We start from the raw sequence: 44,168 nt of genomic DNA, 5'->3' as shown, positions 1-44,168 counted from the left end.
AATGCCAGTGCAAGTTCGGATTCCACGTCCTGATAGGGCCGCCCGGACAAGTCGATAGTGACCGCAGCGATGGTGCCGCCGGTGAAGGTGAATGGGGCTTTGTAGTGGCTGGACACTGCCGATCCGCCGTTTCGGCCGACGGTGATGCCGGCACCGGCCAGCCCGAACGTGCCCGGGTGGGTGACGACGCCGGCGAGCGTGCCGACCACCTCGTCGTCGATGAACAGGGTGACGTCGCCCAGCGGCGTGTGGCTGTTCTCGACGGTTCCGGTGCGCGCATAGCTGGCACCGAACAAGTGTCTGCCCAACGGCACTGCGCTCGAAGAGGACACCAGCTGGTGACGTTCGCCCAGGAAGTTGTAGACATAGTGCAGGCGACCGTCCTGGATGAACAGCACATGCCCGCCGTGCGCACCGCCCTGTTTGAACAGCACCCCTTCGGCGCCAGTGGTATCCACGGTCACGTCGGCGAGCACGCCGAACGAGCGGCCTCGAATTTCGGCGGCGGCGCCGATTCCGACGTCGGCGCAATCCGGATAGTAGATGTAGCTGGCCCGCTCGCCCACCAGGTAGGGCCGGAAGCGGGTCAGCGTTTCCATCAGGTTCAGGTCGGCCAGCGGTAGCCCGTTGTACTTGGCGGCTTCGGAAAACCAGAGCGCCTTAAGCTCTTCCAGCTTCTCGGGTTGCTCGGCAGCCAGGTCATGGCACTGACTGCGGTCGGCCTCGATGTGGAACAACTCCCACCGATCGGCATCGAAGTGCGACCAGCCCGCCGGGGTGGCGGCGTGCACGGTGTTGGCGAACCAGCCGTCGTGCCAGATCCCACGGGTGCCCAGCATCGTGTAGAACTGGGTCCGCTTTCCGGTGCTCGCGGCCGAATCTGCCAGCGCTGCCGCGAAGCTCACACCATCGAGCGGCTTCTGCGTGATGCCCTTGACCGTCTCCGGCGGCGCCATACCCAGCAGGTCATAGATCGTCGGGGTGATATCGGAAACGTTGACGTAGTTGTCGCGAACCTCGCCGTGTGCCGCAATACCGTTGGGCCAGGAGACGATCGCCGTGTCGGCGATGCCGCCTTCGTGGGAGGCGTAGCGCTTGAACAGCTTATAGGGTGTGTTGAACGCCATCGCCCACCCGATCGGGTAATGGTTGTAGGTCTGGGGTCCACCGAGGTGATCGAAGAGCTTCATGCTCTGCTCCACGGTGTCGATGTAGCCGTTGAAGAACTTGCCTTCGTTGACCGACCCGTTCGGCCCGCCCTCGCCGCTGGCACCGTTGTCGGAGATCACCACAATGATGGTGTTGTCCAGCTGACCGGATTCCTCGAGATAGTCCAGAATCCGCCCGATCTGGGCGTCGGTGTAGCTCAAGAACCCCGCGAACACCTCCGCCATCCGGGAAAACAACTTCTTTTCTTCATCGGTGAGCCCATCCCAGGGCCGCACCGTGTCCTGCAGCGGCCACGGCTCACCGTTGGGCCCCTTGACATCCAGATACGGGTTAATGGGCGACAGCTCGGTGTCCGCCGGGACCAGCCCCATCGCCTTCTGTCGTTGCAGCGCGATCTCGCGGTAACGCTCATAACCCATGTCGAACGTGCCGGCGTACTTGTCCGCCCACTCGGTGAACACGTGATGCGGGGCGTGTCCGGCGCCGGGGCACACATAGCTGAACCACGGCTTGTCCGGCGCAATCACCTTGGCGTCACGGATGAATTCAATTGCCTTGTCGGCCAGGTCTTTTGACAGGTGGTAGCCATCCTCGGGGGTGCCAGGAGGGTTCACCGGGTGGTTGTCGTACACCAGATCGGGATACCACTGATCGGTCTCCCCGCCCATGAACCCATAGAACCGTTCGAAACCGCGCGACGTCGGCCAGTGCCGCTTCGTCGAGGCCATGCTGGACTCCTCCAACGGCGTCAGGTGCCACTTACCCACGCAGTACGTGTTGTAGCCGCGCTCATTGAGCACCTCGGACAGCAAGGCCGTGTCGGTCGGGATGCGGCCATTGCAGTTCGGGAAACCGTCGGTGAACTCCTCAATCGTGGCCATCCCCACCGTCGTGGCATTGCGACCAGTCAGCAGCGACGCCCGCGTCGGTGAACACAGCGCAGTCGTATGGAACTGCGACAACCGGACACCACGCTCGGCGATCCGCGTCATCGCGGGCATCTCCACCAGGNTCGTGGCATTGCGACCAGTCAGCAGCGACGCCCGCGTCGGTGAACACAGCGCAGTCGTATGGAACTGCGACAACCGGACACCACGCTCGGCGATCCGCGTCATCGCGGGCATCTCCACCAGGGTTCCGGCCGCTGCTCCAGCGGGAGCGTGGTCAGCGTATTCGCCTGCACGCCTTCGCTGGTCGCCCCATTACACGCCGCGTCGCCATCGATCACGTGATCTTTGGTCGCGACATCCTCAGCGGCCACCTCACCGACGACCAGATCCTCAGTGGTCTCATTTTCCGACTCGATTAGTGAAGACATTTCTTTTGTGCAGGTCCTCCCCCCGGGTCATCCCGGATTTGGCCGCGCGGCACCCGTGGCGATGCTTGATTCCAGTTCACACGGATGTCGCGACATGCAAAGGTCTATCAGTCATCACAGCAAGTGGCCGACGAGTACTACGTGGAATACCGCGCGGACCGCTTGTGTGTCTAGCCGCCAGATTGCGTGATCACTATGGCATGCACGGTGCTTCAGCGACAAGCCGTCGCTTCTTCTCCGGCCCCGCAGGCGATGAACCAGAATTGCTTATTTGCAATGGTTTTCATAACGTCAACGTCGATCGCGATCACGCCTCACGCGTGACGCTAGCGCCGGCGGTATCGCATCTGAAAGTTTCCTATTGGTCGCAACGCCCGCCGATCAACGGGGCAGCACTTCGAGTACCTGCTCCGCCAGCGGCCCGGCCGAGGCGGGGTTCTGGCCGGTGTAGAGATTGCGGTCCGACACCGTGAACGGCTTCCACATTTCCCCCCGGACGAAGTCGATGCCCAACTTGACGAGTTCGTCCTCGACCGTCCAAGGCGCCTTCTCCCGGAGTCCGACGCCGTCCTCTTCGTCGTTAGTGAAGGCGGTAACCCGATAACCCGCAAAGGGCGAAACACCGTCGCGGCGGGTGGCCAGGATCGCGGCCGGCGCGTGGCAGACGATCGCCAACGGCTTACCCGACGCGAGGGCAGCAACGAGCAGTCGGCCGGAATCCGCGTCGCGCCAGAGGTCTTCCATCGGGCCGTGGCCACCGGGGTAATAGATGGCGTCGTAGTCGTCTAGGCGGACGCTGGCGAGTTGGATTGGCGCGCGCAGCTGTTCGGCCGAGCGCAATATCCCTTCGAGCTTTTCGGCGATCTCGACGCTGCCGGCCATCGACGGACGCAGGCTCATCACGTCCACGTAGGGCACCGTGCCGCCAGGCGTGGCCACCACGATTTGGTGTCCGGCCCGGCTGAGCGCGTCGTAGGGAGCGGCGAATTCTTCGGCCCAATACCCGGTGGGATGCCGAGTGCCGTCCTTGAGTGTCCAGTAACTCGTTGCGGTGACGACGAACAGGATCTTGGCCATAAGCAGTCACGCCCCTTATCGAGAGACTGCAAATCCTACGTCGCCACCGCAACGTCGGCAATGCGCCGAAACAGCTTGTGCCCTAGGCCCTAAAACCAGACCTTTCGGCCGCCCACCGGACGTCCGACCGCCCCGAGGATCCACAAGACCACGCCGATCAGCACCAGGATGCCGCCGATCGTTTCCAGAATCGGGATGGCGGCGAAATAGCCGATTACAACGAGAATGATGCCTAAAACAATCACGTCATGCCCCCTTCTATTGGGCGTCCGTTGAATTGATCTAGTACGGACTACCCCGGCACGAACGCGGTCAATCACGCCTACTGATTGCCGTTGATCAGTGCTGCGCGCGCCAGCGTCTGCTCCGCCTGCTTCACATGGGCGGCGTCGACCAGCACGCCGTTGACGCCGACCGCGCCGCGGCCCTTGGCCTCGGCCTCCCGATAGGCAGTGACATTTGCTTCGGCTCGGGCGATCTCATCGGCGGTCGGCGCGTAGACCCCGTTGGCGACAGGCACCTGGTCGGGATGAATGGCCCACTTTCCGGTGTAGCCGAGCAACGATGCGCGCCGCGCGTCACGCTCGTAGCCCGACAGGTCCCGATAGTCGGGATAGGGTGCGTCGATCGCGTCAATTCCCGCGATGCGCGCCGCCACTATCACCTTGTTGCGCGCGTAAGCCCAGAATTCACCGGGGTATTCGCCGAGCGGGACGAAGTTGGTGTCGACCCGCGCGCCCTGCGACAGCGAGAAATCGCCGACCCCGAAGATCAACGCGTCCAGCCGCGGACTTGCCGCCGCGATCTCCTCCGCGTTTGCCAGGCCTTCCACTTCTTCGATCAGGACCTCGAGCCGAATCCGTTTACCCAGACCGAGTTTCGATTCCAATTGGGTGAGTAGCACATCCACCCACCAGACGTCGCGGGCCGTGCGTGCTTTCGGGATGATGATGGTGTCCAGGTTCTCGCCGGCGTTGCTGACGACATCAATGACGTCGTCATGGCACCACTGGGTGTGCAGACCGTTGATCCGGATGGCGCGGGCGGTGCGCCCCCAGTCGATGTCGTTGAGCGCGGCGATCGCCTTAACGCGCGACTCTTCCTTGACCGCCGGGGGCACCGCATCCTCGAGGTCGAGGAACACCAGGTCGGCGCCACACCGGGCGCCCTTCTCGAACATGTTGTCGTTGCTCGCGGGCACCGCGAGTTCGGAACGACGGAGCAGATCGGTCACCTGTAAGAACTTCCTTCTGTCACAGCACGCCGCGGGCGCGCAGGTCGTCAATGTCTTTGGAAGTCAAGCCAAGTAGCTCGCCGTAGACTTCGGCATTGTGCTCGCCGAGGTAGGGCCCGAGATGGCCGACTGTTCCGGACGCCGACGAAAAACGTGGCACCGGGGCCTGCACCGTCATCTGCCCCAGCTGATCATCCTCGACAGAGATGAACACCTCGCGATGCGTCAGCTGCTCGTCGGCGACCAGATCGCGGATGTCGTAGACGGGCGCCGCAGCTACTTCGTGAGCTTCGAAGGTCTCCATCGCTTCCGAAAGCGTCTTGGTCGCAACCCAATCCGCAACCACGGCATCGACCTCACGAGCCCGGGCCAGCCGCCGCTGCGGGTCGGAGAAGTCGGGGTCGGACAGCAGGTCGTCGCGGCCGATTGCGCGAAAAACCCTCAGCGCCAACGCCGGTGAGCTGCCGGACATGGCCAGCCAACGTCCGTCCGCGGTTTGGTAGGTGTTGCGCGGAGCCGAGATGTCCCAGCGATTGCCGGCGCGCTCGGGCACCAAACCCAATTGGTCATACCCCAACAGGGTCTGCTCCAGCAGCCGGGCCAGCGGGTCGATCAGGTTGACATCGATCAGCTGTCCCGGTGCACCGTGCACGTCGCGGTGATAGAGCGCCATCATGACCGCGTAGGTGGCGTTCAGCGAGGCCACGCCGTCGGCCAACATGAACGGCGGCAGCGTGGGCGGGCCGCCGGCCGGTCCGGTGAGGTGGGCGAACCCGCTCATCGCCTCGCCGAGCGTGCCGAAGCCCGGGCGTTCGCTCTTCGGTCCGGTCAACCCGTATCCGGTGATGTGCAACATCACGATTCGGTCGTTGACCGCGCGTAGGTTCTCGTAGTCCAGGCCCCATTTGCGCAATGTCTGGGGCCGGGTGTTGAAGATGACGACGTCGGCATGCTCGACCAGCCGACGCACCATTGCCTGACCTTCGGCGCAGCGCAGATCCAGCGTGATCGCTCGCTTGTTGCGCGATAAGGACTTCCACATCAGCCCGACATCCTCGCGCTGATTGCCCCAACCGCGGATCGGATCGCCGTGTCGCGGGTCTTCGACCTTGATCACGTCGGCGCCGAAGTCGCCCAAGTACGTCGCGACCAGTGGGGCCGCCGCCAAAGTGGCGAGGTCGAGCACTCGCACCCCGTCAAGCATTCGCACCGGCACCCACGTGTGCGTTCGAGGGCCGTTGTAGCCCAAGGTGTCCCCGCAACGTCGAGGACTCGTACTCGGTGCGGAACAGGCCGCGTCGTTGCAGTTCCGGAACCACCATCCGCACCACATCTTCAAACGCGCCGGGCAGATGCGTTGCGGCCAGCACGAAACCGTCGCAGGCTCCGCTTTCGAACCAGTCCGCCATCTGATCGGCAACCTGTTCGCCGGTGCCGACGAAGCGGGGCCCCTGCAGCAGCGTCGCGCGATGGCCGGCCAGATCGCGCACGGTCACCGTGTCGCCACCGATGTGCTTGCGCAGGTTCTGCACCAGGCCGCGAATTCCGGAGGACGACGCGATCAGCTCGTCGGTCACGGGATCGTCCAGATCGTGTTGCGCGAAGTCGTAATTCATCAACTCCGACAACAGTGTCAGTGATGCCATGGGATGAACCAGTTCGTTGAGGAACAGAGCTTCGCGCTCCTTGGCGTGGGCCTCGGACTCGCCTACCACAGCGTAGGCCATCGGGCAGATCCGTACTGCGGAAGGATAACGCCCGGCATCGGCGATTCGTTCTTTCTGGTCGGCGTAGTGACTGCGCGCGACCTCGATGCCCGGATCCCCGGTGAAGATCAATTCCGCCCACTGGGAGGCGAATTCGCGTCCACGTCCCGAAGAGCCGGCCTGGATGATCACCGGCCGGCCTTGCGGGGTCCGCGGCACGGTCAGCGGCCCACGCGATGAGAAGTACCGCCCGACGTGAGCCAGTTCGTGCACCTTGTCCGGATCTGCGTAGTGCCCGGTCGCCCGGTCATGCAGGACCGCGTCGTCTTCCCAGGTGTCCCAGAGTCCGGCGACAACGTCCATGAACTCGTCGGCGCGGTCGTAGCGCTCGTCGTGGCCGAGGTGGGCGTTGACACCGAAGTTCTGCGCCTCGCTGTCGTTGACGGAGGTGACCACGTTCCAGCCGGCCCGGCCGCCGGACAAGTGATCCAGCGTGGCGAAAGTTCGGGCGACGTGGAACGGCTGGTAGTAGGTGGTCGAGTAGGTCGCGCCCAGTCCGATGCGCGAGGTGGCCTGGGCCAGCACGCCGAGGACGATGCTCAGGTCCAGTTTGACCGGCCGAGCCCCGTAGGACACCGCCTCGGCGACCGATCCCCCATAAACCCCGGGCATCGCGAGCCGGTCGTCGAAGAACATCAGATCGAAGCAGCCTTCTTCGAGCTGGCGGGCGATCTTGGCGTAGTACGAAGCGTCGAGGTAGCCATGTTCGGTCGCCGGGTGCCGCCACGATCCGGCGTACACCGAGGTGCTGCCGGCCTGCATGAACGCAACGAGGGCCATCTTGTCTTGTCGTCGATCAGCCATACCCGAAATCTAACATCTGATATTTCAGATATCAGATGTTAGGTGCGTTGTTTGATAGCATTCGCGGATGGCAGCGATCGACATCTCCGGCACGGTCCGCGAACGCGCCGCCCGCGAACTCCGCGACCGCATCCTTACCGGCGCCTTGCCCGCCGGCGCCCGGGTCGACCTCGATGCCATCACCGAGGAGTTCGCGACCAGCCGGACCCCGGTCCGCGAGGCGCTGCTCGAGCTCTCCTTCGAAGGATTGGTCCAGGTGGCACCCCGCAGCGGCGTCACCGTGATCGGCATCAGCCCCACCGACGTGATGGACAGCTTCACCATCCTCGGAGTCCTCACCGGACAGGCCGCCGCGTGGGCGGCCGAACGGATCGAATCCGAAGAGCTCGACATGCTGCGCGCGCTCGCGGCCGACGTGGTCGCTCGCTCCGGTGACGACAGCATCGGCGAGGCGAACTGGCACTTTCACCAAAAGATCCACCGCGCCGCTCACTCGCCGCGGCTGATGACGCAGATCAAGCAGGCCGCTCGGGTGGTGCCGAGCAACTTCCTCACCCTGTTTCCCGACCACGAGAAGCATTCGCTCGACGAGCACCAGGAGCTACTGGACGCACTCGGCGACAAGGACGTCGAACGTGCCCGCACGATCGCCGAGCGCCATGTTCTGGACGCCGGGCGCTCGCTGGCCGACTGGCTCGAGCAGCGCCGCATCGCCTAGCTTTCGCCGCGCAACCTCACACGCCGCAGCGCTTGCCGGCGTGGCGCCAGGACTTGAGTATTTTCGTGGGGTGCCTTCGCCTCCTGGGCCTCCCGTCCCCGCACAAGTCCCAGCGCAATACACGCTGTCGCCTGCCGCACCCAGCCCACGCACGCTGATCGAGATCCTTTATGAGACCGCTGCGCGCTATCCGGACGCGACGGCCATCGATGACGGCACCGTCCAGCTCACCTACAGCGAACTGATTAGCGACATCGAGGCCAGCGTGGAATGGCTGGCGGCCAGAGGTATCGGCCGGGGGGACCGGATCGGCATCCGAATGCCGTCGGGCAGCTATGCGTTGTATGTGGCGATCCTGGCGACGCTGGCCACCGGAGCCGCCTACGTGCCCGTCGACGCCGACGACCCCGAGGAACGCGCCGAGTTGGTGTTCGGTGAGGCCGCCGTCGTGGGCGTCATCACCGAGGCGGGCTTGCTCCGCGGCGTCGGCTTGTCGCGAGGCTGGCGAGCCACCTCGCCGCTGGGCCGCGACGACGCCTGGATCATCTTCACGTCCGGCTCGACCGGAATGCCGAAGGGCGTTGCGGTCACGCACCGCAGCGCGGCCGCATTCGTCGATGCCGAGGCACAGATGTTCTTGCAGGACAACCCGATTGGCCCGGGTGACCGGGTACTTGCCGGACTGTCAGTAGCTTTCGACGCGTCATGCGAGGAGATGTGGCTGGCCTGGCGGCATGGCGCCTGCCTGGTGCCCGCACCGCGATCGTTGGTGCGCAGCGGGATGGACCTCGGTCCCTGGTTGGTCACCCGCGATGTGACCGTGGTGTCGACGGTGCCGACACTGGCCGCGCTGTGGCCCAGCGAGGCGCTCGAAGCGGTGCGCCTGTTGATCTTTGGCGGTGAGGCCTGCCCGCCGGAACTGGTCGAGCGGCTCGCCGGCGATGGACGGGAGGTGTGGAACACCTACGGCCCGACCGAGGCCACCGTCGTCGCGTGCGCGGCGAAGCTCGACAGCTCGGGACCGATCAGCATCGGGCTGCCGTTGCCGGGCTGGGACCTGGCCGTGGTCGACGCCGACTGCCTGCCGGTCGCCTACGGCGATGTCGGCGAGCTGGTGATCGGCGGCGTCGGGCTGGCCCGCTACCTGGACAAGGACAAGGACGCCGAGAAGTACGCCGCGATGCCGTCGCTGGGCTGGCAGCGCGCCTATCGCAGCGGCGATCTGGTTCGGCTGGAACGCGACGGGCTGTATTTCTGCGGCCGCGGCGACGACCAGGTCAAGCTCGGCGGCCGGCGTATCGAGCTGGGCGAGGTCGACTCGGCGCTGGTGCACCTGCCGGGAGTCAGCGGTGGAGCGGCGGCGGTTCGCCACACCGTCACCGGCACGCCGGTACTGGTCGGCTACGTCGTCAGCACCGACCCGGCGTTCGACGTCGACGAGGCGCGCGCCCGCCTTGCCGAGCAACTGCCGGCCTCGCTGGTGCCACGGCTGGTGCGGGTGCCCGAACTGCCCACCCGAACGTCGGGCAAGGTCGACCGTGACGCGCTGCCGTGGCCACCGCCGGGCGGCGAGTCGGACGAGTCGGCCGATCTCGGCGGCACGGCCGGCCGGCTGGCCGGGCTGTGGCGAGATCTGCTCGGGGCGGCGGTCGACACTGTCGAAGCGGATTTCTTCGCACTCGGCGGCGGCTCGCTGGCCGCCGCGCAACTGGTATCCGGGCTGCGGCAGCAGTATCCGCAGGTCACCGTCGCCGACCTGTACGACCATCCCCGGTTGGGCTCACTCGCCGGGTTCCTCGACGAACTCGAGCCGCCACCGCAGGTCACCGAGCGCACGGTCCGGCCGACACCGTGGCTGACGGGGTTCACGCAGACCTTGCTGGCCCTGCCATTGGCGACGCTGGCGGCGCTGCCATGGTTGACGTGGCTGGCGCTGGGCAACAACGTCGCTCGCGCCCTGCACGTGGTGCCGTGGACCGTGGCGGTGAACTGGTGGCTGGTCGCGGCGGCATTCGTCGCATTCGTCACGCCGTTGGGCCGGATGGGCATCGCGGTGTTGTTCGCGCGAATGCTGCTGTCGCGCGTCCGCCCCGGCAGCTATCCTCGCGGCGGCTCGGTGCACCTGCGGATCTGGTTCACCGAACGGCTGGCGGAGGCCAGCGGCGCCCACAACCTGTCCGGTGCGCCGTGGCTGGTGTACTACGCCCGCGCGCTCGGCGCCGACATCGGCAAGGGTGTCGACCTGCATTCGCTGCCGCCGGTCACCGGGTTGCTCACGGTCGGCCAGCGCTGTGCCGTCGAGCCCGAAGTCGACCTGAGCGGTCACTGGATCGACGGGGACACGTTCCACGTCGGTGAGATCACGATCGGCGATGACGCCACGATTGGCGCGCGGTCGACGCTGCTGCCCGGCGCGGTCGTCGGCAAGAACGCCGACGTTGCACCCGGCGCCGGCGTGCTGGACAAGATCAAAAACGGCCGGTACTGGAAGGGATCGCCGGCAGTGAAGTCCGGGCGGGTCAACCACCCCTGGCCGGACGAGCGGCCGCCGCACCGCACGCGCTGGGTCGTCATGTACGGATTGACGTCGGTTCTGCTGGGGGCGCTGCCGCTGCTCGCCGTGGCGGCCGGCCTGGCGGTCATCGTGGTCGCGGTCCGCCACACCCACCGCCTGTCGCAGGCCGTGGTCCCCGCGCTGCTGTGGACACCGGCCGCGACGCTGGCCGGACTCACGATGTACACGCTGCTGACAGTGATTGGCGTGCGGGTGTTGTCGCTGCGACTGCGCGAGGGCTATCACCCGGTACGCAGCCGAGCCGGCTGGCAGCTGTGGGCCACCGAGCGGCTGATGGATGCCGCGCGCAATTATCTGTTCCCGCTGTATGCCAGCCTGCTGACGCCGATGTGGCTGCGGCTGCTTGGCGCCAAAGTGGGTCATGGCACTGAGATTTCGACCGTATTGATGACCCCGAAGTTCGCCGTCATCGAGGACGGTGCCTTCCTGGCCGACGACACGATGGTCGCGTCCTACGAGCTCGGCGGCGGCTGGATCTACGCGGCGAAGACAACCGTCGGCAGGCGCGCGTTCCTCGGCAACTCCGGGATTACCCAGCCGGGCCGCCGAGTTCCCGACGACGGATTGGTGGCGGTGCTGTCGGCCGCGCCGCCCAAGGCCAAGCGCGGCTCGTCCTGGCTGGGTAGCCCACCGATGCGGCTGCGCCGTCGCCCCGCGGAGGCCGACGAGGCGACCACGTATGACCCACCGCAGAGTTTGAAGACGATGCGGGCGCTGGTGGAAACACTCCGGTTACTGCCGGTGATCGCGTCGGTCGCGATCGGTCTGGCCGTACTGGGCGGATTGCAAGCACTGGCACGGATATTCAGCATCTGGTGGGCGGCACTGGGCGGTGGCCTGGTGCTGCTGGCGGCCGGCGCGATCGCCGGTGGCATCGCGATCGTCGCGAAGTGGCTTCTGGTCGGCCGGATCAGGGCCAGCGAATATCCGCTGTGGTCGTCGTTCGTCTGGCGCAACGAAGTAGCCGACACGTTCGTCGAAACCGTCGCCGCACCATGGTTCGCCCGGGCGGCCAGCGGCACGCCGGTGCTGAACATGTGGCTGCGCGCGCTCGGCGCCCGCATCGGCCGGGGCGTGTGGTGTGAAAGCTATTGGCTCCCTGAGGCAGATCTCGTCACGCTGGACGACGGGTCCACCGTCAACCGTGGCTGCGTGGTGCAGACCCACCTCTTCCACGACCGGATCATGCGAATGGACCGCGTCGTGTTGGAACCCGGTGCGACGCTGGGGCCGCATTGCGTCGCGCTACCCGCCGCCCGGCTGGGTGCCGGTGCGACCGTCGGTCCCGCGTCCCTGGTGGTCCGCGGTGACGAGGTACCAGGATCAACACGCTGGCAAGGTAATCCGATCAGACCGTGGAATCCTGGCCGCAAGAAGGCAGGCAAGGCCGGCTCCGGGCGCGGCGTCGAGGACACCGCCGCGTGAAGCCCTCCCCGAAAAAAGCGCTGCCGGAAGTGGTCGATGAGTACCTGCCGAAAAACGGCAATGCCGGATACCAGGTGTCGCGGTACGAGTTGGATCTGGACTACAGGGTCGCGTTGAATCGGCTGTCCGCAACGGCCACGATCACTGCTGTCACGCTGACCGAATTGCAGCAACTGACGCTCGACCTGTCGAATGCGCTGACCGTGTCCAAGGTCTCGGTGAACGGCAGGCGGGTGGATCAATTCTCTTGTCGCGGAGGAAAATTACGCATCCGATTGGGATCGAAGCTGCCAACCGGGGCCGCGTTGTCGATCGTGGTCCGATACGGCGGTTCGCCGAGGCCGATTCGCTCACTATGGGGCGACGTCGGTTTCGAGGAGCTGACCGATGGTGTATTGGTCGCCGGGCAACCCAACGGCGCCGCTTCGTGGTTCCCCTGCAACGACCACCCCAGCGCCAAAGCCGCGTTCCATATCCAGGTCAGCACCGAAAGCCGGTACCGAGTGGTTACCAACGGGCAGCTGCTGTCACGCCGGGCCCGCGCCTCGCGCACCGAGTGGACCTACGAGCAGCGCGAGCCGACATCGACCTACTTGATCACCCTGCAAATCGGCAACTACGAATTGCGGCGGCTGGCCCGCACGCCGGTGCCGATACAGGCGGTACTGCCCGAGCGGTTACGCCGGGAGTTCGATCACGATTTCGCCCGCCAGCCCCAGATGATGCAGTTGTTCATCGAGCTGTTTGGATCATATCCGCTTGCTACCGGCTTCACAGTGGTTGTCACCGACGATCCGCTGGACATACCCCTGGAAGCCCAAGGGATTTCGATCTTCGGCGCTAACCATTGCGACGGCACGCGGTCCAGCGAGCGGCTGATCGCCCATGAACTTGCACATCAGTGGTTCGGCAACTCGGTGACCGCGGGCCAATGGCGCGACATCTGGCTACACGAAGGATTCGCGTGCTACGCGGAGTGGTTGTGGTCCGAACACGGCGGCGGCCCCAGCGCCGACGAACTGGCCCAGCTGCACCACGCAAAGCTGCGCACTCAGCCACAGGACCTGCTACTGACCGATCCCGGGGCGCGCGACATGTTCGACGACCGAGTCTACAAACGCGGTGCGCTGACCCTGCATGCGCTGCGCGGTCGATTGGGTGACGATAATTTCTTTGCGCTACTGAAGGATTGGACGTCGCGGCATCGTCACGGCACCGCCGTCACCGACGACTTCACCGGGCTGGCGGCCAACTATTCCGATGAGTCGCTGCGCTCGCTGTGGGACACGTGGCTGTACTCGACGGTCGTGCCCTGACATCAGCCTCCGCCGGCACCCGCTCCCCCGCCCGGCGCGTTGTCGCCGCCATAACCACCCGGCGGGCCCACCGAACTGGGCACACCAGGGTTCGGTGCCGTCTCCGACGAGGTTGGTGGCGATGTCTTCGGCGTGCCTTGCGGGCTGGCGGCAGCGCCGCCACATGCGACCACGAGAGCGGTCAACCCCGCACCGCCGACGAGCGCACAAGTTCGCTTCACCGCACAAGATTTCATCATCGCACCCCACGTTTCCGCCGTCTGATCCAGCAGAGGCACCCAATGTTTCTGCTGTCTGATCTAGCAGCGGTACCCGCTCACCAGCAAGCCCAATCAACGCGTTCAAGAAAGATAACCTCAGCCGAGGGCCGACAGCACGGTGTCGGTCAGCAGCTGGACCGATTTCCATGCTTCGTCGACGGGCATGCCGCCGACCAGCGGATGCAGCACCAGCGGCCCGTAGTCGTCGGTGTCCCGGATTTCGGCGATGAGCTGATCGGGAGTCAGAAACCGGTAAAGCCCCGATGCTCTGACCTCATCCAGCGTCCGCACACCGGGCAGGTGCATCAAGGATCGTTGGTCGGTGGACCATTCGCCGTAAGTGACTGCTTCCCAGAGGATGTGACCGCCAAGTTCAGCCCAAGCCCGGTCGGGATCCTCGTGTAGATAGATCATTCCGCGGTTGATCGGGCCGGGCATCAGGATCAGGGGTTTCATGCCGGCGGCAGAACACAGTTCCCGATAGTAGGCGGCGATGTCGGGCAGATGGTCGGCCAGGCTGAGCGGCAGCTCGAAGCGCGCCGCGCGCCGGGCGGTGGCTCGCGCGCCGCCACCCACATACAGCGGCGGATGCGGCCGACTCCAGGTACCGGTACAAATTCCAGCATTCGCTTCGGCGCCGGACCACACCGACAGCATCCGTTCGACCAGGCTGTCCATCAACGCACCTCGCTGGCTGAAATCCAGGCCGAGCGAGTCGTATTCGACGGGCCGGTAACCCAGACCGACCGTGGTATGCAACCGTCCACGACTCATGTTGTCCACCAGCGCAATGTCTTCGGCGAGCCGTACCGGATTCCACAACGGCCCTAGCGCGCAGTCCACGCTGGCAATCATTGTTGAGGTCCGCGCCAGGAACATCGCCGCGGCCATGATCGGATTGCAGCTCCACCCGTGGCCGGTGACATGGTGCTCGTCGACGCTCATCGACGTGATGCCATGGGACTCACCCCATTGCACCAGTTCGAGGGCTGCGGATAGCAGCTTGCTTTGCGTGCGTGGTTCCCCGTTCGGCGAGGCGAAGTTGAAGCGCAACACCGTCAGTACCATGTCAGGCTCCGGCGGGGCCAGGTGCGGCGATGGACTCAACGAACGCGGCGAAGTCGGGGAATAGCGCGCGGTCGACGATCTCGATGCGGGTGCCGAACTCATCGACGTAGTAGGCGAACATCCCAAACTCCGAATCCGGTATTGCTCCGGTCATTTCGAAGCAGAAGCCGTTGTTCTCCAATGCACGCGCGGTCTCGACGAGGTTGTCGGTGAAATAACCGACATGGTGGACGGAATTGCCCGGTGCGGGCGTCCAGGGCGTGCCCGCAACCTCCTGCACCAGTTCAATGTGCGGGCTCTGCACGGAATAGACGATCGTCGAAGTCAGGTCGCGAACCCCTTCGGTGGTGCGGAAGGGCAACGTGTAGCGCAGCGGCGTGATCCATCGATAGCCGGCCAATGCGCTGAGCCGGGCCATCGCGGCGTCGAGGTCAGGCACCACGATGCCGGTGTGATAGAAGTCGTTGGGGTGCAATGCAAATGCCATAGTGATGTCCTCACCGTGCTGTCACGAGTTAGTCGCAATTTGTCTTGAGAGCCAGGCTCTTTCCCAGAAGTTGGTGGTGGCGTCCAGCAGGCTTTGGTGCGCTTCCCTGAGCACTTCACGTGCTCCCGGATGGTCCGGCTGCGCGGTGGTGACCAGCTCGGCAAGGTGGATGGCGTGCAGTGGGCGGCTCTGGGTGAGGTGCGCCGTTGCGCGCGCCGTCAGCTCATCGGCTCCGGCCAGTTCCACCACGTCGGTGCCGACGGCGTCGAACCCAATGGAGTAGAGCTCGGTGGTCGACCGGTGGTGGAACCAGCCCGAGTAGTTCTCCCACACCGCCCGCACATCCCAGGAGACCTTTCCATAGCCCTGGCCCACCTCGTATTCCGCGGGCAAGACGATCTCGTTCATCAGCGTCTGGACATCTTTTCCGGCATTCATCCCGGCCACGGTCTGGTCGTGAATGTAGGCAATGGCGTTGCGCAACCGGGTGAGCTCGGCGTGGATGCGATCTGCGCCCGCGATCGGTTCGAAGTGACCCGTCACCAGGAGTTCAGGCGCAAGATCACGAACCCGCTCGACCGAAGCGATAGCGGTCAGGGCATCTCGGTAGCGGTCGCCGCGCATCGTCACCAAGTTAGGAATGTGTCCGAATACTGGTCCAAACGTATTTCCACACAAACAGATTCGTTCATCGGGCAGCCATATCACCAATGAATCGGTGGTCTCACCGCCCGGGACCGAGATCAGCTCCAGCCGTCGGCCCCCGACGTCGAGGGTGAGCGTGTCGTCGAAGTCGAGGTCGACGGTGGGAACGCTCTGAGCGGGCAGCCGCGTGGTGCCCAGGCGGCGCTGAACGGCCTGGATGCCCGTCGCCAGGGTGTCGGAGAAGGCGAAGGCGCTGCGGCTGGCACGGTACGGAATCAGGCGTTCGTTGTCGTCCCGCCATTGAGTCCAGTTCGCTTGGGCCACAACGGTTGTGTCTGGGTCGCAGACGCTGTCCAGTCCGCCCACGTGGTCGACGTGCCCCTGGGTGAAGATGATGTAGCGCACCGGCGAAGGGTCGACGGCGTCGAAGTTCGCGCGATGCACCGGGCCCTCGAAGCCCATGCCGGTGTTGACGATGACCCGGCCGTCGTCGGTAGTCAGCAGGTACGCATTCGACAGACCCGGCGAGCACCACAGTCCCGCCGCGATCTGTTCGGCCTGTTCGGCAGCCGCCGGCCGCAGCCCGTCAGCGCCCGGCCTGCTGCGATAGACCGGCTCAAAGTCTTGGCTACCCATCGATGCTCCTCATTCGGGGCGGACGTCGAACCGGTCGAGGTAGAAGTCGAACCGTCCGCGCAGTTCATCGGCCGAGACGCCGAAGTGCCGTTGCAGGTCGTAGCGGATACGGCCATGCTTGCCGCGCGGATTGCCGTCCAAGTATCGCTGGAACCCGTTGCGCGCCTTCGGCGTCAATTCGACTCCGCCGCGCGCGTATAGCTGTTCGAGCAGCGGCATTTCGTTGCCGTTGAGCTCGTCGAAGGTCATGTCGATGCTACGTTCGGCCGGCACCAGCTCGCGATCGCGGACACATGCGCGCAGCAGCCGGTGCACCCGATCGGTCCAGTAATCCAGTAGCCACCCCGGATCGATGCTCGTCCGGCGCAGCCGATCGGAGTACGCCATCATCGTGATCGCCGACTGGACGACCGCGACAGGATCGCGATGCGTGAAGGCCACCGTCGCGTCGGGAAAGGTCGCCATCAATGGGCCGAGTTGCTCACAGTGCTGGGGACTCTTGAGGATCCAGGTGCGCGGCCCGCGCAGAAAGGTCAGCGCCTGCAAGACCTTTTTCAGATACGCGTAGTGGCGTGTTTGGTCGAGTGCGAGGTAGTAGTCGCGCCAAGCCGGTACGCGGGCATGCCATTCCAGGACATAGCCGGCCAGGTCGAGGTCAAGGAGTTCGACCTCTTCCTCGATCGCCCCGGGGAATCGGTCGTGCATGGCGGCCACCACCGGGGCGCTGACCATCAATGCGTCGTGTTCGGACTTGGCACGCGCATAACGAGGGTCGACCCCGAAGACGTCGGGGCCCTCACCGCGCGCCGGTATCGGTTCTTGACTCTCCCAATACGGCAGCGCGCGCCGGCGTGGGTCGGCGGCAATGAGATTCACCAGATGGGTGGTGCCGGATCGCGGCATCCCGACAACAATGAAGGGCTTCTCGATCGGGATCGACTCGATCTCGGGATAGCGTGCGACGAGCTCGGTCAGCGACAACCGGTTTCGTAGCAAGCGAACCACTCGCTGCCGCAACGTCGAGCGGCTCAGCTGCCGCAGCCCGTCGTCGGCCTCGATCGCGGCGACGTGCGCCCTGAGCCGGTCACCGAAGCCATCCGTGTCGTCCAGGTCGTCAGCGCCGGCTTGCCCGACGGCCTCCGCGATCATTTCGTTGATGTCGAAGTCGACCCGTTTGGCCTCAGTGAATTCCAGTATTTGACGCTGTATGTCGGTTAGCTGCGGAGAGGTGAGATCGTCGAAATCGATGTCAGCGATGTCGGGGCCCGCAGAGCCCATGCGACCGCCTCCTCGACCCGGTGTCGAATATTCGACGTATCATTCGAAATATGATACGGACGGTAGCTGCGGAGCCGACACCTCGTCAACCCACTTCTCCGCCGACCGAGCGCGTCGTCGCAGTCATGGCGCTGCTCGGGTCGCAGCCCACTCGAGCGTTCTCCCTCGCCGAGATCACCCGCGAGCTGGCCATCAGCCGGGCCACCGGCCACGCAATCCTGACCACGCTGGCCGCCCACCATTGGGTGGTGCGCGACATCGCCACCGCCGCCTACTCCTGGGGACCGGGTATTGCAACGCTTGCGAAGCCCGCCGGCGACCGGGTCTTCCACGGAATTCTGCAGCAGCTCGCCGAATCCACAGCGGCACAAGCCTTTCTAGCCCGCCGCGAGGGCAACGCGATCGTCGTGGTGGACAGCGCCGGTGAATCGGCTTCCGGAATGCGGATCCATCGTGGATTGCGAATGCCTTTGGTCGCACCGTTCGGCCGCGATTACATCGCCGGCAGCCCGCTCACCGCACAGCGCGCCTGGCTGGAAGGCATCGGTAAGCCTTCGACCGCGCTACACCGGCGAATCACCACGGTGCTCAGCGAGATTCGTGACCGCGGATACACCGTCGAACGGCTCAGCCGCGAATACCTCCAGGTGTACACGGCGCTACGCGCACTTCGCGGGGACGGGGGACCCGATGCGATCACCGCGCGGCTCGCCCAGGCTTTCGCCGACCTCACCGTGATCGACGTCCTAGACGCCGAACTCATCGAGGACGACACACACAGCATCGCCACCATCTCCGCCCCGATCTTCGACGAGGACGGGGTCGTCGCGATGTCGATCAGCGCCGCACCATTCACCGACTTGTCCGCGGCTGAGGTCCTGCGATTGAGCGAGCAGGTTTGCTCCGCGGCACGACGGATCGAACCGCAGATCGCGAGCCCTACAAGTTAGCCAGGTCGTCAGGAACGTCGACTTGGTGTTCCATCAGTGTCTCAAGGGGAACGACCTCGAGGGTGCGTTCGTGGGTGCAGGCCAGCACCACCGGGGCGGCGCACCCGTCCCGATGAGCCCGCAGCCAATTCAGGGCTGTGACGCACCAGCGATCGCCGGATAGCAGGCCGGGAAACCGGTACTCGGGAACCGGCGTCAACAGATCGTTGCCGATCGAACGCTGATGCTCGAGAAACTCGGCAGTCATTACGGCACAGATCGTGTGGCGGCCGACATCCTCGGGCCCGCTTGAGCAACAGCCGTCGCGGTAGTAACCGGTGAGAGGCTCGGTGCCGCACGGCTGCAGCACGCCGCCGAGCACGTTGCGATCGGACATATCGCTAGTATCGCGCCGTCCGGGGGGAAGTTAGAAGAGATATGAGGGTTTGCGGTCTACGAATTTGCGCCGCCGCTCACCTACCCGGCCAGCGGAAAGCTGATCGGCGGGCGGATCCGCTGCAGGCTGCCGGCCGCGGCGGCATCGGTCTCGGAGTACATCCGGGCGATCTCGACCAGCGCGGAACCCGTACGCGCCAGTTCGGCATGTGCCCCGTTTACCAAGGCCAGCAACTGGGTGGCCTCTGCTGCGAACGCCGCCGCTGCCTGAGCTGAGACCTCCTCAGCACCGGCGGGAATCAGCACTGTCATCGACGGCGATGCGGCGGCACCGGCGGCCACGGCCTGCATCGTGCTGCCCACAACGTCGATGCCAACACCGGCCACCGCGGGGTCGAAGAATATGGGCTGCATCTGTGTACTCCTGAAGCCAGCAAACGCTGTTAGAGACGATAGTAGCAGTAGGCAATTATTTCTGTCTACAAATGTTGCATGATGCGAGAGTGTTGCTGGCGGCGCTGGCAGACCGAATGGACGCACCCGCGACAGAAGAGTTAACTCATGCCAATGTCGACGCCGAACCCGCCCGGATTCCCGCCGCCGCAGGGTTGGCAGCCGCCCGGTTACTTCCCGCCCCAGGGTCCCCCGATGCCGCCACCGGGATACCCGGGGTACCCGCAGCAACCCGGCTATCCACCACCGCACCCCTATCCCGGTTATGCCGGGTATCCCGGAATCCCGGTCGGCCCTCAAGCGCCGTTTGGCCGCGATCCCGTCACGGGTGTGCCCCTGTCCGATAAGTCCGCCACGACGGCCGGGCTGTTACAGCTGTTTTTCGGAGTGTTCGGTATCGGTCGCTTCTACATCGACTCGACCCAGATCGCGGTCGCCCAGTTGCTACTGGGCTTGTTCGGACTCATCTTCAGCGTCTTCTGCTTCTTCGGGCTGCCGGTCCTACTCGGCAGCATCATCTGGGCCGTCGTCGACGCGATCGTGATGTTCACCGGCAGCACGAAAGACAACTACGGCCGCAAGCTTCGCTAGTGCCGGATCACGATCAGGTCACAATTTCCTACCTCACAGATTGCAATCGGCGCGTCTAACCGCCTGCACGACAAGGGAAATCTAGTGTCACTTCGTGAACCGCCGAACGGCCATGAAGCTCCCGCTGATGTTGGCAGCGGGAGCGGCTCTGGCCCAAGCGCCGCGCGCCTCTGCCGAGGCGGCCCGGTGGTCGCCGGACCGCGCCAATGCCTGGTACCGCGCGCAGGGCTGGCTGGTGGGCGCGAACTACATCCCGTCGACCGCTATCAATCAGCTGGAGATGTTTCAGCCGGGAACCTTTGACCCGCAACGCATTGACGGCGAGCTGGGTGCGGCCCGCGCGCTCGGCTTCAACACCATGCGGGTCTTCCTGCACGACCAATTGTGGGCCGCAGACCGCCAGGGCTTCCAAAGCCGTCTCGCCCAATTCGTTGGCATCACGTCGCGCCACGGCATCAAGCCGCTGTTCGTATTGTTCGACTCCTGTTGGGACCCAATCCCCAAGTCCGGCCCGCAGCACGCGCCGGTACCGGGGGTGCACAACTCCGGCTGGGTGCAAAGCCCGGGTGCCGAACGCCTCGGCGACCCCCGCTACATCCCCGTGATGCAGGACTACGTCACGGGAGTGTTGAGCCAATTCCGCAATGACGACCGGGTTTTGGGATGGGATCTATGGAACGAACCCGACAATCCCGCGAAAGAATACCGCAAGGTCGAGCGCTCGGACAAACTGGAGCGTGTGGCCGACCTGCTTCCCCAGGTGTTCCGATGGGCACGCTCGGTTGACCCCGCTCAACCCCTGACGAGTGGTGTGTGGCAAGGATCCTGGGGAGACCCGCGAAACCGTAGCCCAATCAGCGCTATTCAGCTCGACAACGCCGACGTGATCACGTTTCACAACTACGGCAAGCCGGCCGAGTTCGAATCGAAGATCAATGAACTGGCACCGATGGGGCGCCCGATCATCTGCACCGAATACATGGCTCGCCCCCAGGGCAGCAGCATCGAAGGGATCCTGCCAATTGCCAAGCGCCACAATGTTGGTGCAATCAACTGGGGTCTGGTGGCCGGGAAGACCCAAACCTACTTTCCGTGGGACTCTTGGAATCACCCGTACACCGCGCCGCCGAAGGTTTGGTTTCACGACCTTCTGTTGCCCGACGGCAAGCCCTACCGGCAAGGCGAAGTTCAGGCGGCTCGGAGGCTGACCGGCGGGCTGGGCTAAGCCGCGTCTGATAACACCGGGTAACAGAATTTTGCGCCCGAATTAGTCGTTTAACGCTGTAAGACGCCGACGCCCGAACCGAGAGGCCAGCGCATGCGGATCCTGTTCAGTTGTGTGCCCGAGCATGGGCACCTCATTCCGTTGTTGCCGCTTGCCCGGGCTTTCCGGGCGCGGGGACACACCGTCGCAATCATGGTTCCCCGGACTGAAGTACCGGTTGTGTCGGACGAAGATCTGCACGTGCTGGTGGCCGGTGCGGACATTCCGTCCATGATCGCGGAGGTCATGCGGCGCACCGGTGAGGATGTCACGGGCGAGTGCACCCGCGAAGCGGTACTGGAAGCGTTTACCACCACCAGAATCGATATGTCAGTTGATGACTCGCTCGCGGTGGCGAAAGCCTGGCGTCCAGATCTGGTAGTCCACGACCTGATGGACTACCTGGGGCCGCTGGTAGCCGCGGCCTGCGATGTCGAGCGCGTCTGCCACACCTTCGGCGCGTACGTGTCCGCGGACTTCGTCCAAGCCGCCGAGGTGCGTGCCGCCGCCGACTACCAGGCCCGCGGTGTGCGGTGGCGACGGTCGAAGTGGGTCGTCGATATATGCCCACCAGGGCTGCAGGTCGACGCTTGGCAGAAGCCGCGAGGATGGCTACCCATGCGACCCGAAGCCCATCAGTCGCCCGGCACGTCGCAACCCAGAATTCCAAAGCCCTTCGCTCACAGGCCTGGAATCCTGCTGACATTCGGCACGGTGTTCGGTGGTCCTGAAGTGCTTGATCCCATCATCCAGGCATTGTCGGAGAACGATCGATCGCTGCGAGTCACGCTTGGTCCCAAGCATTCACGTGGCGATTTCGCCGTCGGCCGCGAGTGCGTCAGTTTCGAAGAGTTCATGCCATACCGCGAACTCCTCGAGGGCGTCGACGTCGTGGTTGCTCACGGCGGCGCCGGCAGCAATCTGGGCGCCCTCTCCGTCGGTGTTCCGCTGGTGCTCGCACCCCAGGGCGCAGATCAGGGCGCTCAAGCCGAGCGTGTCGGAGCCGCGGGCGCCGGAATTTGTATCACGCGCGAAGAGTTCAGTCCGCAACGAGTTGTGTTGGCGGTAAAGGAGATTCTGGAAAATCCAACCTACCGGACGGCGGCCAACAAGATTGCCCGGCAAATTCGCGATATGCCCACGCCGCACGAAGTGGCAGCGATTCTGTCGAATTGAGTCTCGGCGCGCTACCCGCCGGCGTTGTTCAGCGTCGCCGTCGAACTTCAGGACAACCGCTCGACGCTACGGAGATAACCGCGGCGCGCGATCGCGTCGACGCGGAACAACATTTCGTCTAGGCCGAAGGCGCGTTTTATGCGGTCGGCAATCCACGGCGGCGTTCCGGCGACGAGTCTGGCGACCGTGCCCAGCTCACGGGGAACGTACAGCTCCTCTTTTCCGGTGCGAAGCGCTGTGACGATGGCGTCGGCAACCGCGTCCGGGCTGACGAATCGCATTCCTCGCTGTGTTTCGAGTCCGCCGGACATGTCAGTCCGGGTGAATCCGGGCATGACGATAGTCGTTCGCACACCGGTGCCGCGTGTCTCGGCGCGGATCGCTCGGGTGAACCCCACCACCGCATGCTTGGTGGCCGCATACGTGGCCTCGCCCGCCAGGGCGATCTGGCCGCCGGCGGAAGCCATATTGACGATGTGGCCATGCCCGCGGGGCAGGAAACGCCGCAGGGCCAACCGGGTTCCGGTCATCACCCCGCTCAGATTGATATCCAGCGATCGCTGAGTGTCGGCGGGATCTTCGTGAACGAAGCTGCCGATGTACACGATGCCGGCGTTGTTGATCAGTGCATCCAGCGGACCGATGTGTTCTTCGGAGCGGGCAAGGAAAGCCTCGAACTGCTCGCCATTACGCACATCAAGACCGAACCCGACCGCACGGTCACCCAATTGTTCTGCTATTGCCGCACTTTGAGTTCCGCTGCGAGCGCCGATCGCGACAGACATCCCGGCCCGCACACATGCCTGCGCCGTGGCGAGGCCAATGCCGCGGGTACCTCCAGTGATCGCGACCCGCGCGACATCCATCGATTTCACCTCACCGTGTCGGCTTTGCCTCCAGGATGTGGGCGAGTAGCAGGACACGGCCAGGAGAGATTTCCTCCCACATAGGAGGACGCAGCTATCAGCGCACGGTCGCCGCGAGATTCTCCGCAACCTCGTGTTGCCAAAACTTGTTGGCGTGGTTGGTGTCTACCTCGATTTCGAAGCGGTCGGTCATCTCTGCGGTGACATCGGCGGCGTCGACGTAGAACTGCTCGTACCAGCGCCGGTGCTGATACACCGCACCGTCCTCCTCGGTGAGCAACGGGTTCTCGATGCGCGTCTTGTGCTTCCAGATCTCGACGTCTTCGAGGAAGCCCTCGCCGAACGATCGGCTCATCGTGGCGGCGAGCTTGGTCGCCTTGGCCGCCGGCAGCCCGGGGAGCTCCTGAACCGCCACGCCCCACTGCAGCACGAATGAGTCATGACTGACCGGGTAATGGCAGTTGATCAGCGCCACTTCAATCGTGAAGTCCGGCGCCACATCGTTGTGCAGCCAGTTGATCATGTAGGCCGGGCCGAAATACGTTGCTTCGGAACGAAGTCTCGTTCCCTCCCAGAGATTGTCGTAGTTCGCCGTGGTGTCGGGACGAGCCTTCGACTCCATCAGCTGGGTCGCCGTGTGGCCTTCGATGATGTTCTTGAAGAACGTCGGGTACGCGTGGTGGATATAGAAGAAATGGGCCATGTCGACGTTGTTGTCGACGATCTCCCGGCAGTGTGACCCCTCGATGAGGATCGAGTTCCACGACCACGGTGACCACTGTCCTTCGGCGTACCCGTCGATCGTCGGCGGGAAGACCTCGGCCGGGGGCATCGCCCCCTCGGGGTCGTGCCAGACCAGCAGTTGGCCATTGACCTCCCCGGTCGGCCATCGCCGCGTCCGCGCCAGTCGGGGCGTGCGCTTGGCGTAGGGCACCAGTGAACAGCGACCGGTCGAGCCCTGCCAGCGCCAGTCGTGGAACGGGCACGCCACCGAATCGCCCTTGATGGTCCCCTGGGACAGGTCGCCACCCATGTGGCGGCAATACGCGTCGAGGACGTGCAACTCGCCCTGCGAGTCCGCGAACACCACGAGGCGAGACCCAAATGCGTTGATCGCGTGAGGACTTCCGTCGCGGAAATTTACGGCCAGGCCTATGCAGTGCCAGCCGCGGGCGAAGCGCGTCATGGGTGCGCCGGTATCGATGTCCCGGACTTCGTTGGTGATTGTGACCACAGCGATTCCTCCTCAGCTGTCTTCCGCTAGTCGCCGCACGGTGGTCAGCCACTCCTCGACGATGTCGAGGACCACCTCCCGCGAGCGCCGTACCTTGTTGATCGACCCGATGATCTGGCCCGCCGGAGAACCCGACAGCGCGCTGGATCGCGCCCGCATGAACCGTGCCGAGGCGTCGGCATACACAATGCCTTGCAACGGCATTGGCAGCGGGGCGGGACTGTCTGGGCCTTCCCAAGCCTCGGTCCAGTCGGTGCGGATCTGACGGGCCGGCTTGCCGGTCATCGCGCGCGACCGCACCGTGTCGCTGTACCCGGCCCTCAGCAGGTTGTCGACGACCCATGGTTCGGTAGCCGCTTCGGCCACCGTCAGCCACAACGACCCGGTCCACGCTCCTTGTGCGCCGAGGGCCATCGCCGCCGCCATCTGCCGGCCGTTACCGATACCCCCGGCGGCCAGCACGGGGACGTTTGGACCAACCTCGTCCACGACCGCGGGCACCAGAACCATGGTGGCGATCTCTCCGGTGTGTCCCCCGGCCTCGCCGCCCTGGGCGATGATCACGTCCACTCCCGCATCGACATTGCGCCGGGCGTGCCGCGGCGAGCCGCTCAATGCGCCCACCAGAACCCCTTTTTCGTGTGCGGCCTCGATCGCGTATGCCGGTGGCGGGCCCAGCGCATTGACAATCATCGACACCGGATGACGCAGTGCGACCGCTACCTGGCCCGGCCCTTCTGCCTCGACACCGAGGCCGGCCGCTATCACCCGTCGCTCGGTGTCGTCCGGCAGCGGCGGCACACCGTGGCTAGTCAGCACCTGTTCCATGTGTTCGGTGTGACCGAGTGGGATTTGTTCGCGCAGTGCATCCAGGCTGAACGACTCGCCCTTGCCGACGAACTTCTCCGGCATCGCGAAGTCCACGCCGTACGGCCGACCGCCGACGTGTTCGTCGATCCAGGAAAGCTCGACCTCGAGGCGTTCGGCGTTATAGGCCAGTGCGCCCAACACCCCATATCCGCCGGCCTTGCTGACCTCGGCGACCACGTCGCGGCAGTGCGAGAATGCAAATAGTGGGAACTCGATGCCGAGCCGCTCGGATAGGGAATTCGCCATGGTCAGTCTCCTCGATGTCGCGGTGCGTTGCTCACAGCGGGTTCCATCGAGCCGTCCCGTCGTCGCGGAACGCGGCGAAGGAATTCGCCAGATCCCCATTGCCCGTGCACATCACCTGTGTCCGATTCTCGATGTCGAGTGCGTGACGCAGGCTCGGCGAGTCGATGGTCTGCCACATGGTTTCCTTCGTCATCCAGACAGCCAGGGGCGAGTTCTGGGCTATTTCACGGGCTTTAGCGACGGCGGTGTCGAGCAGGCTCGACGGGTCGAGCACTTCGAGAACCAATCCGATCGCGACCGCTTCGGCCGTGTCGAAGACCCGTCCAGTGAGCATTAATTCGGCAGCCCGTGCGGCTCCGACCAGGCGCGGCAGGAAATAGCTGGTGCCCATGTCGCACGCCGACACCCCGTGCCGGATGAAAACCGCGCCGAACGTCGCCGACCGCGCGGCGTACCGGATGTCGCAGGCCAAAGCCAGTGCGAAACCACCGCCAAGGGCAAACCCGTTGACCGCGGCGATAACCGGGACGCGCAGCCGGTGGACCTTCTCGAAAGCCGAGGCCATGAGTTCCTGCGCGGCCATCGTGACCGCGACGGTCGAGGTCGCCGCGGATCGCAGCTCGGCGTAGGGGACACCCGCGCTATCGGAGAGATCACCCGGCTGCGACTTCAAGTCGGCGCCAGAGCAGAACGAGACACCCGTGCCCGTCACCACGATCGCTCGCAGCGTGGGGTCGCCGTTCAATGTGTCCAGCAGGCGGTGCATGTCGACGAGCGTCTGTGAGTCCAAGGCATTTCGACGCGTTGGACGATTAATCGTCAAGATCGCGATGGCGCCGTCGTCGAGGCGCTCAACGGTGATCGGCGTATCGGCGGTCACGAGCTTCCCTCGGCAAACCCCGCGACCATCGCGGCGGACACCATGGGGTTGTCGAACTCGCGCCACAACGTGATCTTGCCGTCGCGGAACTCGAACACGCCGATGTAGTCATTCTGGTAGACGACGGGCTTGGCCCGTCCCAGCGCGTCGCCCCGATAGCGCGCCACCAACATGTTCGGGTCAAGCATCTCGTAGACATCGGTGAGCGTGATCGTGAACTTTTCGAACATCACGAACATCGAACCCAGCAGGTCGCGAATACCGTCCTGGCCGGAGTCCGGAACCGCTGCCTCGTAAGGTAATTCAAAGCGGACATCATCATGGAGTTCACCGAGGACCGCCTCAAGATCGAGCCCGCTGATAGCGTCCATCGCCCGTCGGAGCGTTTGCTTGTTGGATTCGCGGGTTGCGCTGTCGGTGTCGATGTCGATGTCGGTCATTATTGCCTTCCTACCGGGCTACCATGCCACCGTCGGCAATGATGGTCTGCCCGGTGATGAAACTTCCGGCGTCGCAGAGCAATAGCAGTGCGGGAGGCACCATCTCGGCGGCGTCGGCGATCCGCTTCAGCAGTGCGGATGCCTTCATCACCTCGATGAATTCCGGCGGGTTGCCGCGCACCATGTCGGTGTCGACCGATCCGGGCGCCAGGGCATTGACGCGGATGTCCTGCGATGCGAACTCCGCGGCCATGGACCGCGTGAACGACACCATCGCGGCTTTGGCAGCCGAATACATCGACACCGCCGGCGAATAAATGAAGGCGCCCGCGGACACGACGTTGAGCACCGACGCGTGCTCGCTCTTGCGAAGATGCGGAAGCGCCGACTGGATCAGGAACACCGGGCCTTGCAGGTTGACCGAGAACGACTTCGACCACGCTTCGGCAGTGAACTCGCCCAATGGCAGCGACAGCGCATTGGCGGCGTTGTTGACCACCATGTCGATGCCGCCGAACTCCGCGACGGTGGCTTCGACGAGTCGGTCGATCGCGTCGAGGTCACCCAGATGCGTGGGGACGCCGACGGCTCGGCCGCCGCCCAGCGCCTGCAGCTTCTCGGCGGCCGCGGTGCAAGCGTCGGCCTTTCGGCTGGCGACGACCACATTGGCTCCGCAGTCGACCAAGCCCTCTGCGATGGCCAGTCCGATGCCGCGCGTCCCGCCGGTGACGATGGCGGTGCGGCCAGTCAGGTCGAAGAGCGCGTGCAGCGACTTCTTGGTCAAGGTCTCCGAAGCCTCCTCCGCACCCGCCTGCAGCGTCATTACCTTACACAATGTAAGGAAATTATTCGTTGCCGGTGACTCCATGGATGATCAACGACCTCAGGTGCGCGATCAGTTCGGACTCTCCGAGTGCCTTGTTGACCGAAGTGTGCAGCGTGACAGCACCGCGCACGGTGTCCATCAGGGCACTCCCGTCGACTTCGGGCCGCACCAGACCCTGCGCCTTTCCGCGTTCGATCAGGCGGACCCACCGCGCCCGAATCGGGGCCATGTAGCGGGCTTCCACCTGTTCGACCAGGTCGGGCCGGCTGTAGAGCACGGTCGCGACACCCGGCATGCCTGCCAGGTATGCCGGGTCCGACTGCACCCGCACCATGCCGGTGATCAGGCTGGTCAGCGCGTCAGCGAAGGGGAGTTCGTCGATCGCGGGAAGCTCACCGGGGGCGGAGAAAATGGCGTCCTCGACGAGCGCGAACTTGCTGCCCCAATGGTCGTAGACGAAGGGCCGCGATACCCCGGCATGGCGCGCGACGCCGGCCAGGGTGATTTCGTCGTAGCCGTTGGCGATCAGGAGTTCACGGGTGGCGGCGATGACGGCCGCTCGGCGCTGCATGTCGCGGGGGCGCCCGCGCGTGGCATCTTCGGCAGCCCCGCCGCTCTCGCGCTCCGCGGCCGGCGTCATCGTCGAACCATACCCACCGAATTGTGGCGGTGGCGTATCGCGATTGCGCGCTGCTAGTTTCACGGTGTGTGCTCAGCGTCCGAGAGAACCGCTTGATGTCGTACAAAATCGACCCGGATTCGCTGCACAAGATCGCGGAGCAAGTTGTCGGCCTGCCGCTCGCGGCGGGCGAGTTGATCACGCGGGCCGTCGAATTGATCGCCGGTGAATATCCGGACCTCGTCGATCCGACGCCGGGCCGATGGGTAGGCAGCAAGGCCGGCGGGATCCTCGGCAAGGTCCGCTTTCTCTACTTCAGCCCGCGTGAGTACATCGTGATCTTCGGATCCCCCACTGGCACACAAGGCTTTTCGGGCCGCTACAAGCATGTGGAAATCCACAAGTTCCTGATGGCCGGCCAAATCGACTCGTACGATCTCGAGTCTGACGACGCCCTACCCATGACGCTGATGCCAGGTGAACACACCTGCCTCGAGAAGGGCCGCGCGCGGGGTCTGACCATTCACCCCGGCTCGTGGCACATCGAGTACGGCCGCGGGGCGGTCGCCACCACGCTGCCGTTCGCGATGGTGGACACGCTGCTGGTGTCACTGGAACTCGAATCCGTCCGCCGCTCCACGGTCGAATTCGCCAAGCTCGCCGCCAGGCGGTTTCGTCGCTGATTCAGGCCGCGCTCACACGCGATCGATAACAATCGCCCAGCCCGCGAACAGCAGTGCAGCGCAAGAATAAAGAATGACAACATCAGCCGCCGGACGACCTCGACAAATCCGGGCAATGCAGGTGATATTCGCGGGAGCCGCAACCGTCGCGACGCTCATGCTGCTAGACACTGGCCGACCGGCGCCGGCCGTTGCCCAATTCGGCGCCGGCGGACTCGCTGCAGACGACCCCTCGGATCCGGGCTGGAATCCAATACCGGAACCGGATGTGAATACCCCGACGAATCCGGGTTGGAGCTCTCAATCGGATCCAGGCTGGAATGCTTCGCCGGGCTGGGATTTTCAGCCGTCTCCCGAGAACTAGGCGCGCGATGCCGGCTCAGACCGCGAGTGCGTGGCGGCAAGTCTGATTGCCCCCGCCCCTTTTGGCTTCATACATTGCGGTATCCGCGTGGGCGATCAGCTGGTGAAACGCTTGGTCGACATGTGCGGCGGCGGTACTGCGCAATGCCAGGTTGGCGATTCCGACGCTGGCTGTCACGGGATGCTTGATCGCGGCCACCGCGTCACAGAACTGTCGCCCCCACTCGGGCAGCTCTTCTGACGTCACGACGTCAGCGACCAAGAATTCCTCCCCGCCGACGCGACCGACCACGGCGCTCTCACCGCATGCCGCGGTCAACGCCCCCCCGACCGCGATGAGCGCTTCATCGCCGGCGGCATGTCCGAGTGTGTCGTTGAGTTTTTTGAAGCGGTCCAGATCAACCATGGCCACCGCCAAAAACATGTGATTGGCGCCAGCGAGCATCCGGCCCACTACCGCCCGGTCGCAGGCTCGCCGATTCAGCAGGCCGGTCAGCGGGTCGCGGTTGGCGCGCAATAGGTCAACCCACACTGCGCGCACGACGACCTGAATGGCAAGCGGGACAACAACATTGAGTTCAAGGACCAGAAAATAACCAGAGAAGGCCAGCACCGCTTGCCCCGCGCCGGCCACCCGCACCGCCTGCCAGGCCGCAATTGTGCTGGCGAGCCCAAAGTTCAGTGCCATGTACTTGGCGGTATGGAAGAACGCGAGGTAGCCGCCGGTGATCGACAGCGCCGAGCATGCCATCAGCGCGACAAGCGGCTGGGGTTGCCACAAACACCCGATGCCGATGATCACGCTGCCGGTCAAAATGAAGAAAAGGGACTGGCGCCGAGTGGGCCACCCGCGCAACCACAGCACCGCCATGCCCAGCCCAATCAGGGCAGCCAGGACGGAATACACGATCGCCAGAGGCCGATAAGCCTGGGTGGGACCAAACCACACGTTGGCCGGCACCAGCACCAACGAGGCGGCCACCCCGGCCAACAGCCTGCGAGTGTTTGCACCCAGCCCGTGGGCTTGCAAATAGCCTGTCAGCCAATCGAAATGGTCGGCCTGGCCCCACCACGCCCCCAACCACCTCATCGGTCTGCCCTCTCCCCGACTCACTGCCCCACGAACCACGTTGTCGGCGGCCACTGAGTGAGTTGGGTCACAGTAAATAGGATCGTGAGTTCCAAATACCGCGAATCGACGAGAAAGTCGGACCGGATGGGTTTTTCTCACCGGGATAGGCTCGGCGCTTCGCGGCCTGAAACTGGTGCCGGACCGGACCGCGGCGGCGGGATTGCCACTACCCGCAAAGCGACGGAGTGACTCGGCAACTGGCGAGGTTTGGTAGCAAACCCGAAAAGTAGGCGACTACCTGCGAATTCTCGCCGGTAGTTTTGGCGGTGGCGGAGGGATTTGAACCCTCGGACGGTTTTAGCCGTCACACGCTTTCGAGGCGTGCTCCTTAGGCCGCTCGGACACGCCACCGCCGAGCAGCTTACCCAAACAGTCGCCGCTCACCCCAATCGCTGGCGGGCGAAGAACTCCTCCAGCGGCGCGGCGCATTCCTGGGCGAGCACTCCGCCGCGCACCTCCGGGCGGTGATTGAGCCGACGGTCGCGGACCACATCCCACAGCGATCCGACCGCTCCGGTCTTGGGTTCCCACGCACCGAACACCAGCCGGGCGACGCGCGCCAGAACCAAGGCGCCCGCGCACATCGTGCAGGGCTCGACGGTGACGGCCAGCGTCGCTCCCTCTAGCCGCCACCCGTCACCGAGCACCGTGGCCGCGGCGCGCATCGCTACAACTTCCGCGTGCGCGGTCGGATCCCCAAGGGCCTCACGGGCATTCACCGCCCGGGCGAGTTCGGTTCCGTCGGCGGCGACCACCACAGCTCCGATCGGCACATCGCGCGGGCCAGCCGTTGCAGCGGCCTCCAGCGCGGCCCGGATCAGATCTTCGTCAGTCCTCACCGACCGAGGCGGTCGATCACCGCCGACAGCTGGTCGGCGAAGCCCATCTCGCGGGCGATGCGGCCCAATTGCTCGTCGGCATAGAGGTCGGACTCGTCGACAATGACACCCAGCACCGCCTCGGGCAGCCCGATATCGGACAGCAACCCGAGGTCGCCTTCTTCGAACGGCTCCGACTCTTCGAGGTCCTCGGCATCGATGTCGGCGTCCAGGTTGTCCAGAACTTCGGCAGCGATGTCATAGTCCAGTGCCGCCGTCGCATCCGAGAGCAGCAGCCGGGTTCCCGACGGTGCGGGACGCACGATGACGAAGAATTCGTCGTCGATGTCGAGGAGCCCGAAGACCGCTCCCGAACTACGCAGTTCACGCAATTCTGTCTCGGCGGCAGCCAGGCTCGTCAGCGATTTGGGGGCCATCACAGAACAACGCCATTGGCCCTCTTCGCGAACGACGGCGACGCCAAATCCGTCCGGTGTATCCACGGACGGACCTTGCGTTGCGGCCCGCTCTCGTCCCATGGGCGCCTACGCTAGTCGCTGACCAGGCGGCTTGACCAGAAGACGCAAACTAGCGTGGGGACCTCGACCCGCCATCGTCGACTCAACTGTGCCAACCTTGCACTGTGGCACGGACTGCGACGCGAACCCCGGTGTGTGTGCTCGGGTTAGGACTTATCGGCGGTTCGATCATGCGAGCGGCGGTGGCCGCGGGCCGTGAAGTGTTCGGCTACAACCGCTCGGTAGAGGGTGCACACGGAGCGCTCGCCGATGGTTTTGCCGCCACCACCGAGCTCAATGACACGCTGATCCGGGCCGCCGACGTCGAGGCCTTGATCGTGTTGGCCGTGCCGATGCCCGCGCTGCCGGCGATGCTCGCCCACGTCCGCGAGTTCGCCCCGAAATGCCCGCTCACCGACGTCACCAGCGTCAAAACGGCAGTGCTCGACGAGGTCATCGCGGCCGGTCTGCAGGACCGCTTTGTCGGCGGCCACCCGATGACGGGCACCGAAAGCTCGGGCTGGGCGGCCGGCCATGCCGGATTGTTCACGGCGGCACCGTGGGTGGTCAGCGTCGACGACCACGTGGACCCGGTGGTGTGGTGGATGGTGATGACGCTGGCGCTGGATTGCGGCGCGGTGGTGGTGCCGGCCAAATCCGATGAGCACGACGCCGCCGCGGCCGCCATTTCGCATCTGCCACACCTGCTCGCCGAGGCGTTGGCGGTGACGGCCGCAGAAGTTCCGCTGGCGTTCGCGCTGGCCGCCGGGTCTTTCCGGGACGGCACCCGGGTGGCGGGCAGCGCCCCGGATCTGGTGCGCGCGATGTGTGAAGGCAACACCGCCCACCTGCTGACGGCGGTCGACCGGATGATGGACCTGCTCAGCCGCACCCGCGACTCGCTGGATTGGGACAATTCGGTGGCCGACCTCGTCGAGGCGGGCCACGCCGCGCGAACGCGCTACGACCGCTTCCCGCGCTCCGACATCTTCACCGTCGTGATCGGCGCGGAGAACTGGCGCGAAGAACTGGCCGCCGCCGGCCGGGCGGGCGGAGTCATCAGATCCGCTCTGCCAATCCGGGATAGTCCACGATGAAGCCTTCGTCGTCGACGGTCACGGTGGTGTCGGCGACCGGCGAACGCAGCTTGATCCCTTCGGGGCCGCCCTGCCCGGTGTAGCTCACCGTGGCCGCGTCGACCGTCATGTCCGGCACGTTGACGTAGACCACTGGCAACGTGATGGTTTCGGCCCGTTCGTGTAGCCCCAGACGACGGATGGGCAGCGCATTGAAGAACGGGCTGAACACCACGTCGAGGTCGAGTGCGCCGTTGTATCCCTCGCGTCGCTCGCCCTGATGGTCGGTGATCATCCACATGTTTTCCTCGTCACGCGCGATCGCGAGCTGACGCTCCCGCTCGGCGAGGGTGATCGTCAGCCCGAACCTCTTGGTGGCTCCGCTCTCGTCGGTCTGCAGTTCATAGAAGGCGCCGAATGCCGGGTTCGTCGCGGTAGCCGCGGCCACGATGCGGCCGGTAGCCTTAATTCGCTTGCCGGACACCTGTACTCGCACCGATTCCATCCGGGAGATATCCGGTGCACGCCAGATCAGCATCGCGTTCCAGACGCGCTGAGTCGGGTCAGAGGGGCTGTTCACACTCCCTACCGTAGGACGTGGCCCCCGGCCGCGGCAGGCTGGTCGCCAACTGCGGTCACTGTCACACCGTCGCGCCGCGCAGGCCTGCGCAACCGTCCGGTGCCCGGCACCGAAGCCCAGACCGCCGTCGCCAGCAGCCCGTCGAGGATCAGCGCCAGCGCGGCGACCATCAGCGCACCGACCAGAGCGAGCTGGAATTCGCGTTCTTTGATTCCGTCGATCAGGTAGCGGCCCAGCCCGCCGAGGCTGGCATACGCGGCCACGGTCGCGGTGGCGACGACCTGCAGCGTGGCGTTGCGCAGCCCGCCGAGAATCAACGGCATCGCGTTGGGGACCTCGACGCGCAGCAACACTTGGGCCTCCGTCATGCCCATCGCGCGGGCGGCGTCGACAGCCACCGGATCTACGTTGGCGATGCCCGCGTACGTGCCGGCCAGCAGCGATGGCACACCGAGCAGCATCAGGGCGACCAGCGGCGGCCCGAAACCCAGCCCGAACAGCAGCACGCCCAGCAACAGCACCCCGAGCGTCGGCAGTGACCGCAGCCCGTTGACCGCGCCCACGACCAGAAGCGTGCCGCGGCCGGTGTGACCGACGACCATCCCGACCGGAACCGCGATCAGTGCCGACGCGCCCACCGCCATGGCGGTGTACTCGATGTGCTCCAAGATGCGTGCCGCCAGACCGACCGGGCCGGTCCAGTTGTCGACGGTAAGCAGATACGAGACCGCCTGGCCGATGAAGTTCATCGCGCACCACCGACCACCGGGACCGCCACCGACCGCCGCCGCGCGGCGCCACCCGCGCGGGACCAAGGCGTGGCCAGCCGGCCGGCCAGCACGATCAACACGTCGATCACCACCGCCAACACGAACAGCGCGACGATGCCGGCCAGGATCTGGTCACTCTTGTCGGTCTGATACCCCTCGGTGAACCAGGTTCCCAGGCCGCCGATCCCGATCACCGAACCCACCGAGACCATCGCGATATTGGTCACCACCACCACCCGCAGCCCCGCAACCATGACCGGAATCGACAGCGGGAGTTCAACTTTCAGAATTCTCTTGACGGCCGAGTAGCCGACCGCGGTGGCGGCGTCACGGACCTGAGCCGGCACCGCGTCCAGCGCCTCTAGCACCGCGCGCACCATCAGCGCGGTGGTGTAGGCCGTCAGCGCGACAAGGACGTTGGCCTCGTCGAGTATCCGGGTCCCGATGATCACCGGCAGCGCCACGAATAGCGCCAGCGACGGAACGGTGAACACCACACTGGCGGTCGCCGTCGTCAGCTGCCGCGCAATCGGTTGACGCTGCACCAGAACCCCCAGCGGCACCGCGATCAACAGCCCAATCAGCACCGGCACCAACGACAACCGCAGATGGATCACGGTCAGCGTCCAGGCATCGCCCAGGTGCGTGAGCAGATAGTGCATGGTCAGGTCCGTCGCTGAGATTCGACCGCGGCCAGCACGTCGGCGGCCAATACCCCGCCGATGACCTTGCCGTCGTCGTCGACGGCGATCCCCACGGCCGACGGCGACGACAGCGACGCGTCCAGCGCGTGGCTGAGATTGCCGCCAGGGCGCAACAATGCGCCGACGGCGCTGATGCTGTCGGTCAACGACGCACCACCGGCATGCCGGCGCAGGCCGTCGCCGTCGATCCAGCCCAGCGGTGCGCCGTGGTCGTCGACCACTACCACCCAGCCGGTGATCAATCGATCGGTCAGCCCACTGGCGGAGACGGTGTCGACGGTGTGCAGCGGCAGGCCGTTCGCGTCGATCAGCTGCAGCCACCGGTAGCCACGCCCGAGACCGATGAATCTCGTCACGAAATCGTTGGCCGGCCGGGAAAGGACTTCGGTGGGTTCGTCGTACTGTTGCAACGCGCCCCCTCGCCCGAAGATCGCGGCTTGGTCGGCAAGTTTGAGCGCCTCGTCGATGTCGTGCGTCACGAACACGATGGTTTTGTGCAATTCGCTTTGCAGGCGCAATATTTCGTTCTGCAGCTCAAGACGAACCACGGGGTCCACAGCCGAGAACGGCTCGTCCATCAACAGGATTGGCGGGTCGGCGGCCAGTGCGCGAGCGACACCGATGCGCTGTTGTTCTCCGCCGGAGAGCTGCGCCGGGTAGCGGTTGGCCAGGTTGGCGTCCAGCCCGACGCGCTCGAGTACGTCGTAGGCCGCCTTTCGTGCCGCCCGGCGTGACTGCCCCCGCAACACCGGAACCGTCGCGACGTTGTCGATGACGCGTTGATGCGGCATCAGCCCGGCGTGCTGAATCACGTATCCGATTCCGAGCCGCAGCTTCACCGGGTCGACGCCAGCGACGTCCCGTCCGTCGACGGTAATGGTGCCCGATGTCGGCTCGATCATCCGGTTGATCATCCGCAGCGCCGTGGTCTTACCGCTACCGGAGGAACCGACGAAGACCGTCAACTTGCCGTAGGGGACCACCAGACTGAGCCCGTCCACCGCGGTGGTCCCGTCGGTGAATACCTTGCTGACATTGTCGAAGATGATCAACGCGCCACACCCCAGCCGGCTGTCATTGGGTAATCGGATGGTTGAAGCCGTTGTCCCGGACCCAGTTTCGAGCAGCCTGGTCGGGATCGATGCCGGAGTTGCCCGCCACCGCCGCGTTGAGCCCGGCCAGGCAGTCAGTGGTCAGCTTCGCCGAGACCGCATCCAGGACCACTTTGAGGTGATCGGACTTCTTCTGCGAATTCACCAGCGGCACAATGTTGCCGGCCACGAAATTGTGTTCGGGGTCCTCGAGCGTCACCAGATGGTCTTGCCTGATCGCCGGTGAGGTGGTGAAGATGTTGGCCGCGGTGACCCTTCCCCCGACCAACGCGCGCACCGTCACCGCGCCGCCACCGTCGTCGATGACGATGCAGTTGCCGGGACTGATGTTGAGCGAGTACTTCTGGCGCAGCCCGGGCAGGCCGGATGGGCGGTTCTCGAACGCCGACGGTGCCCCGAATTTCACTTCCGGGGAGTGAGCGGCCAGGTCGGCGATGGTTTTGAGGTTCCACTGGGCGGCGGTTGTGCTGGTGACACTGACCGTGTCGGTGTCGGACGCCGGTGACGGCGTCAGCAGCGACAGGTCACCCGGCAATTTCTGGTAGAGCTCCAATTCGACGGCTCCCAGCATGGTCGCGGTCGAGTTGGGAGCGAAGTAGCGCAGTAGATTACCGACGTATTCCGGTACCAAATCGATGGAATGGTCTTTGAGCGCCGGGATGTACGTCTCGCGACTGCCGATACCCATTCGCCGCCCGACATCGAAACCGTTGGCCTGCAACGTCTGTGCATAGATCTCGGCGATGATCTGGGATTCCGGGAAGTCTGCGGACCCGACCACGATGGATTTCATGCTGCGCATTTGCGGCGCCAGCGGATCGGAATTGCTGCAGGCCGCGACCAGGCACGTGGCCGCACACCACACCGCCGCAGGGATGATCGCGCGGCGCACGCGCCGCAGCATCCTCATAACGCTGACACTAACGGCAGAAGCGGCCTGGCGCTGTCGCCATGAAGCATGCGGTTTGCGTGGTTTGGTTTCATTCTGCGTGCGATGGGACAAAGATGGATCTATGAGCAGCAACCACCCTGGCTCGCCGGACAACCCGCCGCCAACGCCCGCTTCGGGGCCTCCCCCCAAGTCCGTCCCGGCGCCTCCCCCAGCGCCCACTGCCGGCGCGAAGTCCAGCGAACCGGCCATCGGATTCACCCGAGCCGGTGCCCTGTGGACTGCGTTGATCGCGGGCTTCTTGATCCTGATTCTGTTGCTGATCTTCATCACCCAGAACACGACGTCGACGCCTTTCCAGTTCTTGGGCTGGCATTGGAACCTGCCACTGGGGGTGGCCATCCTGCTGGCTGCCGTGGTTGGTGGATTACTCACCGTGGCCGTCGGCACCGCGCGCATCCTGCAACTACGTCGCGCCGCCAAGAAGCAGCACGCCGCGGCGATGCGGCGCTAGCCGGGCAGCTTGGCTAGCTCCCCGAGTCCCCGCGAGATCAACGGCGCGACCACCTCGGGCATGTGCTCGGAGTCTTTACCGCTGGCCTGATCCGACATCCGCCTGCGGAAGTCGATGCCGGCCGCGATGATGGCGAGCTTGAAATAGGCCAACGCCATGTAGAACTCCCAATGCGCCAGCGGTATCCCGGCGACCAGCGAGTACCGATCGGCCAACTCGTCGGCCGTCGGCAGCAGCGGTGACGTCCAGGCGGCCTGCGCATTGACGATCAGATCCAGCGCCGGGTCGCGATACACACACATCAGGGCCGCGTCGGACAGCGGATCTCCCAGCGTCGAGAGTTCCCAATCCACCACGGCGCGCACCCGCGTCGGGTCGTCGGCGTCCAGGATGGTGTTGTCGATCCGGTAGTCACCGTGCACGATCGAAGTGCGACTCTGTTGCGGAATCGCTTGCTGCAGGCCGGAATGCAGTCGTTCGACGTCGGCGTCGCGATGGTCGTCGGGCAGCCGCACCAGTTCCCATTGGGAGCCCCAGCGACGCACTTGACGTTCCAGATAGCCGCTGGGTTTGCCGAAGTCGGCCAGCCCCACCGCATTCGGGTCGACGTTGTGCAAGTCGACGAGCACCCGGATCAGTCCGTCAACGCATTTGTCGATCACGGTGTGATTGAAGGCTTCGAGTTGAGCGCGGCGGCGCACCACCTGCCCGGCAACGAACTCGACGATCTGGAACGGTGCGCCCAGCACCGAGTCGTCCTCGCACAGCGCGATCGCGCGGGCCACCGGAACGGGCGTGTCGTGCAGGGCCGCCACCACTTTGTACTCGCGGGCCATATCGTGCGCCGACGGGGTCAGGCCGTGTAGCGGTGGACGGCGCACCAGCCAGTTCGTTTTGTCGTCGTAGACCCGGAACGTCAGATTGGAGCGACCGCCGGAGATGAAGTCCCCACGCAAGTGGCCGTCGCGTTCGATGCCAAGCGAACGCAAATACCGGTCCAGCGCGGGCAGGTCCAGCCCGTCGAGTCGATCAGCCGAAGTCACCGAACTTGTCTACCATCGCTGGTTACGCGGCAACAGGTCCCACACGTGTTCGACCGCATTGACTCCAGCCACCGTCGCCTGGCCGCTCCGCGAGTACAGCAGCCGAGTCACCGATGCGTAGTCGACGGGAAACGACAACAGCCGGGTCGTCCCGAGGATCTCGTGCAGCAGCAAGTTGATCACCCCACCGTGGCTGAACACCGCAACGGTGTCTTCGGGTTCGGCGGACGCGACGAGATCGTCCACCGCCGCCGTCACCCGCGCCCGGAACGCGTCCTCGTCGACCGCACTGGGCAGACGGCCCTGGGCCAGTCGCTCCCACTCTTTCGGATTTTCCTGACGGATCTGCTCGATGGGGATGTACACGGGAAGGTCGCGATCGTATTCGGCAAAGCGCTCGTCAATTTCGACGGACAACTCCCGGGCCACCGCGACCGGTTCGGCGGTCTGCACGGCGCGCCGCTGAGGGCTGCTGATGACCCGGGAGATCGGGAACCGGGCGAGCGCCTCGGGCAGGCGCGCGATCTGGGCCACTCCCTCCTCCGACAGGTCCGGGTCGGAACCCTGGCCGTGTTCGCTGCGCAGCGGCAACGCATGCCGGACCAGAAGCACTTGCATGGTTCTCCCTGTGGTCGGGTGATCAGTGGCCGGTTCGCAGTTTCTCATCGCGCCCTGCCGCGGCGCGCGGCCGTCTCCTAATCTGCAAGAGAGGTAGGCCCGATCTCGAGGAGGACAGATGACCCAGCCGAACATCGATTGGGATGCCGCCTACCGACAAGAAGCGCCACCGCCGTGGAGCATCGGCAGGCCGCAGCCCAAGCTGGCATCGCTGATCGATCAAGGCAAGGTCCGCGGCGAGGTGCTGGACGCCGGCTGCGGCCACGCCGCCCTGGCACTCGACCTCGCCGCGCGCGGTTACCCCGTCGTCGGGCTGGACGCCAGCGCGACCGCGGTCGACGCCGCAGCCGCGGCCGAACAAGGACTGACAACAGCAACTTTCACACAGGCCGACGTCACCGACTTCGGCGGCTATGACGGACGCTTTGCCACCATCCTTGACAGTGGGCTGTTCCACGCTTTGGCGCCCGAGGGCCGTCAGGGTTATCTGCGGTCGATCTCGCGGGCCGCCGCGCCCGGGGCGACGCTCTACATCCTGGCGTTCGCCGCAGGCGCGCTGGGCGAGCAGAACGGCGTGCCCGGTCCACGTGGCTTCACGGAAAGCGAATTGCGGGACGCCGTCTCGACGCTGTGGCAGGTCGACGGCATCCGTGCCGCCAAGGTGTACGGCAACGACGCATCACTCGATGCCGAGTTGCCGAACGCCGAGCACGACGGCGAAGGGCACTTCATGGTGCCGGGGCTCCTGCTCAGCGCGCACAAGCCGGGGTAGCGGGTCTGCGCACGCTCTGGCGCCGCCGGTGGAGAATGCTATTCTCCACACAGAGAGTGGGGTGTGCGGACAATGACGACTGCTGGTGGAACCCCACTGGACCCGGGTGTGCTGGGTCGATGGCTCGATGCCAACGACGCACCGGGCGGCGGCGAAGAACCGTCGCTGGAACAACTCAAAGGCGGCTCGCAGAACACGCTGTATCTGATTGCGCGTGGCAGCGAGCGCATGGTGCTGCGGATGCCCGGCGCCCGCGCGGACGCCGCCCGTATCGACGGCTTGCTGCGCGAGATCCGGCTGGTGCGGGCACTGTCCGGCACCGATGTACCGCACGCCGAGCTGATCGCCGCCGACGACAGTGGCACCGTGCTCGGCATGCCGTTTTACGTGATGCGAGCAATCGACGGCTGGAGCCCGATGGACGGGGGCTGGCAGCCACCGTTCGACACCGACCCGGACGCCCGCCGCGGCCTCGCATTCGAACTCGTCGAGGGTGCCGCCAAGCTGGGCCGGGTGGATTGGCGACGCCAAGGACTCGAGGGCTTCGGCCGCCCGGACGGATTTCACGATCGGCAAGTCGATCGTTGGCTGGCGTTTCTCGACTCCTACAAGGTCCGCGAGCTGCCCGGCCTGGACGAGGCCGCCGCGTGGCTGCGCCGCAATCGGCCCGCGCAGTACCAGCCGGGCATCATGCACGGCGACTACCAGTTCGCCAACGTGATGTTCGCGCATGGGGGCACGGCTCAGCTCGCCGCGATCGTGGATTGGGAGATGACGACGGTAGGCGATCCACTGCTCGATCTCGCCTGGGCGTTGCTGGGCTACGACGGCGAAACCCCCAAGGCGGACGGGTTTTATCTGGACATGGCCGGGATGCCGACGCGCAGCGAATTGCTGAGTCACTACGAGTTAGTCAGCGGGCTTTCCACCGAGAACATCGACTACTACCTGGTGCTGGCCAACTGGAAACTCGGCATCGTGCTGGAAAAGACGTACGCTGCCGGCGTGCGGACCGGAAAAGTCGACCCGAAGATCACCGATGCATTCGGGCCGATGATCCTTGCGCTCATCGCGACGGCGGCTCAGATGGCCCACAACCTGCCTGCTGGAGCGCGCTGAAATGGGTTATGCCGACCAACTTTTCGAACTCACCGACCGCGTGGTGCTGATCACCGGCGGCAGCCGTGGTTTGGGCCGGGAAATGGCGTTCGCTGCCGCGCGCTGCGGGGCCGACGTGGTGATCGCCAGCCGCAACTTCGACAACTGCGTCGCCACCGCCAAGGAGGTCGAGTCCAAGACCGGGCGCGCCGCGATGCCTTATGGTGTGCACGTCGGGCGCTGGGATCAACTCGACGGCTTGGTCGCTGCCACCTACGAGCGGTTCGGCAAAGTCGACACCTTGATCAACAACGCGGGCATGTCGCCGCTGTACGACAAGCTGAGCAACGTCACCGAGAAGCTGTTCGACGCGGTGGTGAACCTGAATCTTAAAGGGCCGTTTAGGTTATCGGCGTTAGTGGGTGAGCGGATGGTCGCCGCGGGCAGCGGGTCGATCATCAACGTGAGCTCCACCGGGTCGCTGCGGCCCAACGGTGGCATCATTCCCTACGCGGCCGCCAAAGCCGGGCTCAACGCGATGACCGAAGGGCTGGCGCAGGCATTCGGTCCGACGGTACGGGTCAACACGCTGATGGCCGGGCCCTACCTGACCGACGTCAGCAAGGCGTGGGATCTGTCCGGAGACAACAACTTCAGCCACCTCCACCTGAAACGCGCCGGCGATCCGCGCGAAGTTGTCGGCGCCGCGCTCTTCTTGGCGTCCGACGCGTCCAGTTTCACGACCGGTTCGATTCTGCGGACCGACGGCGGAATTCCCTAACGTGGCGATCGCAAGCGCGGCACAGCCGAGCGCAGCCGGTCGGCACGGCTGAACGAGTAGGAGTATTCGAATGTCATGGGACTTCTCTACCGAGCCGGAGTTCGAGAAGAAGCTCGCCTGGGTTCGCGAGTTCGTCCGCGAAGAAGTCGAGCCGCTCGAGGTGCTTTTCCCGGGCTGCGAGTTCCTGCCGCTCAATGACGAGCGGCGGCGTATCGTCGATCCGCTCAAGCAGCAGGTCCGCGACAATGGCTTGTGGGCACCGCATCTGGGCCCGGAGCTGGGCGGGCAAGGCTTCGGCGCAGTCAAGCTGACGTTGATCAACGAGATTCTGGGCCGCAGCCCGTGGGCGCCGATCGTCTTCGGCACCCAAGCGCCCGATACCGGCAACGCGGAGATCATCGCGCGCTTCGGTACGAAGGACCAGAAGGACCGCTACCTGTCCGGGCTGCTATCCGGCGAGATATTTTCCTGCTTCTCAATGACCGAACCGCAAGGCGGTACCGATCCGCGCGTGTTCACCACCCGTGCCGTCCGTGACGGCGACGAATGGGTGATCAGCGGGCGAAAGTACTTCTCCTCCAACGCCGCTGTCGCATCGTTCTTCATTATCGTCGCGATCACCGATCCCGACGTACCCGTCCATCGCGGCGCCTCGACGTTCCTGATCCCCGCCGACACCGAAGGGCTGATCCTGGAAGCCAACCACCATCTGGTGGGAGCTGACCCGCACGAACCGGGGCATTCCCTGGTGCACTACAACGGGGTGCGGGTACCTGCGGACGCGTTGCTCGGCGAGCCCGGTCAGGGCTTTTTGATCCTGCAAACCCGATTGGCCGGCGGGCGGCTGCACCATGCGATGCGCGCCATCGGGATGGCGCAGCGCGCGGTCGACATGATGTCGCGGCGCGCGAAAAGCCGCTTCACCCAGGGTAGCTCGTTGGCAGACAAGCAGCTGGTGCAACAGTTTGTCGCCGACTCCTATACCGAGCTGATCCCGTTCCGGTTGACGGTGCTGCACGCCGCGTGGCTGATCGACAGCGGCGACGAGCATGGTGCCCGCGCCGAAATCAGCGTGTGCAAGATTCTTGCTTCCCAGGTGTTGAAATCGATTGCGCTACGGGCTATCCAAGTGCACGGCGCGCTCGGGCTTACCGATCAGCTGCCCCTGGTGAACGTGTTGCTGGGCGGCATCGCGCTCGGCCTGGCCGACGGGCCGACCGAGGCGCACAAGGTCAATCTGGCCCGGATGCTGCTCAAGGGGTACGACGCCGAAGAAGGCGACTGGCCCAGTGAAATGCTCGAAGTTCGTCGCGCCGCGGCCCGGGAAAAGTACGGCGCTCTCGTCGGTAGCGTTCCCGCGCACCCACATTCGCCATGACCAACAGGGTCACCGCAGCCGTCGAGCGCGCCCTCGACGACCGGCAGCGGGGGGCTACCGCGGAGGTCGAACGCATCCTGGCTGCCGCGGTACGGGTGATGGAGCGCGTCGCGCCCGAGGAGCCGCGTGTCAGCGACATCGTCACCGAGGCCGGGTCGTCGAACAAGGCGTTCTACCGGTATTTCGCCGGCAAGGACGATCTCATCCTGGCGGTAATGGAACGCGGGGTGGGAATCGTGTTGTCCTACCTCGAACACCAGATGGCCAAGGAGTCCCAACCGCGGGACAAGATCGCCCGCTGGATCGAAGGCACGCTGGCACAGGTCGCCGAGCCCGACCTGATCAGGAAAAGCCGCGCTGCGGCCGGTCAGATGGCGACGGCGACGAACTGGCGTACGGTCGATCACGAAATGATGTACCCGCTGCGCGATCTTCTGGTCGAACCGATTGCGGCACTGGGAAGTACCGATGTCGAGCGCGACGTCGAGGCGGTGTTCTGCTGCACGGCGGCGACGATGCGCCGATACATGGGATCGGCTGTTCGGCCCGCGCCCGACGACATCGCACACGTGGTGAAGTTCTGCCTCAACGGATTGGGAGTCAATTGATGCGCGCCGTTGTCTGTCACTCCGACGGTCCGCCGGAGAGTTTGGTGCTCGACGATGTTCCCGAGCCCGTTCCGGCGCCCGGCCAGATGTTGGTGCGGGTACACGCCGCGGCAGTCAACTTCCCCGACGTGCTGTTCATCGCCG

At 65.0% G+C, this 44,168-nt stretch carries 46 protein-coding genes, 1 tRNA gene and 1 pseudogene (1 of these 48 running past the window's edge); 16 read left to right on the top strand and 32 right to left on the bottom strand.

The window, feature by feature from the left end:
• The 7 genes and pseudogenes from H7K34_RS25855 to H7K34_RS25825 all read right to left on the bottom strand — a co-directional run.
• Positions 1 to 2,180: pseudogene (locus tag H7K34_RS25855) on the bottom strand (arylsulfatase); the annotation flags it as partial.
• 101 nt (positions 2,181 to 2,281) lie between these two features.
• A complete protein-coding gene (locus H7K34_RS25850; RefSeq protein WP_264064800.1) occupies positions 2,282 to 2,488 on the bottom strand; it encodes a hypothetical protein in 207 nt (68 codons plus the stop codon).
• 381 nt (positions 2,489 to 2,869) lie between these two features.
• Positions 2,870 to 3,565 carry a type 1 glutamine amidotransferase domain-containing protein gene (locus H7K34_RS25845; protein WP_264064799.1) on the bottom strand — a complete coding sequence of 232 codons (696 nt, stop codon included), beginning with the start codon at positions 3,563 to 3,565 and terminating at the stop codon, positions 2,870 to 2,872.
• 89 nt (positions 3,566 to 3,654) lie between these two features.
• Positions 3,655 to 3,810 (bottom strand): hypothetical protein, encoded by a 156-nt coding sequence (locus H7K34_RS25840; RefSeq protein ID WP_108926317.1) that lies wholly within the window; start codon positions 3,808 to 3,810, stop codon positions 3,655 to 3,657.
• Between the two features lie 77 nt (positions 3,811 to 3,887).
• A complete protein-coding gene (locus H7K34_RS25835; protein WP_264064798.1) occupies positions 3,888 to 4,799 on the bottom strand; it encodes an HpcH/HpaI aldolase/citrate lyase family protein in 912 nt (303 codons plus the stop codon).
• Between the two features lie 19 nt (positions 4,800 to 4,818).
• Positions 4,819 to 6,003, bottom strand: coding sequence for a CaiB/BaiF CoA transferase family protein (locus H7K34_RS25830; RefSeq protein WP_264064797.1), 1,185 nt, complete (start codon positions 6,001 to 6,003; stop codon positions 4,819 to 4,821).
• Positions 5,996 to 7,369, bottom strand: coding sequence for an LLM class flavin-dependent oxidoreductase (locus H7K34_RS25825; RefSeq protein ID WP_264064796.1), 1,374 nt, complete (start codon positions 7,367 to 7,369; stop codon positions 5,996 to 5,998). Before H7K34_RS25825 ends, H7K34_RS25830 begins: the two co-directional genes overlap by 8 nt.
• Positions 7,370 to 7,436: 67 nt before the next feature.
• On the opposite strand from H7K34_RS25825, the gene H7K34_RS25820 reads away from it, so the two are divergent.
• From H7K34_RS25820 to H7K34_RS25810, 3 genes are all read left to right on the top strand, one after another.
• The gene (locus tag H7K34_RS25820) at positions 7,437 to 8,087 is read left to right on the top strand and encodes a GntR family transcriptional regulator (RefSeq protein WP_264064795.1); all 651 of its coding nucleotides are present in this window, start codon (positions 7,437 to 7,439) and stop codon (positions 8,085 to 8,087) included.
• 70 nt (positions 8,088 to 8,157) lie between these two features.
• Positions 8,158 to 12,087, top strand: coding sequence for a Pls/PosA family non-ribosomal peptide synthetase (locus tag H7K34_RS25815; RefSeq protein WP_264064794.1), 3,930 nt, complete (start codon positions 8,158 to 8,160; stop codon positions 12,085 to 12,087).
• On the top strand, positions 12,084 to 13,403 hold the full coding sequence (locus tag H7K34_RS25810; protein WP_264064793.1) for a M1 family metallopeptidase: 1,320 nt from the start codon (positions 12,084 to 12,086) through the stop codon (positions 13,401 to 13,403). The genes H7K34_RS25815 and H7K34_RS25810 overlap by 4 nt, the downstream gene beginning before the upstream one ends.
• Positions 13,404 to 13,759: 356 nt before the next feature.
• On the opposite strand, the gene H7K34_RS25805 is transcribed toward H7K34_RS25810, so the two are convergent.
• The 4 genes from H7K34_RS25805 to H7K34_RS25790 are packed head-to-tail and all read right to left on the bottom strand — an operon-like array spanning position 13,760 to position 17,777.
• Positions 13,760 to 14,731: an LLM class flavin-dependent oxidoreductase gene (locus H7K34_RS25805; protein ID WP_264064792.1), complete on the bottom strand. Its 972-nt coding sequence runs from the start codon at positions 14,729 to 14,731 to the stop codon at positions 13,760 to 13,762.
• A gap of 1 nt (position 14,732) precedes the next feature.
• Positions 14,733 to 15,218: a VOC family protein gene (locus tag H7K34_RS25800; protein WP_264064791.1), complete on the bottom strand. Its 486-nt coding sequence runs from the start codon at positions 15,216 to 15,218 to the stop codon at positions 14,733 to 14,735.
• A 21-nt stretch (positions 15,219 to 15,239) separates the two neighbouring features.
• The gene (locus H7K34_RS25795; protein ID WP_264064790.1) at positions 15,240 to 16,499 is read right to left on the bottom strand and encodes an MBL fold metallo-hydrolase; all 1,260 of its coding nucleotides are present in this window, start codon (positions 16,497 to 16,499) and stop codon (positions 15,240 to 15,242) included.
• A gap of 9 nt (positions 16,500 to 16,508) precedes the next feature.
• Entirely contained in the window at positions 16,509 to 17,777 is a 1,269-nt protein-coding gene (locus H7K34_RS25790; protein ID WP_264064789.1) for a sulfotransferase family protein, read from the bottom strand.
• Positions 17,778 to 17,827: 50 nt separating this feature from the next.
• On the opposite strand from H7K34_RS25790, the gene H7K34_RS25785 reads away from it, so the two are divergent.
• Entirely contained in the window at positions 17,828 to 18,727 is a 900-nt protein-coding gene (locus H7K34_RS25785; protein ID WP_264064788.1) for a helix-turn-helix domain-containing protein, read from the top strand.
• Here H7K34_RS25785 and H7K34_RS25780 read toward each other — a convergent pair.
• Positions 18,717 to 19,103 (bottom strand): DUF2237 family protein, encoded by a 387-nt coding sequence (locus H7K34_RS25780; RefSeq protein WP_264064787.1) that lies wholly within the window; start codon positions 19,101 to 19,103, stop codon positions 18,717 to 18,719. The genes H7K34_RS25785 and H7K34_RS25780 overlap by 11 nt on opposite strands.
• Positions 19,104 to 19,183: 80 nt before the next feature.
• Entirely contained in the window at positions 19,184 to 19,516 is a 333-nt protein-coding gene (locus H7K34_RS25775; protein WP_264064786.1) for a PE domain-containing protein, read from the bottom strand.
• A 153-nt stretch (positions 19,517 to 19,669) separates the two neighbouring features.
• On the opposite strand from H7K34_RS25775, the gene H7K34_RS25770 reads away from it, so the two are divergent.
• The 3 genes from H7K34_RS25770 (at position 19,670) to H7K34_RS25760 (ending at position 22,586) form a co-directional block, all read left to right on the top strand.
• Positions 19,670 to 20,146, top strand: coding sequence for a TM2 domain-containing protein (locus H7K34_RS25770; RefSeq protein ID WP_264064785.1), 477 nt, complete (start codon positions 19,670 to 19,672; stop codon positions 20,144 to 20,146).
• A gap of 94 nt (positions 20,147 to 20,240) precedes the next feature.
• Entirely contained in the window at positions 20,241 to 21,371 is a 1,131-nt protein-coding gene (locus H7K34_RS25765; protein WP_264064784.1) for a cellulase family glycosylhydrolase, read from the top strand.
• A gap of 93 nt (positions 21,372 to 21,464) precedes the next feature.
• Positions 21,465 to 22,586, top strand: a complete 1,122-nt coding sequence (locus H7K34_RS25760) for a glycosyltransferase (protein ID WP_264992957.1) — start codon at positions 21,465 to 21,467, stop codon at positions 22,584 to 22,586.
• A 47-nt stretch (positions 22,587 to 22,633) separates the two neighbouring features.
• Here the strand turns inward: H7K34_RS25760 and H7K34_RS25755 are convergent, their stop codons facing one another.
• The 7 genes from H7K34_RS25755 to H7K34_RS25725 all read right to left on the bottom strand — a co-directional run bounded on the left by H7K34_RS25755 (position 22,634) and on the right by H7K34_RS25725 (position 28,588).
• Positions 22,634 to 23,452, bottom strand: a complete 819-nt coding sequence (locus H7K34_RS25755) for an SDR family NAD(P)-dependent oxidoreductase (protein ID WP_264064782.1) — start codon at positions 23,450 to 23,452, stop codon at positions 22,634 to 22,636.
• A gap of 97 nt (positions 23,453 to 23,549) precedes the next feature.
• Complete coding sequence (locus H7K34_RS25750) at positions 23,550 to 24,638, bottom strand: aromatic ring-hydroxylating dioxygenase subunit alpha (RefSeq protein ID WP_264064880.1); 1,089 nt, start codon at positions 24,636 to 24,638, stop codon at positions 23,550 to 23,552.
• A 60-nt stretch (positions 24,639 to 24,698) separates the two neighbouring features.
• Positions 24,699 to 25,802 (bottom strand): nitronate monooxygenase, encoded by a 1,104-nt coding sequence (locus H7K34_RS25745; RefSeq protein WP_264064781.1) that lies wholly within the window; start codon positions 25,800 to 25,802, stop codon positions 24,699 to 24,701.
• Between the two features lie 31 nt (positions 25,803 to 25,833).
• Positions 25,834 to 26,682, bottom strand: a complete 849-nt coding sequence (locus tag H7K34_RS25740; RefSeq protein WP_264064780.1) for an enoyl-CoA hydratase/isomerase family protein — start codon at positions 26,680 to 26,682, stop codon at positions 25,834 to 25,836.
• The gene (locus tag H7K34_RS25735) at positions 26,679 to 27,122 is read right to left on the bottom strand and encodes a nuclear transport factor 2 family protein (protein ID WP_264064779.1); all 444 of its coding nucleotides are present in this window, start codon (positions 27,120 to 27,122) and stop codon (positions 26,679 to 26,681) included. Before H7K34_RS25735 ends, H7K34_RS25740 begins: the two co-directional genes overlap by 4 nt.
• A 10-nt stretch (positions 27,123 to 27,132) precedes the next feature.
• Positions 27,133 to 27,906, bottom strand: coding sequence for an SDR family NAD(P)-dependent oxidoreductase (locus H7K34_RS25730; RefSeq protein ID WP_264064879.1), 774 nt, complete (start codon positions 27,904 to 27,906; stop codon positions 27,133 to 27,135).
• 61 nt (positions 27,907 to 27,967) lie between these two features.
• Positions 27,968 to 28,588 (bottom strand): TetR/AcrR family transcriptional regulator, encoded by a 621-nt coding sequence (locus H7K34_RS25725; protein ID WP_108926337.1) that lies wholly within the window; start codon positions 28,586 to 28,588, stop codon positions 27,968 to 27,970.
• Positions 28,589 to 28,656: 68 nt separating this feature from the next.
• Here H7K34_RS25725 and H7K34_RS25720 point away from each other — a divergent pair, with 68 nt between their 5' ends.
• Positions 28,657 to 29,250 carry an ERG2 family protein gene (locus H7K34_RS25720; RefSeq protein ID WP_264064777.1) on the top strand — a complete coding sequence of 198 codons (594 nt, stop codon included), beginning with the start codon at positions 28,657 to 28,659 and terminating at the stop codon, positions 29,248 to 29,250.
• A 12-nt stretch (positions 29,251 to 29,262) separates the two neighbouring features.
• Here the strand turns inward: H7K34_RS25720 and H7K34_RS25715 are convergent, their stop codons facing one another.
• From H7K34_RS25715 to H7K34_RS25695, 5 genes are all read right to left on the bottom strand, one after another.
• Positions 29,263 to 29,409, bottom strand: a complete 147-nt coding sequence (locus tag H7K34_RS25715; protein ID WP_264064776.1) for a hypothetical protein — start codon at positions 29,407 to 29,409, stop codon at positions 29,263 to 29,265.
• A 220-nt stretch (positions 29,410 to 29,629) separates the two neighbouring features.
• Positions 29,630 to 30,703: a GGDEF domain-containing protein gene (locus H7K34_RS25710; protein WP_264064775.1), complete on the bottom strand. Its 1,074-nt coding sequence runs from the start codon at positions 30,701 to 30,703 to the stop codon at positions 29,630 to 29,632.
• Between the two features lie 303 nt (positions 30,704 to 31,006).
• Positions 31,007 to 31,096, bottom strand: a tRNA-Ser gene (locus H7K34_RS25705).
• A gap of 29 nt (positions 31,097 to 31,125) precedes the next feature.
• A complete protein-coding gene (locus tag H7K34_RS25700; RefSeq protein ID WP_264064774.1) occupies positions 31,126 to 31,584 on the bottom strand; it encodes a nucleoside deaminase in 459 nt (152 codons plus the stop codon).
• Positions 31,581 to 32,102 (bottom strand): tRNA adenosine deaminase-associated protein, encoded by a 522-nt coding sequence (locus H7K34_RS25695; RefSeq protein ID WP_108926342.1) that lies wholly within the window; start codon positions 32,100 to 32,102, stop codon positions 31,581 to 31,583. Before H7K34_RS25695 ends, H7K34_RS25700 begins: the two co-directional genes overlap by 4 nt.
• Before the next feature lie 131 nt (positions 32,103 to 32,233).
• Between H7K34_RS25695 and H7K34_RS25690 the strand changes: the two genes are divergently transcribed.
• On the top strand, positions 32,234 to 33,178 hold the full coding sequence (locus H7K34_RS25690) for a prephenate dehydrogenase (protein WP_264064878.1): 945 nt from the start codon (positions 32,234 to 32,236) through the stop codon (positions 33,176 to 33,178).
• Here H7K34_RS25690 and H7K34_RS25685 read toward each other — a convergent pair.
• Genes H7K34_RS25685 through H7K34_RS25665 form a run of 5 tightly spaced genes read right to left on the bottom strand, consistent with a single transcriptional unit; the run spans position 33,141 to position 37,233 of the window.
• Positions 33,141 to 33,695 carry a putative glycolipid-binding domain-containing protein gene (locus H7K34_RS25685; RefSeq protein WP_276060111.1) on the bottom strand — a complete coding sequence of 185 codons (555 nt, stop codon included), beginning with the start codon at positions 33,693 to 33,695 and terminating at the stop codon, positions 33,141 to 33,143. The genes H7K34_RS25690 and H7K34_RS25685 overlap by 38 nt on opposite strands.
• A gap of 47 nt (positions 33,696 to 33,742) precedes the next feature.
• Positions 33,743 to 34,486, bottom strand: a complete 744-nt coding sequence (locus tag H7K34_RS25680) for an ABC transporter permease (protein WP_264064773.1) — start codon at positions 34,484 to 34,486, stop codon at positions 33,743 to 33,745.
• Complete coding sequence (locus H7K34_RS25675) at positions 34,483 to 35,169, bottom strand: ABC transporter permease (protein ID WP_264064772.1); 687 nt, start codon at positions 35,167 to 35,169, stop codon at positions 34,483 to 34,485. Before H7K34_RS25675 ends, H7K34_RS25680 begins: the two co-directional genes overlap by 4 nt.
• 2 nt (positions 35,170 to 35,171) lie before the next feature.
• Positions 35,172 to 36,263 (bottom strand): ABC transporter ATP-binding protein, encoded by a 1,092-nt coding sequence (locus H7K34_RS25670; protein WP_264064771.1) that lies wholly within the window; start codon positions 36,261 to 36,263, stop codon positions 35,172 to 35,174.
• A gap of 22 nt (positions 36,264 to 36,285) precedes the next feature.
• The gene (locus tag H7K34_RS25665; RefSeq protein ID WP_264064770.1) at positions 36,286 to 37,233 is read right to left on the bottom strand and encodes an ABC transporter substrate-binding protein; all 948 of its coding nucleotides are present in this window, start codon (positions 37,231 to 37,233) and stop codon (positions 36,286 to 36,288) included.
• Between the two features lie 103 nt (positions 37,234 to 37,336).
• Between H7K34_RS25665 and H7K34_RS25660 the strand changes: the two genes are divergently transcribed.
• On the top strand, positions 37,337 to 37,726 hold the full coding sequence (locus H7K34_RS25660; RefSeq protein ID WP_264064769.1) for a LapA family protein: 390 nt from the start codon (positions 37,337 to 37,339) through the stop codon (positions 37,724 to 37,726).
• On the opposite strand, the gene H7K34_RS25655 is transcribed toward H7K34_RS25660, so the two are convergent.
• Together H7K34_RS25655 and H7K34_RS25650 are read right to left on the bottom strand one after the other, a co-directional pair.
• Positions 37,723 to 38,769 carry a phosphotransferase family protein gene (locus tag H7K34_RS25655; RefSeq protein WP_108926350.1) on the bottom strand — a complete coding sequence of 349 codons (1,047 nt, stop codon included), beginning with the start codon at positions 38,767 to 38,769 and terminating at the stop codon, positions 37,723 to 37,725. The two genes, H7K34_RS25660 and H7K34_RS25655, sit on opposite strands and share 4 nt — an antisense overlap.
• A gap of 9 nt (positions 38,770 to 38,778) precedes the next feature.
• The gene (locus H7K34_RS25650) at positions 38,779 to 39,387 is read right to left on the bottom strand and encodes a histidine phosphatase family protein (RefSeq protein WP_264064768.1); all 609 of its coding nucleotides are present in this window, start codon (positions 39,385 to 39,387) and stop codon (positions 38,779 to 38,781) included.
• Between the two features lie 118 nt (positions 39,388 to 39,505).
• On the opposite strand from H7K34_RS25650, the gene H7K34_RS25645 reads away from it, so the two are divergent.
• The 6 genes from H7K34_RS25645 to H7K34_RS25620 form a co-directional block, all read left to right on the top strand.
• Positions 39,506 to 40,159 carry a class I SAM-dependent methyltransferase gene (locus tag H7K34_RS25645; RefSeq protein ID WP_264064767.1) on the top strand — a complete coding sequence of 218 codons (654 nt, stop codon included), beginning with the start codon at positions 39,506 to 39,508 and terminating at the stop codon, positions 40,157 to 40,159.
• A gap of 72 nt (positions 40,160 to 40,231) precedes the next feature.
• On the top strand, positions 40,232 to 41,278 hold the full coding sequence (locus H7K34_RS25640; RefSeq protein ID WP_264064766.1) for a phosphotransferase family protein: 1,047 nt from the start codon (positions 40,232 to 40,234) through the stop codon (positions 41,276 to 41,278).
• A gap of 1 nt (position 41,279) precedes the next feature.
• Positions 41,280 to 42,038, top strand: a complete 759-nt coding sequence (locus tag H7K34_RS25635) for an SDR family NAD(P)-dependent oxidoreductase (protein WP_264064765.1) — start codon at positions 41,280 to 41,282, stop codon at positions 42,036 to 42,038.
• 70 nt (positions 42,039 to 42,108) lie between these two features.
• Positions 42,109 to 43,416 carry an acyl-CoA dehydrogenase family protein gene (locus tag H7K34_RS25630; RefSeq protein WP_264064764.1) on the top strand — a complete coding sequence of 436 codons (1,308 nt, stop codon included), beginning with the start codon at positions 42,109 to 42,111 and terminating at the stop codon, positions 43,414 to 43,416.
• Positions 43,413 to 44,024, top strand: a complete 612-nt coding sequence (locus H7K34_RS25625; protein ID WP_264064763.1) for a TetR/AcrR family transcriptional regulator — start codon at positions 43,413 to 43,415, stop codon at positions 44,022 to 44,024. Before H7K34_RS25630 ends, H7K34_RS25625 begins: the two co-directional genes overlap by 4 nt.
• Positions 44,024 to 44,168 carry the start of an NADPH:quinone oxidoreductase family protein gene (locus H7K34_RS25620; protein ID WP_264064762.1) on the top strand. 824 nt of this gene lie beyond the right edge of the window, so 145 of the gene's 969 nt are visible here — the first part of the coding sequence; it begins with the start codon at positions 44,024 to 44,026; its stop codon lies off the right edge, out of view. The genes H7K34_RS25625 and H7K34_RS25620 overlap by 1 nt, the downstream gene beginning before the upstream one ends.

Origin of the sequence: Mycobacterium montefiorense (assembly GCF_025823255.1) — a bacterium.
Taxonomy (GTDB): Bacteria; Actinomycetota; Actinomycetes; order Mycobacteriales; family Mycobacteriaceae; genus Mycobacterium; species Mycobacterium montefiorense.
This window is presented reverse-complemented; position numbering and strand designations above follow the sequence as displayed.

Bases quoted from the DNA above. Each gene is read 5' to 3' on its own strand.
- H7K34_RS25850 (WP_264064800.1), bottom strand. From the start codon at position 2,488: ATGTCTTCACTAATCGAGTCGGAAAATGAGACCACTGAGGATCTGGTC.
- H7K34_RS25845 (WP_264064799.1), bottom strand. From the start codon at position 3,565: ATGGCCAAGATCCTGTTCGTCGTCACCGCAACGAGTTACTGGACACTC.
- H7K34_RS25830 (WP_264064797.1), bottom strand. From the start codon at position 6,003: ATGCTTGACGGGGTGCGAGTGCTCGACCTCGCCACTTTGGCGGCGGCC.
- H7K34_RS25825 (WP_264064796.1), bottom strand. From the start codon at position 7,369: ATGGCTGATCGACGACAAGACAAGATGGCCCTCGTTGCGTTCATGCAG.
- H7K34_RS25820 (WP_264064795.1), top strand. From the start codon at position 7,437: ATGGCAGCGATCGACATCTCCGGCACGGTCCGCGAACGCGCCGCCCGC.
- H7K34_RS25805 (WP_264064792.1), bottom strand. From the start codon at position 14,731: ATGGTACTGACGGTGTTGCGCTTCAACTTCGCCTCGCCGAACGGGGAA.
- H7K34_RS25800 (WP_264064791.1), bottom strand. From the start codon at position 15,218: ATGGCATTTGCATTGCACCCCAACGACTTCTATCACACCGGCATCGTG.
- H7K34_RS25795 (WP_264064790.1), bottom strand. From the start codon at position 16,499: ATGGGTAGCCAAGACTTTGAGCCGGTCTATCGCAGCAGGCCGGGCGCT.
- H7K34_RS25790 (WP_264064789.1), bottom strand. From the start codon at position 17,777: ATGGGCTCTGCGGGCCCCGACATCGCTGACATCGATTTCGACGATCTC.
- H7K34_RS25785 (WP_264064788.1), top strand. From the start codon at position 17,828: ATGATACGGACGGTAGCTGCGGAGCCGACACCTCGTCAACCCACTTCT.
- H7K34_RS25780 (WP_264064787.1), bottom strand. From the start codon at position 19,103: ATGTCCGATCGCAACGTGCTCGGCGGCGTGCTGCAGCCGTGCGGCACC.
- H7K34_RS25775 (WP_264064786.1), bottom strand. From the start codon at position 19,516: ATGCAGCCCATATTCTTCGACCCCGCGGTGGCCGGTGTTGGCATCGAC.
- H7K34_RS25770 (WP_264064785.1), top strand. From the start codon at position 19,670: ATGTCGACGCCGAACCCGCCCGGATTCCCGCCGCCGCAGGGTTGGCAG.
- H7K34_RS25760 (WP_264992957.1), top strand. From the start codon at position 21,465: ATGCGGATCCTGTTCAGTTGTGTGCCCGAGCATGGGCACCTCATTCCG.
- H7K34_RS25755 (WP_264064782.1), bottom strand. From the start codon at position 23,452: ATGGATGTCGCGCGGGTCGCGATCACTGGAGGTACCCGCGGCATTGGC.
- H7K34_RS25750 (WP_264064880.1), bottom strand. From the start codon at position 24,638: ATGACGCGCTTCGCCCGCGGCTGGCACTGCATAGGCCTGGCCGTAAAT.
- H7K34_RS25745 (WP_264064781.1), bottom strand. From the start codon at position 25,802: ATGGCGAATTCCCTATCCGAGCGGCTCGGCATCGAGTTCCCACTATTT.
- H7K34_RS25735 (WP_264064779.1), bottom strand. From the start codon at position 27,122: ATGACCGACATCGACATCGACACCGACAGCGCAACCCGCGAATCCAAC.
- H7K34_RS25725 (WP_108926337.1), bottom strand. From the start codon at position 28,588: ATGACGCCGGCCGCGGAGCGCGAGAGCGGCGGGGCTGCCGAAGATGCC.
- H7K34_RS25715 (WP_264064776.1), bottom strand. From the start codon at position 29,409: ATGAGCGTCGCGACGGTTGCGGCTCCCGCGAATATCACCTGCATTGCC.
- H7K34_RS25710 (WP_264064775.1), bottom strand. From the start codon at position 30,703: ATGAGGTGGTTGGGGGCGTGGTGGGGCCAGGCCGACCATTTCGATTGG.
- H7K34_RS25695 (WP_108926342.1), bottom strand. From the start codon at position 32,102: ATGGGACGAGAGCGGGCCGCAACGCAAGGTCCGTCCGTGGATACACCG.
- H7K34_RS25685 (WP_276060111.1), bottom strand. From the start codon at position 33,695: ATGCTGATCTGGCGTGCACCGGATATCTCCCGGATGGAATCGGTGCGA.
- H7K34_RS25680 (WP_264064773.1), bottom strand. From the start codon at position 34,486: ATGAACTTCATCGGCCAGGCGGTCTCGTATCTGCTTACCGTCGACAAC.
- H7K34_RS25675 (WP_264064772.1), bottom strand. From the start codon at position 35,169: ATGCACTATCTGCTCACGCACCTGGGCGATGCCTGGACGCTGACCGTG.
- H7K34_RS25665 (WP_264064770.1), bottom strand. From the start codon at position 37,233: ATGAGGATGCTGCGGCGCGTGCGCCGCGCGATCATCCCTGCGGCGGTG.
- H7K34_RS25660 (WP_264064769.1), top strand. From the start codon at position 37,337: ATGAGCAGCAACCACCCTGGCTCGCCGGACAACCCGCCGCCAACGCCC.
- H7K34_RS25650 (WP_264064768.1), bottom strand. From the start codon at position 39,387: ATGCAAGTGCTTCTGGTCCGGCATGCGTTGCCGCTGCGCAGCGAACAC.
- H7K34_RS25645 (WP_264064767.1), top strand. From the start codon at position 39,506: ATGACCCAGCCGAACATCGATTGGGATGCCGCCTACCGACAAGAAGCG.
- H7K34_RS25640 (WP_264064766.1), top strand. From the start codon at position 40,232: ATGACGACTGCTGGTGGAACCCCACTGGACCCGGGTGTGCTGGGTCGA.
- H7K34_RS25635 (WP_264064765.1), top strand. From the start codon at position 41,280: ATGGGTTATGCCGACCAACTTTTCGAACTCACCGACCGCGTGGTGCTG.
- H7K34_RS25630 (WP_264064764.1), top strand. From the start codon at position 42,109: ATGTCATGGGACTTCTCTACCGAGCCGGAGTTCGAGAAGAAGCTCGCC.
- H7K34_RS25625 (WP_264064763.1), top strand. From the start codon at position 43,413: ATGACCAACAGGGTCACCGCAGCCGTCGAGCGCGCCCTCGACGACCGG.